Annotated in this window: 58 protein-coding genes and 2 pseudogenes (1 of these 60 running past the window's edge); 35 read left to right on the forward strand and 25 right to left on the reverse strand. The window is 65.8% G+C overall.

All coding sequences use genetic code 11. From position 1 onward, the window contains the following. The 3 genes from ABFP37_RS15610 to ABFP37_RS15620 form a co-directional block, all read right to left on the reverse strand. The coding region (locus ABFP37_RS15610; protein ID WP_347034097.1) for a site-specific integrase at positions 1–234 on the reverse strand (234 nt) is incomplete at its 3' end. 30 nt (positions 235–264) lie between these two features. After that, positions 265–942: an IS3 family transposase gene (locus tag ABFP37_RS15615; protein ID WP_347034098.1), complete on the reverse strand. Its 678-nt coding sequence runs from the start codon at positions 940–942 to the stop codon at positions 265–267. A 47-nt stretch (positions 943–989) separates the two neighbouring features. Beyond that, positions 990–1,454 carry a helix-turn-helix domain-containing protein gene (locus ABFP37_RS15620; protein WP_347034099.1) on the reverse strand — a complete coding sequence of 155 codons (465 nt, stop codon included), beginning with the start codon at positions 1,452–1,454 and terminating at the stop codon, positions 990–992. A 77-nt stretch (positions 1,455–1,531) separates the two neighbouring features. Here ABFP37_RS15620 and ABFP37_RS15625 point away from each other — a divergent pair. Further along, positions 1,532–1,720, forward strand: a pseudogene (locus ABFP37_RS15625) (hypothetical protein); the annotation flags it as partial. Between the two features lie 17 nt (positions 1,721–1,737). Here ABFP37_RS15625 and ABFP37_RS15630 read toward each other — a convergent pair. The 4 genes and pseudogenes from ABFP37_RS15630 to ABFP37_RS15645 form a co-directional block, all read right to left on the reverse strand. Further along, positions 1,738–2,499 (reverse strand): hypothetical protein, encoded by a 762-nt coding sequence (locus ABFP37_RS15630; RefSeq protein WP_347034100.1) that lies wholly within the window; start codon positions 2,497–2,499, stop codon positions 1,738–1,740. A gap of 132 nt (positions 2,500–2,631) precedes the next feature. Then, entirely contained in the window at positions 2,632–3,102 is a 471-nt protein-coding gene (locus ABFP37_RS15635; protein WP_347034101.1) for a hypothetical protein, read from the reverse strand. A 359-nt stretch (positions 3,103–3,461) separates the two neighbouring features. Further along, positions 3,462–3,575 (reverse strand): annotated as a pseudogene (locus ABFP37_RS15640) (shikimate kinase); the annotation flags it as partial. A 64-nt stretch (positions 3,576–3,639) separates the two neighbouring features. After that, complete coding sequence (locus ABFP37_RS15645) at positions 3,640–4,104, reverse strand: zinc-binding dehydrogenase (RefSeq protein ID WP_347034102.1); 465 nt, start codon at positions 4,102–4,104, stop codon at positions 3,640–3,642. On the opposite strand from ABFP37_RS15645, the gene ABFP37_RS15650 reads away from it, so the two are divergent. Further along, the gene (locus tag ABFP37_RS15650) at positions 4,061–4,396 is read left to right on the forward strand and encodes a hypothetical protein (RefSeq protein ID WP_347034178.1); all 336 of its coding nucleotides are present in this window, start codon (positions 4,061–4,063) and stop codon (positions 4,394–4,396) included. The two genes, ABFP37_RS15645 and ABFP37_RS15650, sit on opposite strands and share 44 nt — an antisense overlap. Positions 4,397–4,490: 94 nt before the next feature. Here the strand turns inward: ABFP37_RS15650 and ABFP37_RS15655 are convergent, their stop codons facing one another. From ABFP37_RS15655 to ABFP37_RS15665, 3 genes are all read right to left on the reverse strand, one after another. After that, positions 4,491–5,069 carry an adenylate kinase gene (locus ABFP37_RS15655; RefSeq protein WP_347034103.1) on the reverse strand — a complete coding sequence of 193 codons (579 nt, stop codon included), beginning with the start codon at positions 5,067–5,069 and terminating at the stop codon, positions 4,491–4,493. 313 nt (positions 5,070–5,382) lie between these two features. Next, complete coding sequence (locus ABFP37_RS15660; RefSeq protein WP_347034104.1) at positions 5,383–6,237, reverse strand: SDR family oxidoreductase; 855 nt, start codon at positions 6,235–6,237, stop codon at positions 5,383–5,385. Continuing rightward, positions 6,230–7,210 (reverse strand): helix-turn-helix transcriptional regulator, encoded by a 981-nt coding sequence (locus ABFP37_RS15665; protein WP_347034105.1) that lies wholly within the window; start codon positions 7,208–7,210, stop codon positions 6,230–6,232. Before ABFP37_RS15665 ends, ABFP37_RS15660 begins: the two co-directional genes overlap by 8 nt. A gap of 251 nt (positions 7,211–7,461) precedes the next feature. On the opposite strand from ABFP37_RS15665, the gene ABFP37_RS15670 reads away from it, so the two are divergent. The 7 genes from ABFP37_RS15670 (at position 7,462) to ABFP37_RS15700 (ending at position 15,308) form a co-directional block, all read left to right on the forward strand. Continuing rightward, positions 7,462–8,238, forward strand: coding sequence for an FCD domain-containing protein (locus tag ABFP37_RS15670; protein WP_078029674.1), 777 nt, complete (start codon positions 7,462–7,464; stop codon positions 8,236–8,238). Position 8,239: 1 nt separating this feature from the next. After that, the gene (locus tag ABFP37_RS15675) at positions 8,240–8,959 is read left to right on the forward strand and encodes a cache domain-containing protein (protein WP_347034106.1); all 720 of its coding nucleotides are present in this window, start codon (positions 8,240–8,242) and stop codon (positions 8,957–8,959) included. 353 nt (positions 8,960–9,312) lie between these two features. Next, complete coding sequence (locus ABFP37_RS15680) at positions 9,313–10,668, forward strand: MFS transporter (RefSeq protein ID WP_078029672.1); 1,356 nt, start codon at positions 9,313–9,315, stop codon at positions 10,666–10,668. Positions 10,669–10,740: 72 nt separating this feature from the next. Continuing rightward, positions 10,741–12,132 (forward strand): NAD(P)/FAD-dependent oxidoreductase, encoded by a 1,392-nt coding sequence (locus ABFP37_RS15685; protein ID WP_078029688.1) that lies wholly within the window; start codon positions 10,741–10,743, stop codon positions 12,130–12,132. Positions 12,133–12,185: 53 nt separating this feature from the next. After that, the gene (dapA, locus tag ABFP37_RS15690) at positions 12,186–13,073 is read left to right on the forward strand and encodes a 4-hydroxy-tetrahydrodipicolinate synthase (RefSeq protein WP_347034107.1); all 888 of its coding nucleotides are present in this window, start codon (positions 12,186–12,188) and stop codon (positions 13,071–13,073) included. Positions 13,074–13,095: 22 nt separating this feature from the next. Next, positions 13,096–14,589: an aldehyde dehydrogenase family protein gene (locus ABFP37_RS15695; RefSeq protein WP_347034108.1), complete on the forward strand. Its 1,494-nt coding sequence runs from the start codon at positions 13,096–13,098 to the stop codon at positions 14,587–14,589. A 188-nt stretch (positions 14,590–14,777) separates the two neighbouring features. Further along, a complete protein-coding gene (locus tag ABFP37_RS15700) occupies positions 14,778–15,308 on the forward strand; it encodes a hypothetical protein (RefSeq protein WP_347034109.1) in 531 nt (176 codons plus the stop codon). Between the two features lie 309 nt (positions 15,309–15,617). Here the strand turns inward: ABFP37_RS15700 and ABFP37_RS15705 are convergent, their stop codons facing one another. Then, entirely contained in the window at positions 15,618–16,028 is a 411-nt protein-coding gene (locus tag ABFP37_RS15705) for a GNAT family N-acetyltransferase (RefSeq protein ID WP_347034110.1), read from the reverse strand. A 38-nt stretch (positions 16,029–16,066) separates the two neighbouring features. Beyond that, positions 16,067–16,852, reverse strand: coding sequence for an alpha/beta hydrolase (locus ABFP37_RS15710; protein WP_347034111.1), 786 nt, complete (start codon positions 16,850–16,852; stop codon positions 16,067–16,069). Between the two features lie 257 nt (positions 16,853–17,109). Between ABFP37_RS15710 and ABFP37_RS15715 the strand changes: the two genes are divergently transcribed. Further along, positions 17,110–17,502: a VOC family protein gene (locus ABFP37_RS15715; protein WP_347034112.1), complete on the forward strand. Its 393-nt coding sequence runs from the start codon at positions 17,110–17,112 to the stop codon at positions 17,500–17,502. 205 nt (positions 17,503–17,707) lie between these two features. Here the strand turns inward: ABFP37_RS15715 and ABFP37_RS15720 are convergent, their stop codons facing one another. From ABFP37_RS15720 to ABFP37_RS15730, 3 genes are all read right to left on the reverse strand, one after another. Then, a complete protein-coding gene (locus ABFP37_RS15720; RefSeq protein WP_347034113.1) occupies positions 17,708–18,520 on the reverse strand; it encodes an SDR family NAD(P)-dependent oxidoreductase in 813 nt (270 codons plus the stop codon). 183 nt (positions 18,521–18,703) lie between these two features. Further along, positions 18,704–18,925, reverse strand: a complete 222-nt coding sequence (locus ABFP37_RS15725; protein WP_347034114.1) for a hypothetical protein — start codon at positions 18,923–18,925, stop codon at positions 18,704–18,706. A gap of 306 nt (positions 18,926–19,231) precedes the next feature. After that, positions 19,232–20,164: a helix-turn-helix transcriptional regulator gene (locus ABFP37_RS15730; protein ID WP_347034115.1), complete on the reverse strand. Its 933-nt coding sequence runs from the start codon at positions 20,162–20,164 to the stop codon at positions 19,232–19,234. 139 nt (positions 20,165–20,303) lie between these two features. On the opposite strand from ABFP37_RS15730, the gene ABFP37_RS15735 reads away from it, so the two are divergent. The 11 genes from ABFP37_RS15735 to ABFP37_RS15785 all read left to right on the forward strand — a co-directional run bounded on the left by ABFP37_RS15735 (position 20,304) and on the right by ABFP37_RS15785 (position 27,789). Continuing rightward, on the forward strand, positions 20,304–21,662 hold the full coding sequence (locus tag ABFP37_RS15735; RefSeq protein ID WP_347034116.1) for a DHA2 family efflux MFS transporter permease subunit: 1,359 nt from the start codon (positions 20,304–20,306) through the stop codon (positions 21,660–21,662). Positions 21,663–21,702: 40 nt separating this feature from the next. After that, on the forward strand, positions 21,703–22,113 hold the full coding sequence (locus tag ABFP37_RS15740; RefSeq protein WP_078029665.1) for a cupin domain-containing protein: 411 nt from the start codon (positions 21,703–21,705) through the stop codon (positions 22,111–22,113). A gap of 25 nt (positions 22,114–22,138) precedes the next feature. Next, positions 22,139–22,996, forward strand: a complete 858-nt coding sequence (locus tag ABFP37_RS15745; protein WP_347034117.1) for an aldo/keto reductase — start codon at positions 22,139–22,141, stop codon at positions 22,994–22,996. Next, entirely contained in the window at positions 22,996–23,397 is a 402-nt protein-coding gene (locus ABFP37_RS15750; protein ID WP_347034118.1) for a flavodoxin, read from the forward strand. Before ABFP37_RS15745 ends, ABFP37_RS15750 begins: the two co-directional genes overlap by 1 nt. A 59-nt stretch (positions 23,398–23,456) precedes the next feature. Then, positions 23,457–23,777, forward strand: coding sequence for a carboxymuconolactone decarboxylase family protein (locus ABFP37_RS15755; protein WP_078029662.1), 321 nt, complete (start codon positions 23,457–23,459; stop codon positions 23,775–23,777). 69 nt (positions 23,778–23,846) lie between these two features. Continuing rightward, positions 23,847–24,641: a hypothetical protein gene (locus ABFP37_RS15760; protein ID WP_347034119.1), complete on the forward strand. Its 795-nt coding sequence runs from the start codon at positions 23,847–23,849 to the stop codon at positions 24,639–24,641. A gap of 204 nt (positions 24,642–24,845) precedes the next feature. Continuing rightward, the gene (locus tag ABFP37_RS15765; RefSeq protein ID WP_347034120.1) at positions 24,846–24,977 is read left to right on the forward strand and encodes a hypothetical protein; all 132 of its coding nucleotides are present in this window, start codon (positions 24,846–24,848) and stop codon (positions 24,975–24,977) included. Positions 24,978–25,001: 24 nt separating this feature from the next. After that, a complete protein-coding gene (locus ABFP37_RS15770) occupies positions 25,002–25,784 on the forward strand; it encodes a class I SAM-dependent methyltransferase (RefSeq protein ID WP_221937617.1) in 783 nt (260 codons plus the stop codon). A gap of 25 nt (positions 25,785–25,809) precedes the next feature. After that, positions 25,810–26,751, forward strand: a complete 942-nt coding sequence (locus ABFP37_RS15775; protein ID WP_347034121.1) for a phosphotransferase — start codon at positions 25,810–25,812, stop codon at positions 26,749–26,751. Between the two features lie 33 nt (positions 26,752–26,784). Further along, a complete protein-coding gene (locus tag ABFP37_RS15780; protein WP_347034122.1) occupies positions 26,785–27,177 on the forward strand; it encodes a DUF6221 family protein in 393 nt (130 codons plus the stop codon). A 102-nt stretch (positions 27,178–27,279) separates the two neighbouring features. After that, on the forward strand, positions 27,280–27,789 hold the full coding sequence (locus ABFP37_RS15785; protein ID WP_078029659.1) for a DUF664 domain-containing protein: 510 nt from the start codon (positions 27,280–27,282) through the stop codon (positions 27,787–27,789). Between the two features lie 22 nt (positions 27,790–27,811). Here ABFP37_RS15785 and ABFP37_RS15790 read toward each other — a convergent pair whose 3' ends face one another. From ABFP37_RS15790 to ABFP37_RS15805, 4 genes are all read right to left on the reverse strand, one after another. Continuing rightward, positions 27,812–28,210, reverse strand: a complete 399-nt coding sequence (locus tag ABFP37_RS15790) for a cupin domain-containing protein (protein ID WP_347034123.1) — start codon at positions 28,208–28,210, stop codon at positions 27,812–27,814. Positions 28,211–28,258: 48 nt separating this feature from the next. Further along, the gene (locus tag ABFP37_RS15795) at positions 28,259–29,089 is read right to left on the reverse strand and encodes an oxidoreductase (protein ID WP_347034124.1); all 831 of its coding nucleotides are present in this window, start codon (positions 29,087–29,089) and stop codon (positions 28,259–28,261) included. 308 nt (positions 29,090–29,397) lie between these two features. Further along, positions 29,398–31,404: a VWA domain-containing protein gene (locus ABFP37_RS15800; RefSeq protein ID WP_347034125.1), complete on the reverse strand. Its 2,007-nt coding sequence runs from the start codon at positions 31,402–31,404 to the stop codon at positions 29,398–29,400. Positions 31,405–31,433: 29 nt separating this feature from the next. After that, entirely contained in the window at positions 31,434–32,822 is a 1,389-nt protein-coding gene (locus tag ABFP37_RS15805; RefSeq protein ID WP_078029655.1) for a sigma 54-interacting transcriptional regulator, read from the reverse strand. A gap of 87 nt (positions 32,823–32,909) precedes the next feature. Between ABFP37_RS15805 and ABFP37_RS15810 the strand changes: the two genes are divergently transcribed. Continuing rightward, on the forward strand, positions 32,910–33,581 hold the full coding sequence (locus ABFP37_RS15810) for an MSMEG_4193 family putative phosphomutase (RefSeq protein WP_078029654.1): 672 nt from the start codon (positions 32,910–32,912) through the stop codon (positions 33,579–33,581). Positions 33,582–33,627: 46 nt separating this feature from the next. Further along, positions 33,628–34,329 carry an SCO1664 family protein gene (locus tag ABFP37_RS15815; protein WP_347034126.1) on the forward strand — a complete coding sequence of 234 codons (702 nt, stop codon included), beginning with the start codon at positions 33,628–33,630 and terminating at the stop codon, positions 34,327–34,329. 15 nt (positions 34,330–34,344) lie between these two features. On the opposite strand, the gene ABFP37_RS15820 is transcribed toward ABFP37_RS15815, so the two are convergent. Beyond that, positions 34,345–34,983 (reverse strand): TetR/AcrR family transcriptional regulator, encoded by a 639-nt coding sequence (locus ABFP37_RS15820; RefSeq protein ID WP_347034127.1) that lies wholly within the window; start codon positions 34,981–34,983, stop codon positions 34,345–34,347. Positions 34,984–35,070: 87 nt separating this feature from the next. Between ABFP37_RS15820 and ABFP37_RS15825 the strand changes: the two genes are divergently transcribed. The 4 genes from ABFP37_RS15825 to ABFP37_RS15840 are packed head-to-tail and all read left to right on the forward strand — an operon-like array spanning position 35,071 to position 38,995. Then, positions 35,071–35,820, forward strand: coding sequence for an SDR family oxidoreductase (locus tag ABFP37_RS15825; protein ID WP_347034128.1), 750 nt, complete (start codon positions 35,071–35,073; stop codon positions 35,818–35,820). Continuing rightward, positions 35,817–36,848: an NADP-dependent oxidoreductase gene (locus ABFP37_RS15830; RefSeq protein ID WP_347034129.1), complete on the forward strand. Its 1,032-nt coding sequence runs from the start codon at positions 35,817–35,819 to the stop codon at positions 36,846–36,848. Before ABFP37_RS15825 ends, ABFP37_RS15830 begins: the two co-directional genes overlap by 4 nt. Further along, positions 36,845–37,711, forward strand: coding sequence for an alpha/beta hydrolase (locus tag ABFP37_RS15835; RefSeq protein ID WP_347034130.1), 867 nt, complete (start codon positions 36,845–36,847; stop codon positions 37,709–37,711). The genes ABFP37_RS15830 and ABFP37_RS15835 overlap by 4 nt, the downstream gene beginning before the upstream one ends. A gap of 45 nt (positions 37,712–37,756) precedes the next feature. Beyond that, the gene (locus ABFP37_RS15840; RefSeq protein ID WP_347034131.1) at positions 37,757–38,995 is read left to right on the forward strand and encodes an NYN domain-containing protein; all 1,239 of its coding nucleotides are present in this window, start codon (positions 37,757–37,759) and stop codon (positions 38,993–38,995) included. A 109-nt stretch (positions 38,996–39,104) separates the two neighbouring features. Here ABFP37_RS15840 and ABFP37_RS15845 read toward each other — a convergent pair whose 3' ends face one another. Together ABFP37_RS15845 and ABFP37_RS15850 are read right to left on the reverse strand one after the other, a co-directional pair. Continuing rightward, positions 39,105–40,529, reverse strand: a complete 1,425-nt coding sequence (locus tag ABFP37_RS15845; protein ID WP_185982432.1) for an HNH endonuclease signature motif containing protein — start codon at positions 40,527–40,529, stop codon at positions 39,105–39,107. Positions 40,530–40,583: 54 nt separating this feature from the next. Next, positions 40,584–41,459, reverse strand: a complete 876-nt coding sequence (locus ABFP37_RS15850) for an aminoglycoside phosphotransferase family protein (RefSeq protein ID WP_347034132.1) — start codon at positions 41,457–41,459, stop codon at positions 40,584–40,586. A 178-nt stretch (positions 41,460–41,637) separates the two neighbouring features. On the opposite strand from ABFP37_RS15850, the gene ABFP37_RS15855 reads away from it, so the two are divergent. Further along, on the forward strand, positions 41,638–42,729 hold the full coding sequence (locus tag ABFP37_RS15855) for a type I restriction endonuclease (protein ID WP_347034133.1): 1,092 nt from the start codon (positions 41,638–41,640) through the stop codon (positions 42,727–42,729). A gap of 100 nt (positions 42,730–42,829) precedes the next feature. Here the strand turns inward: ABFP37_RS15855 and ABFP37_RS15860 are convergent, their stop codons facing one another. Beyond that, complete coding sequence (locus tag ABFP37_RS15860) at positions 42,830–43,177, reverse strand: YgjV family protein (RefSeq protein ID WP_078029644.1); 348 nt, start codon at positions 43,175–43,177, stop codon at positions 42,830–42,832. A gap of 263 nt (positions 43,178–43,440) precedes the next feature. Here ABFP37_RS15860 and ABFP37_RS15865 point away from each other — a divergent pair, with 263 nt between their 5' ends. Next, a complete protein-coding gene (locus ABFP37_RS15865) occupies positions 43,441–44,364 on the forward strand; it encodes a LysR family transcriptional regulator (protein ID WP_347034134.1) in 924 nt (307 codons plus the stop codon). Between the two features lie 102 nt (positions 44,365–44,466). Here the strand turns inward: ABFP37_RS15865 and ABFP37_RS15870 are convergent, their stop codons facing one another. Then, positions 44,467–44,772, reverse strand: coding sequence for a hypothetical protein (locus ABFP37_RS15870; RefSeq protein ID WP_078029642.1), 306 nt, complete (start codon positions 44,770–44,772; stop codon positions 44,467–44,469). A gap of 150 nt (positions 44,773–44,922) precedes the next feature. Between ABFP37_RS15870 and ABFP37_RS15875 the strand changes: the two genes are divergently transcribed. The 6 genes from ABFP37_RS15875 (at position 44,923) to ABFP37_RS15900 (ending at position 54,114) form a co-directional block, all read left to right on the forward strand. Beyond that, positions 44,923–45,516 (forward strand): TetR/AcrR family transcriptional regulator, encoded by a 594-nt coding sequence (locus tag ABFP37_RS15875; protein WP_347034135.1) that lies wholly within the window; start codon positions 44,923–44,925, stop codon positions 45,514–45,516. Positions 45,517–45,591: 75 nt separating this feature from the next. Then, a complete protein-coding gene (locus ABFP37_RS15880; RefSeq protein WP_347034136.1) occupies positions 45,592–47,130 on the forward strand; it encodes an aldehyde dehydrogenase family protein in 1,539 nt (512 codons plus the stop codon). Then, complete coding sequence (locus tag ABFP37_RS15885) at positions 47,131–48,786, forward strand: GMC oxidoreductase (RefSeq protein WP_078029639.1); 1,656 nt, start codon at positions 47,131–47,133, stop codon at positions 48,784–48,786. Positions 48,787–48,891: 105 nt separating this feature from the next. After that, entirely contained in the window at positions 48,892–50,529 is a 1,638-nt protein-coding gene (locus ABFP37_RS15890) for an APC family permease (RefSeq protein ID WP_347034137.1), read from the forward strand. 145 nt (positions 50,530–50,674) lie between these two features. Further along, the gene (locus ABFP37_RS15895) at positions 50,675–51,232 is read left to right on the forward strand and encodes a hypothetical protein (RefSeq protein ID WP_078029637.1); all 558 of its coding nucleotides are present in this window, start codon (positions 50,675–50,677) and stop codon (positions 51,230–51,232) included. After that, entirely contained in the window at positions 51,229–54,114 is a 2,886-nt protein-coding gene (locus ABFP37_RS15900; RefSeq protein WP_347034138.1) for an ATP-binding cassette domain-containing protein, read from the forward strand. Before ABFP37_RS15895 ends, ABFP37_RS15900 begins: the two co-directional genes overlap by 4 nt. Here the strand turns inward: ABFP37_RS15900 and metH are convergent. After that, positions 54,104–56,033, reverse strand: partial view of a methionine synthase gene (gene metH, locus ABFP37_RS15905; RefSeq protein ID WP_347034139.1) — the 3' portion only. Its footprint extends 1,721 nt past the window's final position; the window shows 1,930 of its 3,651 coding nt (coding positions 1,722–3,651); its start codon lies beyond the right edge, outside the window; its stop codon occupies positions 54,104–54,106. The two genes, ABFP37_RS15900 and metH, sit on opposite strands and share 11 nt — an antisense overlap.

A 56,033-nucleotide genomic window follows, 5' to 3' on the forward strand; every position in this document is an offset into this window, starting at 1 on the left:
GAACCGAAGCAACACTTCCGTGCTCACCTCCGCCAGTGGATGCCCGGCGGTCAGGAGCCACCGGCAGAACGCCAGCAGGTCGTACCCGTAGGAACGAACCGTCTTCGGCGAGTAGTTCCTGTCCGTCAGATACGCAAGATACTCATCCACGAGCTTGAACTGCGGCGCCACCTGCCCTGCCAGCGCCCAGCCACCGTCACGCTCCTCAAGCGAAAGACCGCAATCGCTGTTCATGAAGAACAGGTGTACCAGCAGTGATCCAGATCACAAGGAAGGCCCCGTGGCATGGCGTGTCGCTGACCTGGGGAAACGATCACAATAGCCGGTTAAGAGGGAGGTGCCCTTACGGGACATTGATTGAGTCAGTCCGGCTTCGCGGAGCGTGTCCTGCCAGAGCGGATGCCGGTATTGAAATCCCTGATCGGAATGGACCAGGGGTCGCTCGTTCGGAGCGAGGCCGCTGATCGCAGCGCGAAGGCCATCGGTGACCATTTTGACGCTCGGAGACGGACCTGCCATGACAGAGACGATCCGGTTGTCATGGAGATCAAGGACCGGTGAGACGTAAACCTTGGAGGTACCCACCGTGAACTCGGTGACGTCGGTGGCCCACTTGGTGTGTTTGACCGCGGTCCCGAACTGGCGGTTCAACACGTTATCAGCTGTCTTACCGACCTCGCCGCGGAAGGAGTTGTATCTGCGCCGGCGACGCACCGGGCTTTGCAGGCCGAGCCCACGCATGAGCTTCAGCACGGTCTTCTTCGACACTATCCATCCCTGTCGCAGCAGCATCGCCAGGACGCGTCGATGCCCGTAAGCGCTTCGCGCCTGTGTGAAGACCTGACGAATGGCTTCTTTGAGTTTCGCGTGCCGATCCGGCCGGGTGAGCCGGTTGCGGTGGTCGTAGAACGTGGACCGGGGAATCTTTGCCAGGTGCAGCAACAGCGGTAACCGATGGTGGGCCTTGAGGTCATCGATCGCTTGAACTTTCAGCGTCGTTCCTGTGCCCTCAAGGCCCGCAATTTTCCCAGGTACGCCACCTCCGCACGTAACCGCTCGTTCTCCCTTCGGAGTTGCTCGACCTCGCTCTCGGGAAGTGCGTTCTCGCGATCGGCTGGTGGCCGGCCCCGTTTCTTCGGGCGTAAGCCGTCTTCACCGTCGCGCCGGTAAATTCTCGTCCAATTCGTGACGGTGCCGGGAGAGGGAAGGTCATACTCCTTGGCCAGGACGCGTCCGGACACGCCCTGAAGATGACGCCGCACGATCAAGAGCTTGGTCTCGATGTCGTACTGCCTACGGTCTCTTGTCATCAGCGCACCGGATCCTCGAACCTGCCATCGTTCATACAACATTTGGACGGGGTTGGGTGGTAAATCAAGAGTCAGCGCGACGGATTTCGCAGTCAGCCCTCGCTCGAACAACTCGATAGCCGACACGGCATCGGAGTGACTCAACGTGCTTCTTAAGTACATCTGACTACTCCCTGAAGAAGGATCCTAAATTGGATGTCCAACTTCCGGGGACCACTCCACTACTTCGTCAGTACTTCCGGAAAGGAGATGACCTAAGCACCATCAAACCGGCGGATGCCCTCTTCGCCGCAACGGAGATCAACAGCCGCCCCAGAGCTGTGCTGAATTGGTCCAGTGCATCCGCCAAGTTCGCGACTTATCACGACGCAGCGGCCAAGTTAGCAGCGCTTGGTTCATCCGTCCCGTAAGGAGATCGCCTATCGCATCAGCTGGTCACTTGTCGGAGCTTGAACACGATCGAGTCGAAGACGGCGCGTGCCTCTCGTGTCAGCTCCGGATTGATCGATTCGTGGAATTGGACCACCCAGAACATAGCGCGCTGGCCGTTCAGGTTGACCACCCGGTAGGTTTCGCGCTCAGCGACGCTCGAGTACCAGCGGGTGCATAGGTTCGAATATTCTGAGTGAACGCAAAACTGACCATTGTCGCAGGCTTTGATATCCACGTCGCCCTCGACAGAGTGGTCGAACTCGACGCCGGAGTAATCGCCCACCACGACCTCGACGGGAGGGGTGCTCACCGTTGACGTCTGGGCCGTCAACGCGTCGACGAACGCCTTAGCCGATGGATTGACCTCGACGAGCGCGCCCTGCCACGCGCATGCGTCCCTCGGCACATGGTCGGAGGGCCACCAACCCACGAAGACCGCCATTTCATCCGGGTGATCCGGGTCGTCCTTGCCCACGCCGGCGCCGCCTTCACTCACCCAGCCGTCCGGGACGGTGATCTCGAAATTCTCTGCGAAGCTGGTGACGAGGTATGTACCAGCTTCGATGTCGCCGCTCTCCGGCAGCGGTGGGACCGTGGGCAACGGTGGGACCGTGCGGGCCTCCGTAGTCGGTGCGGGGGATCGCGCCTCCGTAGTCGGTGCGGGGGATGGCGCTTCGGCGACGGTGCACGCCGAAAGGCCGAGGCAGACGAACAAGACTGATGTCATGGAGATGAAATGGCGTAGCAGCACACGCATGGAGGCCTCCAAAGGCAACCCTTATGCTGCGGACGTTACGCCCAGCCAACACTGACCGCAAGAGACGCCAGAAGCCAACGCTCCCCCATTTTGGATAACGGGAACGGATGGTGAGTCCCGCCGCCGGATCCGCTACGGGAGCGCGAGGTCCATGATCGGTGTGAAAACCATCTCCTCGGTAGGATCGCGAGCAGGCAGCACCACGCCTCGCGTATCCTGGACAACGCGAGGCGCTGGGGGTCTGCACGGGTCCCGTCCGAGCCCGAGCGTCGCAGTCTGGGCGACGAGCGGGCCGGCGAACGCCATTCCCGTAACGCTGAACCGGTCACTCCCGCCGCCATTCCCGTGAACCATCTTCGCGAACGTGCCGTCTGAGAGCCGTAGAACGAGCGCGTCTTCGCGCCCGCTCCGCAGCGGTTGATCGATAAAAGTCACGTTCACCCGCACAAACGAGTCCCAAACCTCATAGCTGGTCACATAACCCCGGACCCCCGAGCCGTCCGGAACTACCACCTCGAACTCATGCCGCTCGGGAAGTAGCACGCGTTCGAGCCGAGGCGGCTCGCCCCCCATGGAGTGCACAGCGCCGATCATTGTTCCCATTGTTTAGCTCCTGTGTCTGTCATCAGCGTGGCCCCATCCCGTTCGCGACACCACCGATGATTCCTGATAGCAATCGGCTGTCAAGACTCCGGCTGCCCCGCTGCGGCACGTCCTGCTGTCCGGTTTAGAATCCGTGCCGCAAGACACTCCCTCAGGGGTCGCCCGTCAGACCAGGATTTCATTAGAGAAGGCCAGCATCCGGAGCCTTACTCATCCGATAAGACTCGCCTGCAAAACTGCCCGATGACGGTACCCGAAGGGCCACACGTCACTCCGGGAGTAGTACTAGTATTCGATCCCGGCCTCAGCAGGTATGTTCAAGGCAGACCCCTGTTGCGACGTCCGTGAGAAACCGCCAAGTCGTCCCCGTCGAAGAAGGGAACGACCAAACGTTCCCCCAGCAGGGCGCCGATGGTCGACTTTCCACAGCCGGACACGCCCATGACAACCAGGGGCGGCAGATTCGTGTTCATGATGTTCTTCCTTGAATAGTTCCTGCCGCCCGCGGCGATGCGTGCGGCAGCGGGTTCAGCAGCTCTATGCAAAGCTCAGCAGGACTTTGCCGGATTCGGCGGAGTTGCGGGCGACGGTTAAGGCTTCGAGGGCGTCCTGGACCGGGAATTCGTGGGTGATGACGGGTTCGATGTGCAGGGTGCCGTCGGCGAGGGCGGCGATGACGTCATCGATTTCGTCGTTGAACCGGAAGGAGCCCTTGAGGTCCAGTTCGCGGGTGATGGCCAGCGAGATCAGGACCGGCTGCGGGCCGGTGGGCAGCAGCCCGACCATCACCACGGTCCCGCCGCGGGCGGCGCCCCCAATGGCGGAGGCCAGCCCGTGGTGGTTCCCGGAGGATTCAATCACGACGTCGGCCTCGACGGCGGCGATCGCTTCCGCGTCGCCGGCGGCCAGGACCTCGTCCGCGCCGACCGCGGCGGCGATCTCGAGCGGTTTGGCGTGCATGTCGACCGCGACGATCCGGGCCGCGCCGGCCCGCTTCAGCACCGCGACGGCCAGCGCCCCGATGGGCCCGGACCCGTCGTCCGAGGACTTGCTCCCCTCGGGTGTGCCCCCTGAGCAGCATCTTGCGGCAATTGGCCGGCTCAAGTCCGAGCTGGCCGCGCTTGAGCAGACAAAGGCAGCGCTTGAGGGAAAGCGGCTGAACCTCCTGGCCGCGGCACGCCGGCTGGGAGTCCTGGATGACTACGAACTCGCGGCCCTGAGCGGACTGCAGCGCGAGACCATCCGGAAGATGACGTGGGGCTTTCAGCCTGATTCAGGGGTCATCCCGGCGTAGCAGTCGTACGGCGGGAACGGACGACGGCGGGACCTCCCGCCGTCGTCCGTTTGCGTTTAGCTCCTGGCCACACACGGTTTCCCGTGGTGCAGGATCACCGCCTGCCGGCGAGGGGAGCCGTGGCGATGGCGTCCAGCACCCTGTTGGTGACTTCATCGATGCCGCCGGCGCCGTCGACCCGGGTCAGCGCACCGCGCTCGGCGTACTTGGCCACAACAGCCTCGGTCTGCTCGTGGTACAGGTCCAGCCGGTGCCGGATGACGGCTTCGTTGTCGTCGCTGCGCCCGGTGTCCTTGGCGCGGCCCAGGAGGCGGGTCACCAGCTCCTCGTCATCGGCGGTCAGCTGCAGTACGACGTCGAGCTGTTGCCCGCCTTGGGCCAGGGCTTCGTCCAGGTAGTCGACCTGGCAGGCCGTGCGCGGGTAGCCGTCCAGCAGGAAGCCGTTCTCGACGTTGTCCTCGCTGAGGCGGCTGCGCACCATCTCGTTCGTGACGCTGTCGGGGACGAAGTCACCGGCGTCCATGTACTTCCTGGCTTCGATGCCAAGAGGCGTTCCGCCCTTCACATGGGCGCGGAAGATGTCGCCCGTGGAGATCGCTACGACGCCGAGGCGCTCCGAAATGCGCTCCGCCTGCGTCCCTTTTCCGGAACCGGGCGGCCCGATAATCAACATTCTTGTCATTCGAGTAACCCTTCGTTGTGCCGCTACTGAAAGCGCGCTGCCGTCTCCAGCCAGGCCCTGGAAGAGCCCGGGCCTGTTTCCGAGTGCCGGCCAGCCCCATGCTAGGGCGTCAAAGGTTGCGACCAGGATGCATGCGGCGGCATTTGACGGCGGGACGCGGGCCGGAATCAGGCCGGCTCGAGGTGTCAGGCCTGGTCAGTCGGCATGATCCACAGCTCGCCGATGGAGGCACGCCGGGGCCGGGTGACCATGTAGGCAACGCCGTCAGCGACGTCCTCCGGTGCGAGGACCTTTGTCTACTGCGTCAGGCGTCCTCGTGCGCGAGGTTGCTCGACAGTTCGCGGTGGGCGTCGGCCTGCTCCTTGAGAGCGGCGGCCCGGGTTTCGAATACTCCGACGGCGTCTGCGCCGGCGGCGAAGCGCAGCGGCGGCTCATCCAGCTCGGCCAGCTGAATCAGCGCGTCGGCGAGCTTGGCCGGGTCGCCGCCCTGCTGCCCGTCCATGCTTTGCCAGGCGGCCACTGTCTGCGCGGTGCGCTCGGCGTAGTCCCCGATGGTGGATTCGGCGTAGCTGGTGGATTCCGGGGTGAGCAGCTCAGTGCGGAAGAACCCGGGTTCCACGATCATGGTGCGGATGCCGAACGGCGCGACCTCGGCGGCCAGGGATTCCGCCCAGCCCTCGACGCCGAACTTCGACGCGGCGTAGGCGCTGAGGAACTCCCCGCCCGCGATGCCGGCGGTCGAGGAGATCGTGACCACCAGGCCGGAGCGCTGGGCCCGGAGCACCGGCAGGGCAGCGCGGGTGACGTTCATGGGCCCGAACATGGTGGTTTCGATCTGCGCCCGGAAGTCCGCAGGGGTGATTTCCTCGAAGAACCCGGCGTAGAAGTTGCCGGCGTTGTTCACGAGCACGTCGATCCGGCCGAACCGCTCGACGGCGGCCTGGATGGCGGCCGCCGCGTTGGCGGGGTCGGTGACGTCGAGCTTCACGGCCAGCAGGTTCTCGTTTTCGCCCACGGCCTGGGTGACCTTTTCCGGGTTGCGGCCGGTGGCGACCACCGCGTGGCCGGCGGCAAGGGCCGCCTTGGCGATGTCCACGCCCATGCCGCGGCCGCCGCCGGTGATGAACCAGACCTTCTTGCTTTTGTTCTGCTTAGTCATGTGATGGTTCTGTCTTTCCCTTGGGTGTTCCGGGCTGCGCCTGGACGCGTGCCTCGGGGACGGTGGATCCGCCGGCAGGATCGCCGGCGGCGGTTGGTTCGGGAGGCGATGCCGCCCAGCTGGCGAGGAACGCCAGCGCGTTTTCGGACGCGGAGCCGGGCTCAGCGGTGAAGGTGAACAGGGTTTGCCCTTCATCGCCGGGCAGATGGAGCGTCTCGAACTGGAGGGACAAATCCCCCGCCACCGGATGGTGGAAGCGCTTGGTCCCAGTGGTGTGGATCCGCACGTCGTGCCCGGCCCACAAAGAGGCGAACGGCCCGCTGCGCGTGGTCAGCTCCCCGACCAGCTCGTTCAGCTCCCGGCCATGGGGGTTCCGCCCCGCCTCAAAGCGCAGCATCGCGACCGCAGTCGCGGCGACCGCCGGCCAATCCGGATAAAAGTCACCGGCGCGAGGATCGAGGAAGATGTAACGCGCCTGGTTCGGCAGTCGGGCTGGCGTGGCCTGCCCCGGAGGCGCGGCCGAGTCGAGTACCTCCGCGTACAGCGCCCGGGCCAGCAGGTTGGCGGCCAGCACGTCGGAACGGCCGTTCTGCACCATGGCGACCACTCCGGTCATGCCGTCCAGGAGTTGAAGCACGCCGGGACGGACCCGCTGCTGCGGTGGCCGGCGCGGTGCCCGGCGCGTCGGTGTGTTGGCCGTCCGCGCCAGGTCCATCAGGTGTGTCCGCTCGGCCTCGTCCAGCTGGAGCGCAGAAGCCACCGCCTCAAGGACCGAGTCTGAAACGCCGCTCAGGCTGCCGCGTTCCAGCCGCGTGTAGTAATCCGCGCTCACCCCGGCGAGCTGCGCCACTTCCTCCCGGCGCAGTCCCGGCACGCGGCGCAGCTCCCCGTAGCTGGAGATCCCCGCCTGCTCCGGGCTGATCTTCGCACGGCGCGAAATCAGGAACTCACGGATTTCTTCTTTTCTGTCCACATCCACCACGCTACGGAGCCGGAGCGGCCGGTGGCAGTGTCTGTCAGACACCCCCAAATCCGCCGGAACGCCGGCCAGGGCAGCACGCCGGGACCGGACGACGGCGGCAACCTCCCGCCGTCGTCCGCTGGCGTTGCGCGCCGCTCCCCTAAAGTCCCGGCCGAAAACCCTAATGTGCAAAGATTGAAGGTAATAGGGAAAATGCCTGACGGCGGATTCCCGCCGAGCCCTATCAGCAGGGAGGCCCCGGAATGCAAAGTGCGGCAATCTCCACTCGCGCCTTGGATCTTCTGTTGCTGCTGCGCGGCAGTGAGCCGGAAGGGCTCGGCCGCGCAGACCAGGTGTCTTACCAGATCGAAACAGCGATCCTGATGGGAATCCTGACCGAGGGCGACAGGCTGCCCACGGAGTCTGCGCTCGCTGCGGAACTTGGCATTTCGCCCATAACCCTTCGCCAGTCCCTTGCCGCCCTCCGGACCAAGGGCCTGATCGAAACCAGCCGGGGCCGCAGCGGCGGAAGCGTCATCCGCCGCCAGATCGAACTTACGGATACGCAGTTGCGGCACAAGCTCCGGGACACCAGCACCGAAGCCCTCAGGGACCTTGGTGACCTGGGGGCTGCCATCGCGTCAATGTCTGCCCGGCTTGCCGCCCGCCGTGCAGATCCGCAAAACGTTGAGCACCTGGAGGACCTGGTCAAGCGCCACCGGGAAGCCACCGATGAACGTGCCCGGCGCAGGATGGACAGCCGCTTTCACGTGGCCATCAGCATCGCCTCGCAGTCCAGCAGGCTCACGTCGGCGGCACTTCAACTTGAGGCCGAGCTGATGACCCTTTGGTGGGGCGATCCCGGCCAGCCCGGCGGCGAGGGCGTCCTGGTGGAACAGCACCTGGCGATCGTCGATGCGATCAGGGAGCGGGACGCCGACGCCGCGGCCCGGGCCGCTGAGGATCACAGCCGCAGTGAGACAGAATATTTGATTGAGCAGCATCTGAGGTTGACGATGCGGCCCGAAGAAGGTGCGTGACGTGGAGCCCATGATGGAAGCCCTTGAGCGGACCGCCGGCACCCTGTCTTCCAGCCTCAACGGCGTCTTCGCCGACCTGGAAAAGATCGCCGCAGCGGTCACTGCGGCCGCAGAGGCCGCGCCGGGAGTCACCCGCCGCAGCGAGTACCTGTTCCTGAAGCAGGAGCTGGCCGACATCATCGAGCTGCATTCCGACCTCATCATCGGTGCAGGGATCGCCTATGCCCCGGGGAGCCTCCCCGAGGCGCCGCATTGGCTGGAATGGTGGCGGGCTCAGCCCAAAGGCGGCCCCCGCTTCGTCACGCACGACCTCAATCCGGACTCGCTGAACTACTACGACTACACGGGCCGGGAGTGGTTCACCCTTCCCTCCTCGACCGGGCGGCCGGTGGCAGTCGGTCCCTACGTCGACTTCGGCGGCATCAATGTCAACATCATCACCCTCTGCGTTCCCGCCCACACCGCACAGGGCATCCATGTCCTCGGCTGCGACCTACCCCTCGCCAAGCTTGAGGGAGTGTTCCTCCGGGCGCTCCGGCTCCGCGAGCCCGCCGTCGTCCTGCTGGGGCCCAATGGCCGGGTGATTGCCTCCAACAACGCGCGCATCGCCACGGGCACGCTGCTCCTGGAAGAAGACCTGAAGCGGGCCGAGACCTCGCTTGACGTCTCCCCGGGCAGCCCCACCCGCCTGCCCTGGAAGCTCATCAGCCTCCAGCCGTAAGGCGTTTGCCCCGCACGCAGCCGGGCAGCGTCGTCGTCATCACACCCCGGAATCCGGGTTGCGCTGCGCCCAAAAGCAACCGATGGCTGCCCTTCAGAATTCTCCTGTTCCCTAAAAGCTATTGCATTAATCATACAATGATGTATCTTTTAAGTGTGACCAGGCGCACACACCAGCTCCTGGCAGACGCCTCTCCAACCGCAAGAAAGCCGCGGAACCCGCCCTCCGCTGCCGAAGAAGACAGAGTTCGGGCAGGGACCCTCCAGCAAATTCAGACTCCCCCGATTTTTGGTCACCCGGCCCTCCGTCCGAGGGCTTATCGCCAGACTGTCCGGGTTTCGAAAGGAACAGCAATGTCCCATGTAGTCGATGACGCGCCACTGTCGTCATTCCATAAGAAGTTGGCTCTGTATTCCTCCGGCGGCCCGTTCGTCGACGGGTACATTCTGAGCATTATCGGCGTGGCGATGATCCAGATCACCACCAAATTCAACCTTTCACCGTCGGAACAGGGGTTGATTGGGGCAGCCGCCCTGGCCGGCATCTTCTTCGGTGCCTTCCTGGGCGGCTGGCTGACCGATAAGTTCGGCCGGCACCTGCTCTTCACGGTTGACCTCATCGCCTTGGTCGCCTGCTCCGTCGCCCAGGCCTTCGTCAACGACGCATTCTGGCTGATCATCCTGCGCCTGCTCATCGGCTTCGCCGTGGGCGCCGACTACCCGATTGCCACGTCCCTGCTGGCAGAATTCACACCCAAAAAATGGCGTGGACCGCTGCTCGGGGCCTTCGTCACCATGTGGTTCGTCGGTGCCGCGGTTGCCTACATCGTGGGCCAGTTCCTGCTCACTTTCGAGGACGGATGGCGCTGGATGCTCGCCAGTTCGGCCGTTCCCGCCCTCATCATTGTGCTGCTGCGCATGGGCACACCTGAGTCGCCGCGCTGGCTGGTGAAGGTCGGCCGCCTCGACGAGGCCAACAAGGTACTCAAGCGCGTCTACGGTCCCAACGTCACCCTCGCCGATCTGCCCGAAGAAGCAGGCAGCAACGTCAGCGTCGGCCAGCTCCTGAAATCCGGCTACGGCAAGCGGATGGCCTTCATCACCATCTTCTGGACCTGTTCCATCGTCCCGCTCTTCGCCGTGTACGCCTTCGGGCCGGCCATCCTTTCGGCCCTCAACCTCGGCGGCGACCTGGCACACATTGGCTCCGCGGCCATCACGGTGATGTTCCTCATCGGCTGCCTCGTGGCCGTGTTCCTCGTCAACCGGATGGGCCGGCGCCCCCTGATCATCCACAGCTTCCTCTGGAGCGGCCTCGCTCTCCTCGCCATGGGGCTGTTCCCCAACGTTGACTCCATCATCATCATGACGCTGTTCGCCGCCTACGCGCTGCTCATCGGCGGCACGCAGATCATGCAGTGGGTGTACCCCAACGAGCTGTTCCCCACCGAGGTGCGCGGATCCGCCGTCGGGCTGGCCTCATCCCTGAGCCGCATCGGTGCCGCCGTCGGCACGTACCTGGTCCCGCTGGCCCTGACGACGCTCGGCATCGGAACCACCATGATCATTGCCGGAGTCGTCACGCTGATCGGCATGGTTGTCTCCATGGCCTGGGCGCCGGAAACCCGGGGAATGACACTCGGTGAGGCCGCCGCCTTGCCCGGCAAAGCCACTACGACGGCCCCCCTGGGCCAGCCCGTAGCGAACTAGTCCGCAACCTTACCCTGCAGATCCGGCCCACCACCCTCGGTGGATCTGCCAACAATGAAAGAAGTCCAGACCATGAAAGACGTAGTCATCGTTGGAGGCGGGCTCGCCGGCCTGTCGGCAGCCTGGCGGCTGCGGCACTGGGACACCGTGCTGCTGGAATCGGACGCGCGTGTCGGCGGGCGGATCCGCTCGGAGCGCCGGGGTGCCTACTGGTTGAACTGGGGAGGGCACGTCTTCGCCGGTGCCGGCTCGTCCACCGATGCCTTGCTCAACGAGGTCGGCGTGACGGCCGTCCAGATCCCCGGATCCCTGCAGGCCCTGTCGATGAACGGCAAGTTCATCCGCGAGGGGCACATCGCCACCTATCCGTTCCGCATTCCGATGTCCCTTTCATCCCGGATCGACACCCTGCGGGCCGGCATGAAGGTGGTCAGCGGCGTCGCCAAGTACACACGCGTCGTGAGGAAGCGCTCGGGCGAATCCGGCGCGATGCGCCAGCAGCGGATCTATGACTTCGAGAATGACAACTCGTTCCTGGACTTCATCGGCAGCCTGTCCGAAGATGCCGCAGCACTTTTCAAGACCACTGTCACACGCTCAGCCGGTGACATGAACGAGATCTCCGCCGGTGCCGGCATCGGCTACTTCAGCCTGGTGCTCGGCATCGGGCAGGGGCTCAGCCAGGGCATCGTCGGTGGCCCGTCCACCCTGACCGAGTCAATCGCCGCCGCCCTGGGCGACCGGGTCCAGCTCGGAGCCATCGTGCAGGAAGTGGTGCACAAGAAGAACTCCGTCGTCGTCCGGTACAGCCAGGGCGGTGTGGAGCGGCAGGTAGAGGCCCGTGCCGTCGTCCTGGCCACCACCGCTGATGTGTCGCACAAAATCGGCGTCGACCTTCCGGAGGACCTACGCGGCGCACTCAGCCGGATCAAGTACGGCCCGCACGTCAGCACGGCCTTCCTGACCAATGAGACGTCGGCACGGCCCTGGGACGACATCTATGCCATCGCGGCGCCGAAGCGCTCGTTCGCGATCGCCCTGAATCAGGCGAGCATCGTCCGCGGTTCGGAGTCCGTGCGGAAGCCCGGCGGCAGCTTCATGACGTTCTCGCCGGCCGGCCTGGGGCGCGCGCTGCTGGAGAAGAGCGACGAGGAAGTCATCCAGACCCACCTTGCCGATCTGGACCAGGTCCTCGGCCATGGCTTTGCCGACAGTGTCGTCGAGGCCACGACGGATCGGTGGAAGGTCGCTTCCCCGTACTGCTTCCCCGGCCGGGCCAAGCTCCAGTCGACGCTCATGCGGGGGACGGACCGCGTGTTCCTGGCCGGAGACTTCCTCGGAAGTCTCTACACCGAAAGCTCCATCACCACCGGCTTCTCGGCCGCCCAGGAAGCGGCCAGCCTGATGGCCACGGACAAGCAGCGAGCCGCAGTCCCCACCCTGCACCTCGCCACAGGCACCTGATCTGGCGCCTGTGCCCGCCCAAGAACCAACATCACCAAGGAGAACAACCCACCATGTCACAGCAACTCACAGGTGTCCTCACCGCACTGTCCACGCCCTTTGACCAGGACGGCGCCATCGACGTCGACACCCTGCGGCGCATCGTGGACCGCTCCATCGACGCCGGGGTCGACGGCGTCGTGGCGGCGGGATCGACGGGCGAGGTGGGCGCGTTGTCGTCCGAGGAGCGGCTGCTGCTCATCGACACGGTCATCGAGCAGGCGAACGGCCGCGTGCCGGTCATCGCCCAGACCGGCGCCACCTCCACAGCCGAGGCAATCCGGCTGTCGCAGGCGGCCGAGAAGGCCGGGGCGGACGTGCTCATGCTGATCCCGCCGTACTACGAGCCGCTGTCCCTGGAGGAAACGGTCACCTACATCAAGGACGTGGCCCGGTCCGTGAACATTGCGGTGATGCTCTACAACATCCCGGCCGTCACCGGCGTCAACCTGGATCCGGCCACGGTCCGCGCGCTGGCCGAGGACGTGGATAACATCCGCTACATCAAGGACTCCAGCGCGAACTGGGAACAGGCGCTCCAGCTGATCCACCACCACAGCGACGTCATTGGCACCTTCATCGGCTGGGATGCCTACATCTACAGCGCCCTTGCCGAAGGCGCGGCCGGTGTGATGGCCGGAACCGCCAACGTCGTCCCCAACGAAATCGTCGCCGTCAGCCGCCGCATCGCCGATGGCGACCTCGCGGGCGCTCTTGAACTGTGGAAGCGGCTGTACCCGGTCATCGACGCGCTGCTCTCTGTTCCGTTCATCCCGTCCGTCAAGGCCGGCCTCGCCCTGCAGGGCCTTCCGGCCGGTTCGCCACGGCGCCCCACCGCCGACCTCAGCGCCGAGGACCTCGCACGGGTTCAGCACGCCCTGGCTGCCCTGAACCAGAAGTAAAGACAGGACTCGAGGAAAAACAATGACCGCGACAGACACAGCATTGTTCACCGTCCGCAGAGCGCCAGAGACGCCCGCGCCTTCCCTCCCTCCTTTCGGCCAGTTCATCGGCGGGGCGTTCACCGCGTCCCGTTCGGATGCGACCGTCGATGTGGTCAATCCGGCCACTGAAGAAGTAATCGCGCGGGTTCCCGCCGGTTCCGTTGAGGACGTCGACGCCGCCGTGGCGGCTGCCGTGGCGGCCAAGGCGGACTGGGCAGCGAAGACGCCCAAGGACCGTTCCTCGGTCCTTCTTCGCATCGCGGAGATCATTGAGGCCAACCGCGAACTTCTCGAAACCCTCGAAGCCGCCAACACCGGCAAACCGGATGCCGTGGCCGAAGACGATATCTCCAGCGCGATTGACATCTTCAGGTTCTCCGCCGGCGCTGCCCGCGCCTTCACCGCACCCGGCGCGGGCGACTACGCAGAAAACCACACCTCGGTGATGCTCCGAGAGCCGGTGGGAGTCGTCGGGGTGATCACCCCGTGGAACTACCCGCTTCTGATGGCCGCCTGGAAAATCGCCCCGATCCTGGCCGCCGGCAACACCCTGGTGCTCAAACCCTCAGAGCAGACCCCGTTGACCACCCTCAAGCTGGCCGAGCTCATCGCCGCGGAGGTCCCGGCCGGTGTCCTGAACATCGTCACGGGCCCCGGCCGGGTGGTGGGAAACCGGATCTCGGAACACCCCGACGTCGACCTGGTCGCGATCACCGGAAGCGTGGGCAGCGGCCAGAAGGTCGCCGCCAGCGCAGCCGCAACCGTCAAGCGCGTGCACCTCGAACTCGGCGGCAAAGCACCCGTCATCGTGTTCGCCGACGCCGATCTGGAAGCCTCCGCGAAGGGCGTCCGCTCGGCCGGGTTCTGGAACGGCGGGCAGGAATGCGGCTCGGCGTGCCGTGTCTTGGTCCATGAATCGGTCGCAGAGAAGTTCACCGAACTTCTCGTCCGGGAGGTCAGTGAGGTCTCCGTCGGCACTCCCGGCGCGGGCAGCGACGTCGAAATGGGTTCCATGATCTCCAAAGCCCACTACGAGAGGGTCCTGGCCGCGCTCGACGACGTCCGCAATGAAGGCCTGACGGTCGCCGTCGGAGGCAACGCCATCGAGGGCCCGGGCTATTTCATCGAACCCACTGTGGTGACCGATGTGCCTGTCGGTGCCGCGATCACGAGCACGGAGATCTTCGGCCCGGTGGTGTCGGTGGAGACCTTCAGCAGCGACGAGGAGGCCATCACCCGGGCCAACGAAACCCCGTACGGCCTCGCCGCCTCGGTGTGGACCACCAACTCTGCCCGCTCGCTTTCCGCTCCCCGCCGGCTGGACTTCGGTACCGTCTGGGTCAACTCGCACCTGGTCATTGCCAACGAACTGCCGTGGGGCGGCTTCAAGGGCTCCGGCTACGGCCGGGACCTCTCCGTCTATGCCCTCGAGGATTTCTCCCGCACCAAACACGTCATGTACAACCGCGGCTAGCTGCCTGAGCAGTCAGCGCGTAAGGGGAACGGACGACGGCGGGACATCCCGCCGTCGTCCGTTTACTTTGCGTGCCGCTCCCCCACAACGAAAGGACGGGCAGGCGCATGTTGGACATATGTCAGAAAGAGTCGCTCATCCTCGGAAGTCACCAGCCCATCCTGCCCCCGCTGCACAATACTCAAGAGATGAACATGCAGAGCGAGGTTCTTTTCGTCGGCGGCCGCTCGGGCGTCGGGAAGAGCTCCGTGGCGTTTGAACTCCATGCCCAGCTCGCCGCCCTGAGAATTAAACACTGCGTGATCGAAGGGGACAGCCTCGACCTGGCGTTCCCGCCTCCTTGGGAGGACCACCTGGCGGAGCGCAATCTGGCCGCGATCTGGGAAAACTACCGGGATCTGGGCTATCGGCGGATGATCTACACGAACACCGTGAGCGTCCGATTCACCCAGGAATTGGCGGCAGCCATGGGAGACGTACCCAGAATTACCGCCGTTCTGCTGACGGCCACCGATGAGACATCCTCAGCCCGGCTGCGCGGGCGTATTCAGGGGAGCGACTTTCAGGAACATCTTGACCGCAGCAAAGCCGCCGCTAGGGAACTTGAACTCCTGACACCCGAATGGGTCCATCGATGCCCCACGGACAACCGCAGCGTCAGGGAGATCACCGCTGATCTCTTGGCGCTCACCGGATGGACCACCGAACCGGCTGACTAGGATCGGTCGGTCACCCGGTGGTCAGATCGATTACGGCCGGCGAAAGAGAGGAATCAAACAAGACATTCCCGGTCAGATCCCCATGATTGATGCCAGGGGCGTCGGACACCGGCCGCCGCACGCTCAGCAGTTCTCCGATATGGGGAACCGCGACCGGCAGGGCAGCGTCCTCTTCACCCCACCCAAAGCGGTCACTCTCCACACCGTTCCGCGGCCGCCCTCCAGCTTAAGCACGGTCCCGGCGGCGCGGAATTAAGCCTGGGTCTAGGTCGAAGGATGCACATGATCGGTTCTTGCTGTCCTTCCCGGCTACCGCAGTTGGATTAGTCCAGCACTGGTGGGACGAAAACCGCATGCGTCGATGTAAAAGCTCCTCAGGTGGTCATCGAAATCAACATGAAGCCACCCGCACCCCGCTGCCCTGGAATGCTCTGTTGCAACGGCGAGCAGTCTTTTCCCGACGCCCTCCCTGCGGGCACGGTGTGCCACCAGGGTGTCTTCGATGAACGCGTGTACCTGACCGTCCCAGATCACGTTGACGAAGCCCACGAGGCCCCGATCGTCCCGCGCGGTCACCCACCCCAGGCTGAGGCGCTGGAGCATGTCAGTCCAATCGTCTTCAACATAGGCATGATCGAAGCCTTCCGCGTGCAGCTGATTGATTTCTTCGTTCCGAACCGCTCCACGCCATTCAAAGGTGACCGTCATGCTGACCGGCATTGCAGATGCCCTCGCTTGGAGCCCGCGACGGCGGCCCGCTACTCGTCGAGGAAGCGCAGCAGGAACGGGACCGTGGCGTGCATCGTCCGGAGGTCGCCGCCGCTGGCGGCCTGCTCGCCGAGGTAATCGCCGTGGCCGCCGGGGACGATCAGCAGGCGTGCGCCCGGGATGGCGCCGGCCATCCGCGCGGCATACGCGGCGGTGACGACGTCGCGGTCGGCGCTCATCACCAGCGTGGCGGCAGCGATGGTGCCCAGCTCGCCGTCGGACCACCCGGCAAAGTTCAGTATGCGCTGCCGGTCCAGTTCGAAGAGCCGCTCCAGGTGGCCGGGTTCCGGGTTGATGAAGCGATCGGCCACCTTGTAGGTGTCCGGCATGTCGTCGAGGGTGGCCTTGGCCATGCCCTCCCAGAACGCGTCCGGCACGGCATCGCGTCCCGCAAAGGTGGAGGCGGCGATGAGGCGCCGGACCCTGGCGGGGTGCGCGAGTGCGAGAGCCATGGCGGTGTGACCGCCGGCGCTGAATCCCAGCACATCCACCGATTCCACGTTGAGCTGGTCCAGAACAGCGAGGACGTCGCCGGCGGAGTTCTCCGCGGTGAGGGGGCGGCTGGTGGGCTGGGTGCGGCCGTGGCCCTCCTCCTCAACGGCAATCACCTGGCGCTGTCCGGCCAGCAGCGGGATGATTTCACTGAAGTTGGTGCCGATGGTGGAGCCGCCGCCCGGGATGAGGAGCAGCGGCGGCCTGCCGCGCACCGCTGGGCCGTGGACCTCGTAATACATGCGAAGGCCGTCGTTGTCCGCGAAACCGTGAGTGAAGGTCACACGGCATCCTAACCCCGGCCGCTATCGACGAAAAAGGGCCCAGTCGCCTTGCAAAACGGACGACGGCGGGCCGTTCCGCCGCCGTCCGCATGCGTCGGGTGCCGCTCCCCCACAGCGCCGGCCGGCCGCCGTCGGACGCGTCGACAGATCAATCACAATTCTTTGATTGATCTGTCTGGATGGACCGTGGTGCACTGGAGCATCGCCGATCCGGGGCCGAAGCAGCCGCCGGCCAAGAGTTCGGAGAGGATCTAGAAATGCCCAACGCCGATACTGACATGGTCAGCGTCCGATACATGGTCCACGACGTCGATGCGGCAATCGACTTCTACACAAAGCACCTCGGATTCACCCTCAGGATGAGCGCCGCACCGGCCTTCGCCGACGTCGCACGCGGCCAACTGCGGCTTCTGCTGAGCGGGCCAACTAGCTCGGCAGGCCGGCCAATGCCCGACGGCGCGGTGCCGGCGCCGGGAGGATGGAACCGTATCCATCTGATCGTGAGCGATGTCGCGGCCGAGGTGGAGCAACTGCGCGCCGCCGGCCTGACGTTCCGGAACGACATCGTCAAGGGTCCGGGCGGTCAGCAGATCCTGCTGGAAGATCCGTCCGGCAACGTGGTGGAGTTGTTCCAGCCCGCAGGCACATAGGTACGGCCCGGCTCCCTCCCCGGCTTACGAGCAGTAGTCACGACGCGCGGACTTCGAGGATGGTCTCCAGGCCATCATCAGAGACCGCAGGTCAGAACCTGCGAATGTGCAATTCCTCGGCAGCCTGGAAACGGAGCCTGGCGCAAGAGCTTCGTGATTCGGCTGAGGGAGACAGGAGCATTCGTGCGGCGTTGGTCTGACAGTCCTAGATGTCCGCCAGTGTCAGCGCCGGCGGCGAACTTCCGTCGGTGTCCAGGACGCCGAACTCCTTCGCCACCGCGGCGGCAACAAGCACCTGGCCGGTCCGCGACATCAGGTTCGGATCGTGGAACAGCGCATTGATCACGCGGCCGATGAATTCAGGGCTTTCGCTGGTCGAGAGATCGAACGCCCCGCTTTTCGCCGCTGCCAGGACGGCCTCAGTTCGAACCAGACCGGGGTACAGCGAGATGACCGGGATATCGAACGGCTTCAGCTCGACGGCCATGTCGGACGTCATCTTGTCGGTCGCTGCTTTGGCGATGCCGTAGATGGTGTTGCCCAGGTGACGCTGCGCCGCCCAGAAGCTGATGTTGATGATCAGGCCGCTCTGCCGTGGCGTCATCATGCCCGCCGCGCGCGCGGAACACACAAACGCCGCCCGAACGCCGGCGTCCATCATGCCGGTCCAGCGATGCGGCGGTTGTTCCCAAAACGGAGCAGCCCACGTGAACACGCCGTCTTCGACCATCCTCTCGTAGCCGCCCCAGGCGCAATTGACGAGGAGATCGAGGCGGCCAGTGTCAGACCGGATCGCTTCAAAGACGCGCACCGTCTCTTCATCTTTGAGATGGTCGCAGCGCAGGCGCCGTATCTGCTGCGGCAAGTCCGCCTGGTCGATCGAACGGCCCGTGCCGTAAACGCGAAACCCGGCCGCCAGAAGGCCGAGTGCGATGCCGCGGCCTACGCCTCGGCTCGCACCGGTCACGAGCGCAACGTTCCCGGCCGGCGCTTCTTTGCGTTCTCGATCGTCGGTCATGCTCAGCGCCCCCGCTTACCTTGAGTTTCGCGACCCATGATACGCCGGGCGGCTTGGGCCGGCAGCGCACGCACCCTCGCTTCGACCCCGCATGACCGCGCCCGCCTTTTACACTGGCTGGATGGAAGCTATGGTCAGCGAGTGCCTGTGCATTACGCCGAGTACGGCAGCGGCACGCCGGTTCTAGCTCTGCACGGGGCCGGGGTGGATCACAGGGAGATCTCCGGCGCTCTTGAACCGATATTCAGCAGCGTGCCTGGCGTTCGGCGACTGTATCCCGACCTGCCGGGGATGGGCCGCACCCCGGCAGCCGGGACGATCACGAGCAACGATGACGTCCTGGACATTCTCCTTGGCTTTATCGACAGCACCATTGGTGATGAACCGTTTTTTGTCATTGGTCACTCTTACGGTGGGTTCTTGGCCCGTGCGATTGCGAATCGCAGAGCTGATCAGGCTGTCGGGCTAGCTCTGATCTGCCCGGTTGGCGCGCATACTCGCGACATTCCTCAGCACGAGGTCCTTGTGTCGTCGGCAGGATGCCACGGCCGGGTACACAGGCCCGTGGGAGTTGGTCGAGCACTACCCTCGCGCTAGGTTTGCCGTACTCGATCGCGCCGGCCACGCTCTGCTGCACGAGCAACCCGACCTCGTTCAAGCCCTATTTGCCGAGTGGCTCACGCGCGTTCGTGAGCGCTTTTAGTCGCTCGGCTAGTCTCTCGAGTCACCTGCGGATGGCCTGGTCGGTGCGGTGTGCGGGCTGGCCGGAGCTGATTCGGTCGGACGCTGGTTGGTGGTACTCCAGCTGGTGAGGAAGTCGAGTTGTTCCTGGGCATGGCTTCCCGGTTCGGCGGTGTAAGCGATAAGGGTCAGACCCTCGCCGGGGAGTTCGAGTGCATCGCCTGTGAGTTCGATGTCGCCGACCAGTGGGTTGTGCAGCGTCTTCCGGGCTGAGCGGTGAAAGCGGACGTTGTGCCGTGCCCAGCGGGTCGAGAATTCCGCGCTTCCCGTTGCGAGGTCGCCTATCAGGCTGTTCAAAGCCCTGTCGCGCGGGTTGCGTCCCGCTTCGGTTCGGAGCGCGGCGGCGAGGTCATCAGCGATGGCGCTCCATTCGAGGAAGAAGTCTTGGGATCGTGGGTCCAGGAACATGAAACGGGCGAGGTTCAGTGGCAGGGTGTCGGGGCCGAGGATGTCCGTATAGAGGATGTCCGTATAGAGGGCGAAACAGAGGCTGTTGGCTGCCACGATGTCCATGCGTGAGTTGCGGACGTATGCCGGCGTGCCTGTCATCCCGGCCAGGATCCGTTGAATGCTGGGGCGCAGTTCTGCCCGGACCCGACGCGTTCCTGATACCCGCGACGGCGCGGCGGCCTTGGCCAGGTCAAGCAGGTGGGCTCGCTCAGCCTCGTCGAGCTGGAGGGCGCCGGCGAGGGACTCGAGGACGCTCTCGGAGACTCCCCGCAGGTTCCCCCTTTCAAGCCGGGCATAGTATTCGGTGCTGACGCCGGTGAGCATGGCCACTTCCTCGCGCTTGAGGCCGGCCACCCTCCTCGTACCGCCGTAAGCGGGCAGCCCGGCCTGGGCCGGTGTGATGCGCGACCGCCGGCTCATGAGGAACTCGCGGGCGTCTTTGCTGTTCTCCATGACCTCTACGCTACGGCGGCAAGGTGATCCCTAACAGGAACTGGCAGTACACCGCACAGCAGGAACTCCCACGCGCAGGAATGGGCTGGTTTTCTTGAAGGAGTCCAGTTTCCCCCTCGCCCGAAAGGACACCATGTCCGTGTCGGCTGTCAGCCCTACGACAACCGTGACCCGTCCGCGCGCTTCGCTGGCGCTAGCCATGCTGGGCTTCTTCGTTGTCGCCCTCGATACCCAGATCGTGAACGTCGCCCTGCCCGAGATCAGAAACGACCTTGGCGGCGGCCTATCCGGACTGCAATGGATAGTCACCGGCTATACCCTGATGTTTTCCGCCCTTCAACTGTTCTCCGGGACGCTCTCCGACCGGACGGGGGACCGGCGCGCCTATGGCCTCGGCATGATCCTGTTCACCGCCGCATCCGCCGCATGCGCATTCAGCCCGAGTCTCCCGGCCCTGATCGCCGGCCGCATCCTGCAGGGCATCGGCGCGGCGATGATCACGCCCAGCTCACTGGCGCTCATCCGTGAGGCCTACCATGACGCGGCCCAGCGCGGCCGGGCCATCGTGGACTGGGGCCTGGGCGGCTCCGTCGCCGCAGCGGCGGGTCCGGTGCTAGGCGGCGTTCTCACCCAGATCGACTGGCGGCTGATTTTCTTCGTCAACCTTCCGGTCGGGGCGGCCGCCCTCCTGGTGCTCTCCCGCGTCGCCCCGTCGCGGCGGCGCCCGATGCCCTTTGACTGGCTCGGGCAGATCACCGCCGTGCTTGCCCTGGCCAGCCTGACCTACGGCATCATCGAAGGCGCGGCGGTTGGATATGGAAGACCCGAAATCCTCACCATGTTCGCTGTCTGTGCCGGGTCGGCGGCCGCATTCCTGATGGCGCAGGCCCGCGGGAGGCACCCAATGGTCCCTCTGGACCTTATCCGTTCGCGAAAGGTCTCCAGCGCCCTGGCCATAGCGACCGCCACGATGGCGGCCTTCTACGGCGTCGTTTTCCTCCAAAGCCTCTACTTCCAGCAGCAACGCGGCGCGACAGCGCTGGAGGCCGGGCTCCTGTTTCTGCCGATGACCGGCCTTGTCGCCCTCCTCAACCCCCTGGCGGCCCGGCTGATGGCCCGCTACGGAAACGTTGCCATGGTTATCGCCGGCCAACTGATCATGGCCGTCGGCCTGGCCGGCCTGTGGCTGCTACCCGACGACGTGCCCACCCTGCTCGTGGCGCTCACCATGATCCCGGTCGGCATCGGCGGATCCTTCACCGTGCCCCCGATTATCGCCCTCGTCATGGACCACGTGCCGGCGGACACCGCAGGGACCGCGAGCGGAGTCATCAACACCGCCCGGCAGGTCGGCGGCTCGCTCGGCGTCGCCATCTATGGCGCCCTACTCACCGGGCACGGCTTCATGGATGGGCTCCGCATTGGCCTTGGCGCCACCGCCGTCATCCTCCTCATCCTCGTCGCAACCTCCGTCCGGCTGCGGGACGCAAAACCGTAACTCTAATGACCAAATGACACCCGATTAGACGAAGGCACAGATGCAGCTCATACCCACCACCCCGACGGCTAAAGGCCCTAGCGACAGGTTCACCGGAGGCGTGTATCTCAACACGCTTCACAACGCCCAGGCTCCCTCCAGGTTCGTGGCCGCGATGGTCCGTTTCGCCCCCGGTGCCCGGACAAACTGGCACTCCCACCCCCTGGGCCAGACCCTGCACTGCACCGACGGCATCGGGATCGTCGTCGCCCGGGACGGCAGCGTCATCCTCATGCGTCCCGGAGACACGGTCCACACCCCGCCCGGCGAGGAACACTGGCACGGCGCAACCCCGGACAACATGATGTGCCACCTCGCCATGGTCGAGCACGACAACGGGAAGAGCGCCACCTGGCTGGAACCCGTCAGCGACCTGGACTACGAAGCCGCCCACATTCAAACCGGCCGATAAGCACTCACCGAACAAAGGAATCCCCATGAACAGCGTGACACTCAACAACGGCGTCCAGATGCCGATCCTGGGCTTTGGCGTCTTCCAGATCCCCGACGACGAAACCCAGGCCGCCGTCGAAGCCGCCCTGGCGGCCGGTTACCGCCATTTGGACACGGCGGCCTCCTACGGCAACGAGGCTGCCGTCGGTGCTGCGATCAAAGCGAGCGGAATCGCCCGCGAAGACCTGTTCGTCACCACCAAGCTCTGGATCCAGCACGCCCCCAGCGGCAGCGTTGAAGAGGACACGAGGCGTTCCTTCGACAACTCCCTCCGCCGCCTCGGACTGGACTACCTCGATCTCTACCTGATCCATCAGCCGCTCGGGGACTACTACAGCGAGTGGCGGGCCATGCAGGAAATCAACAAAGAAGGCCTGGCCCGCGCGATCGGCGTGTCGAACTTCCACCCCGACCGGCTTGTCGACCTCATCGACCACAACGAGATCGTCCCGGCCGTCAACCAGATCGAGACCCACCCCTTCCACCAGCGCGCCACTGATCAGGCGCTGATGCGCGAACGCGGCGTCCAGATAGAGTCCTGGGGGCCGTTCGCCGAGGGCCGCAACAACCTGTTCACCGATCCGGTCCTCAGCGCCATCGCCGAGGCACATGGCAAGTCTGTCGCCCAGGTGGTGCTCCGGTGGCTCATCCAGCGCGAGGTCGTCGTGATCCCCAAGTCCGTGCGTCCGGAACGGATGGCCCAGAACCTCGACGTCTTCGGCTTCACCCTCACAGATGAGCACATGAGCCAGATGGCCTCCCTGGACACCGGTGCCAGCCTCTTCTTTGATCACCGTGACCCCGCCATGGTGAGTTGGTTGGGCGGACGCAGGATCGCCTGATGTCCAACCGCCAAAGGACCATTGGCCGGCGCTCTGGCGGCTACGACGCCACCGTCGCACGCAACGTCCGCGAGCAAAACGCGGACGACCGACCGGCCTTGGCCGGCCGTCTGCCATCCATCGACCAGTACGACACCGTGCTGCTGGCAAGCGGCATCTGGAGCGTCCGTGCACCGATGATCATGACAACGTTCGCCGATAGGTACGACTTCACCGGCAAAACAATCCACCCGGTCACCACCTACGCCATGAGCGGGCTCGGCACCACCGGGCAGGACTACGCCAGATCCTGTCCAGGGGCGACCATCGGTGAAGGACTAGCCGTGCGGGGTGAGGAAGTCCAAGATGCTGCCGCGGACATCGAATCCTGGCTACGCCGCACCGGCTTCGTTGAAAGCTAGTCACACCCGGGCAACCTGCCGCCCGGCCTGCCCCACCCATCCCACGAAAGGACTGCTCGATGAGCGATTCGAATCAGACCCGCGCCCAGCAACTCATTGGCGACTTCGCCCCCAAGCTCGTCGACCTCACAGACAACGTGCTTTTCGGAGACATATGGGAGCGCAGCGAACTCACCCCACGGGACCGCAGCCTCGTTACCGTTGCCAGCTTGATCACCAGCGGCAGCACCGAACAGCTCCGCGGACACTTCGTCCGGGCAAAGGCCAACGGCCTGACGGAAACCGAACTCAAAGAAGTGATCATCCACCTCGCCTTTTACGCCGGGTGGCCAAAAGCAATGTCCGCCATCACCGTCGCGAAAGAGGTCTTCACTTCCTGAGCAAATCCGCTCCTGAAGCAAATCCGCGCGTCGATAGTTGCGGGAAGCCCGATGAGGTTGACTGTCCGTATGGTCTTCAAGGGGTTTGCCGGTCACTATCTGGGCGGCGTGACCGTCCTGCCCGCGAGAGCAATCCTCGTACTCGACGGCCCGCCACTGCTGCCGATGACCGAACCGCCACCTGCGGCCGCCACTAGGGCACGCGTGCTGCAATCCCTGGCTACGGAATTCTTGGCGGACGAGGCCGGGCGAATCCTCATCGCAGTCGATGGTGTGGACGGCAGCGGGAAATCCACGTTTGCCAATGACCTGGCGGAAGTCATCCGAGTGAGGCCAGTCATCGTCATCCATGCTGATGATTTCCTCAATCTCCGGGCGGTCCGCCACCGGCGCGGGCGCGACTCTCCGGAAGGATTCTGGCTCGACACCTACGACTACGAGGCTCTACTTCGCCATGTGCTTTTCCCACTCAGAAGAGGAGGGAGCGGGTCCTACCGCCCGGCGGCCACCGACCACCATCAGGACGTCAGGCTCAATCCTCCGATCATGCAGGCGGCGGAGAACGCCGTAGTCATCGTCGAGGGTATGTTTCTTCACCGTGACGAACTGGCGGGCTGTTGGGACTACTCGTGTTTTCTCGACGTTCCGTTTACGGAGACGGCACGTCGAATGTCAGTACGAGACGGAAGCCACCCGGACCCTGAACATCAGTCGATGCGCAGGTATGTGGGCGGCCAACGCCGCCATTTCGAGGCGGCTCAACCTTGGAATCGTGCAACACAGGTAGTGGACAACACCGATCCTGAGATGCCCCGGATCCTGTTGAAGGAGGATGTCCTGAAACGCTGCAGGCCATTTGAATAGGATCTTGTGATGGCTCTCCTTGTCGCTCCGGACGTAAGTTACCTCCTCCTGGCTGGAGGGATCTGCAGAATTTGCGGGGGCCACAGGCACGGCGGCGGGGAGTGCCCGCCTCTGGAAGAACTCAGAGATGCCTTGTCCTTCCGCCGTTTTGTCGACGCACTCGTCAAGGATGCTTTGCCGGAGAGTTCGCGGAAGCCTGGGTACGTGCCTTGCACATACCTGTGGATCGGGGACGGGGACGTGTTCCTTGGCTCACGGGCGATCATCGAAAAGAACGGCGGCATCTACGAGGACACCCGCAACTGCAAACGCCGCTACTGGGTCGATAGCCCCTAACGGGAAGCACTACATGGAAGAGGCATGATGGGCATCGAATTCACCAGCCCCCGGAACCGCAACACCTACGCCACGCGCATCGCCGACACGAGCTGGAAACAGGCTGTGACGACCCTGATGGATCCCCGCGGACTCCGCGTAGCCGATGTCGGCTGCGGCGGCGGGATCTACTCCACCGCGTGGCTGGACCTTGGCGCCGATTCCGTCATTGGCATCGACTCCTCGGAACAAATGATCGGCGCAGCGCAGGACCGGGCCGGCGAACATCCAAATCTGAGCTTCCGGGTCGCCGAGGCAGCCCGCACGGGGCTGCCCGCAGGCCAGTACGACGTCGTATTCCAGCGGGCGCTTATCCACCACCTTCCGGACACGCAGCCCGCGTTCGAAGAGGCACACCGGATCCTGTCACCCCGAGGAAGTCTCATGGTCCAGGACCGCACCATGAGCGACATCCTTCAGCCGGGCAGCGCGCAGCACCTGCGCGGGTATTTCTTTGAAGTATTCCCCGGGCTGATCGCATTCGAGTCGAGCCGACGGCCGGAGGTCGAAAGCGTGACTGCATCGATGGGGGCCGCCGGCTTCGCCACGGTGAGCACGCGGACTATCTCCGAGCGGCGCCGAGCCTACGCATCGTTCGACGCCCTGCGCTCGGACCTGAAAGCGCGCACGGGACGCTCCATTCTGCACGAACTCACCGACGCCGAGCTCAACACGCTGATCGACTTCATCTCAACCAAGATCGATCGCTCCGGGGTCATCAACGAAGTGGACTATTGGACGATCTGGATGGCCGGCAAAGCGTCCTGAACAACATCCCGCCTAGGGTGGTGTGATGAACCACGAAGGGCTTGACCAGCTTGTCCTCGCCTGGTGCGAACACGAACTGGGCCCCGGAACGCTGGAGCCAATCGCCCCGGCCGACGGCGGTCAAATGTCCACGATCTTCAGATTCGAGACTGCTGCGCATACATACATCGCAATCAAGGTCAGAGACGATTCGCCCGCCCGCATCGACGGCTGCCTGAAGGTTCAGCAGCTGGCGGCCGACAGCGGACTGCCGTGCGCGCGCCCGATCACGGGGGCGCAAACCCTGGCGGCCGGACTCGTTGTCTCCGGTGAAGAGTGGTGGCCCGGCGGAGAAATGATGGCGGGCGACGGACCCGTACAAGCCGGCCGCTCGGGCGAGCTACTGGCCGGACTCATAAGGACGCTGGAACCCTGCTCTCCCGAAGGGCTGGGCCCTCCCCCGCCCTGGATGGACTGGAATTACACGGCCGGTGCTCTCTGGCCACCTAACGATCCCATTGACCGGATGGATCAGTCGCTGGTCCCGGCTTGGGTCGGTGAGATGGCAGAACGGGCGTCCGAACGGCTGCGAGCGTCCGTGTTGCCGGACGTCGTCGGGCACGGCGATTGGGAAGCCCAAAACATCCGGTGGAAGGGGCGCGGCGCGTGGGCGATCCACGACTGGGACAGTCTCGTGGGCCTTCCGGAAGCCGCAATTGTTGGAGCCGCATCCGGCGCCTTTGCGAGCGCCCGCACCCCTACGCTCGCACCGATCCGAAGCTCGGCGGCATTCATCCGCGCCTACGAACAGGCCCGCGGCAGGACCTTCAGCGACGACGAGCGGCAAATGGCCTGGGCGGCAAGCCTATGGCCGGCTCTCCACAACGCCCGAGGGGAATGCCTCTTCCAATCGTCTCCAGTCGCAACAACCGCCCTCAACGCCCAGGGAGCGGAGCGTCTGGCCCTCGCACACGCCGGACGGTGCTGAGAATTGGTGCCCGCAGGGTGGCAGGATTAAGGGATGGACATCATCGCCTTCCTCGAAGCCCGAATCGCCGAAGACGAAGCAGTCGCGCTGGCCGCATCACCAGCGCCCTGGGAATGGTTCGGTGAACCCGGGAGCGACACCGCGGCCCTCTACTCCGCCAACGAACGTACCGTCCTCGACGCCCGCGCCGACCATGCACCCGGCTACCTCGAATGCAAAGCCGAAGACCGGGTCTACATCGCACGGTTCAATCCCGGCCGCATCCTCGCTGAGGGCGCCGCCAAACGACAGATGCTGGCCAACGTCCCGCTCGTCACCGACATCCCCAGCGAAGTCGGCGGCACCAGCGAATTCGTCCTCATGTGCATGGCAGCACCCTACAGAGACCACCGTGACTACCAAGACGGCTGGGCCATCGAACTCTGAGACGGCTAAGGCAGCGCCCGCTCCCCGCGGGCCCCGCCCCTATCCAGAGCTGCGCGGCCATGCAAGCATGGGGCTCACCGAAACGGACAGTCAGGGGACGCCATGAAATCCAACGAACTGCTGCTGGACTGCTTCAGCCGGATCCGTGAGACCGTGGCCGCCACCCTTGAAGGGGTCGACGACGGGTCCCTGGTCCACCGGCCGGCAGGCACCGGGAACTCCATTGCCTGGCTCGTCTGGCACCTCGGCCGGGTGGAGGACGCCCAGGTTGCCTCCGCCGCCGGCCTGGAACAGGTCTGGACCGCGCAGAAATTTGCCGGCCGGTTCGGCCTGGCGCTGCCCGAGCGCGACACCGGCTACGGCCATTCGTCGCACCAGGTTGACGCGGTGCAGGCCCCGCCGGAGCTGCTGCTCGAATACTACGACGCCGTTCACCGGCAGACCGTGGAGTTTGTGAAGACCCTCGGCGACGGGGACTTGGACCGCATCGTCGACAGGCGCTGGGACCCGCCCGTCACCCTCGGCGTCCGGCTGGTCAGCACCATCGCCGACTGCCTGCAGCATGTGGGGCAGGCAGCGTACGCCAAGGGCCTGCACCCCTCGCAGGGATAGGGGGCAGTCCCGCGGGCGTGTTCTATTTGTTGCCGTATTCCTCGTCCGTGACCAGGTCGCCCCACGCGGATTCGGGTCCTTCGGCAGGGGCGTCCCACATGGCCAGATGGGTCATGAAATGGTCGGGTGCGGCGCCGTGCCAGTGCCACTCGCCCGCCGGCGTGTAGACGGTGTCGCCGGCCTTCATCACGAGGATTTCCCCGCCGCGGGCCTGGACCAGTCCCACGCCTTCGGTGACGTGTAGGGTCTGGCCGACGGCGTGGGAGTGCCAGGCCGTCCGAGCGCAGGGGGCGAAGTGGACCGAGTTCACGCGCATTCGCGACGGTTCGGGCTGCGGGGCGGCGATGACGTCGAAGTACACATCCCCGGTGAACATTTCCGCGGGTCCTTTGACGCTGGGCGTCTTGGGCTGGATTTCCAAAACTTCTCCTTGAGGTGTGAGCGGCAAGTTGTGGCCGTCGGCTGTAACTCAGCCGTCGATTCCCGTGCTGAGGCTGAGCTCCCGCCATTGGCCCAGTTCCGTGCGCTCTGCCTGCGCGACGGCTGCAAACGCGTCGTAGGCGTCCTTGCCGAGCACCAGCAGCGACGGCGGGTTGGCACTTTCGACGACGGCCAGGATCGCTTCCGCGGCTTTGGCCGGGTCGCCTGGCTGGGTGCCGTGCATCGTGTCGTTCTCCTTGCGCCGCTTCCCGGCCGTCTCCGCGTAGTCCCCGATCGCCGTCGCAGACTGCGTGAGTGAGCGGCCGGCGAAGTCGGTGCGGAACGCGCCGGGCTCGACGACGGTGACGCTGATGCCGAGCGGCTGCAGTTCCTTGTGCAGGGATCCGGACAGGCCCTCCAGGGCCGCCTTTGTTGCCGAGTAATATCCGGATCCGGCCGGCGAGATGCGCGCTCCGATGGAGGAGATGTTCAGGATGGATCCCGCTCTTTTCGCGCGCATGTCCGGGAGGACTGCTTTGATCATGTCCACGGCGCCGAAAACGTTCGTGTCGAACAACTGCCTGATGTCGGCGTCGTCCGCTTCCTCCACCGCCGCCCGGTATCCGTAGCCGGCATTGTTGACCAGAACGTCGACGCCGCCGAAGCGCGTTCGCGCCTGCTTCACCGCTGCGCCGATCTGAGCCCGGTCTGTGACGTCGAGGGGCAGGGCCAGTGCAGTGTCGGGGAAAGCGGCCGCGATGTCCTGCACCGCGGCAGCGTTTCGTGCTGTGACGACGGCGTTGTGGCCGCGGGCGAGCACTGCCTGGGCCAGGGCCCGGCCGAGTCCGGTCGAGCATCCTGTGATGAGCCATGTAGCCATGGGTGTTCCTTTCGTGGGGCATATCCATACAACAGGACACAATCCTCGCGTGGGAGGGGCCGTTGATACAGGTACTCCCAGTGCCTCCCGCCCGTGGTTGAAGGCTCCTAGGGTGGAATACCGGAGAACCGGAGAGCATCAGGACAGCGCGTTCATCACCGGCAGCGACTTCCTCATGGACGGCGGCGTCACGGCATCCTGATTCTACGGCGAACCCGCCCCGCAGTAATCCCTTGCGCCCAGAGGAGAGCGGACGAGGGCGGGCCCTCCCGCCGTCGTCCGCTTGCGTTGTTGGCCGTCCCGACCGGCTAGGAAGCCCAGTCGGCGTCGTCGTAGGGGCGGCCGCGGAAATGAGCGCGGAGGTACTCCCCCACCACGGCAGCCCCCAGGTCCCCGGTCTCGGGCGCAACCACCCGCCCGCCGATCCGGCGAACCATGCGCTGGACGAACCGTTCCAGGCCGGGGTCGTCGCCGAGCCGGAAGAACGTTGCCTGCGTGCCGGCACGCCCAAGGCGGTCCAGCTCGGTGACCGTGACGCGGATGGTCTCCGGGTCCGGCGGCCAGCAGAACCACGATTCGCCGTCGGCCAGCAGGTGCGCGGTGGGTTCGCCGTCGGTCACCACAAGGAGGACGGGCTGCATTGACGGGTGCTGCCGGAAGAACCGGCTGGCCAGCAGCAGACCATGATGCAGGTTGGTTCCCTGCTCCCGCAGTGCCGGCAGGGCGGTGAGTTCGCCGATGTCCATGGACTGCGCGTAGCGGCCGAAGGTGATCAGCTGGAGCCGGTCCCCGCGGAACCGGGTGGAGACGAGGTGGTGCAGGGCGAGCGCGGTGCGTTTCATGGGCACCCAGCGCCCTTCGGCCGCCATCGAGAACGACACGTCCACGAGCAGGACGACGGCGGCCTGCGTGCGCGCCTCGGTCTCGGTCACCTCGATGTCACCCACGGCGAGGCGCAGTCCGCGGCCCGGATCACCGCCGTCGGCAATGGTGCGGCGGATCGCGTTGGTCATGGTGCGGGTGACGTCCCACGGCTCGGCGTCCCCGAACTCCCACTGGCGGCTGGAGCCGGTCTGATCGCCGGCCGCTCCGGCAACGCGCGTGTCCCGGCGCCCCTGCCGGCCGGACAGTTGCCTGGCGGTGTCCCGCAACAGCGACCTGCCGAGCCGCCGCATGGCCTGCGGTGACAGCCGGAGGTCGCCGTCGGCCCCGCGCCGGAGGTAGCCGCCCTCCTGCATCGCCCGCTCGATCTCCGCGAGGGTGCGGGCCGTCACGGCGGCATTCTGTCCGAGCTGGCGGGCGAGGGCGTCTAGGTCCAGATCGTCGAGCCGCGACCCGTCATAGGACTGGGACAGCTGATCGGCCAGCTCGTCGAGTTCGGCGATGTCCTGGAGCACGCCGGTGCCGTCACCGAGCCCGAGTCCCTCCTGGCCCTCGAAGCGTTCGGAGCCGGACCAGTCCTCGCCGGGGCGGAGGGAGCGCAGGCTGGCGTCGAGTTGATCCAACTGGGCCATGAGCTCGGGCGAGCCGAACGCCTGGGCGGACAGCCGCATCAGCTCATCGCGCTGCTCCGGGGACATGGATTGCAGGAGCCGCTGTGCCGCGGCCGCACGCTGGGCGAGCGCGTCCACCAGCTCCTCGACTGATTGTGGATTCTCCGGAAAGAAGCGGCCGTGCCGGGCCATGAACTCCTGGAAGTCCGCGTCGGTGTCTTCGCCGCGCCGGTGTTTGCCGAGGAGCTCGTTGAGGTCGCGCAGCATCTCGTTCACGGCCGCGCGGTCCTCATCCGTAGCGTTCTCGAGCGCTTCCTTCATGCCGGCGAACCGCTGGTCAAGGATTTCGCGGCCGAGCAGATCCTTGATCCGCTCGTAGGCTTCGCGTGCGGTGCTCGACTGCCAGTCATAGGAGGCGAGTTCGTTGACCGCTGCCGCCGTGGACCGCGGCAGGTTCTGCAGCTGCAACTCCCGGAAGGCGCGGTCGTTGTTGTCCATCATGGCGTCGCGGGCCAGCTGCTTGCGCTCCTCCAGCACCGCAGTATCGAGCAGCTTCTGGACTTCGCTGAGCGTGCCGTCCAGCCGGTGGCGGCCCAGCAGTTCACTCCGCCGCTGTTGAACGCGCCCGGCGAGGTCGTCGAGCCCTTCCCTGTTGCGGCCGCCGCGCCGCAGGAACTCCTGCAGGGCATGCCGCGGCGAGTAGCCTGCCATGACGTCCTCGGCGACAGCCTCAAGCGCCTCTGCCAGGTCAACCGGCGGGGCGAGCGGATCGGGCCCTCCCGTGTACCGGCCGTATCTGGAGGACTGGTGATGAATGCCCATGAAGCCTCCTGTGCCTAGCCTTGAGCTACTCAGCCGTAGATCGTCTCCTCGTCGTCGGACTCCTTGGAGATCCGCCGGGCGAGGTAGAGACCTTCCAATGCAAGTTCGACGGCGGCGGCGCGCTGCCCGTCGTTTTTCGCGCCAAGGCGCTCACTGATGTCGTCGTAGAGGCCGGATCCGTTGAGGGACGGGAGATTGTGGAGGAACTCACGGGCGGTGACCTGATCCCCGGTGGTCACGGTCTTGTGGCCGTCGAGCGCCGTCACGAGTGGACCCATGTCGATCCCCTGGAAGTGCGCCCGCACGGCCTCGGCGGTGGCCGTGCGCAGGAGGTGGTCCAGGACGGCCTGTTCACGCCCTTCCTCACCCGATTCGAACTCGATCTTCCCCGTGAGGACTTCCACGGCGGCCTCCAGGTCGATGATCCGGGCGACAGCCTCGTCCTCGCCGCGCACGCTGGCCCGGCGCAGGGCCGCCGCGGCGACGGTTTCGGCGCCCGCGATGGCGAACCGCGCGGACACCCCGGAGGTCTGGTTGATCGCCGGAGACTGCCGCAGCGCCCGGGTGTAGCGGGCCAGGATCTCGAGGATGACGGGCGGCACGTCGGCCACCAGCCGCCCCTCCTGCCGGATGACGGAGACCTCGTCGTCCAGCTCTATCGGGTAGTGGGTGCGGATCTCGGCGCCGAAGCGGTCCTTCAGGGGCGTGATGATCCGGCCGCGGTTCGTGTAGTCCTCCGGGTTGGCGGACGCGACGACGAGCACGTCGAGGGGCAGCCGCAGCACGTAACCGCGGATCTGGATGTCGCGCTCCTCCATCACGTTGAGCATCGACACCTGGATGCGCTCGGCGAGGTCGGGCAGTTCGTTGATGGCGATGATCCCTCGGTTGGAGCGCGGGACCAGGCCGTAGTGGATGGTTTCCGGGTCTCCGAGTCGGCGGCCCTCGGCCACCTTCATCGGGTCGACGTCGCCGATGAGGTCGGCGACGGAGGTATCCGGCGTCGCGAGCTTTTCGACGTAACGCTCCGAGCGGTGGCGCCACGCCACCCGCAGCCGGTCCCCTTCCGTGAGGACACGGGCGCGGGAGTGCTCGGTGATCGGCTCGTACGGGTGTTCATTCAGTTCCGATTCCTCGATCACCGGCGACCACTCGTCCAGCAGCCCGGCCAGCGTGCGCAGGAGCCGCGTCTTGCCCTGTCCCCGTTCGCCGAGCAGGACCACGTCGTGGCCGGCGATCAGGGCACGCTCCAGCTGGGGAAGTACGGTCCGGCTGAAACCGTACATCCCGGGCCAGGGGTCGCGGCCGGCGGCGAGCGCGGCCAACAGGTTGTCACGGATTTCGTGGCGCAGGTCCTTGTGCACGTGGCCGGCAGCACGCAGTTCGCCAACAGTGAAGATATCGGGGCGATCACTCACCCCTCTACGGTAGTCCCCGAAGGTGCCGGGAATCGAGCAAATTCCTCCGATACCCGCGCGGGCCCCTGCCGCTAGGCTTAGATCCTGATGACTGCAGCAACCACGCCGCCACCATCGGCACCGCCGTCGAGGCCCCAGGGCACGCTCCTCCTTCTGGTGCGCCACGGGGAGACGCCGACCACGGGCACAGTGCTGCCGGGGCGGGTCCCGGGACTGCACCTGTCCGACCGCGGCCGGGCCCAGGCCGAACGGGTCGCGGAACGGCTCGCGGGCCTTCCGGTCGATGGCATCTACTCCTCGCCGCTGGAGCGCACCCGCGAGACGGCGGAGCCCACCGCAGCCCGCACGGGACTTGAAGTGAACCAGGACGCCGGCCTGCTCGAATGTGACTTCGGCGAGTGGACCGGCGCCGCCCTCGCCGAACTGGCGGCCCTGCCGGAGTGGCAGACCGTCCAGCACAGCCCGTCCGCCTTCCGCTTCCCGAATGGCGAGAGCTTCACGCAGATGCAGGCGAGGATCGTCGGATCACTTGAGGTACTGCGCACAGCCCATGCCGGGGGCGTCGTCGTCTGCTTCTCCCACGCCGATCCCATCAAGGCCGCCGTCGCCCACGCCCTGGGCACGCACCTGGACCTCTTCCAGCGGATCGTCATCAGCCCGGGCTCGGTGTCGGCCATCTCGTATGTGGAAGGTCAGGCACCCGCCGTCCTCATGGTCAATTCGACGTCGGAGCCCCTGAGCGGGCTGAGGGCACCGTGAATGGGACGGACAGTGAATTGGGACAGACCGTGAAACGGGACAGCCGGTGTCCGGCCGGGAGCTGACGCTGCTCGGCGAGGGCCGGGTCGAGCTGCTCGGACGCATCCCGCGCAGCAGCAACCAGACGTTCCTCGTCCGGGTCTCCTGCGGGGACGACTCGGCCTATGCGGTCTACAAGCCGGAGGCCGGGGAACGGCCGCTGTCCGATTTCGAGCCCGGGCTGTACCGGCGGGAACGCGCGGCGTACCTGCTCAGCGAGTCCCTGGCGTGGGGGCTTGTGCCGCCGACGGTGATCCGCGGGGAAGCCCCCTTGGGGATCGGTTCGCTGCAGTGGTTCATCGAGGGCGACTTCAGGGAGCATTACTTCACTCTGTACGCTGACTCACCCGAGACCCACCGCGACTTGTCGCAGATCGCCTTGTTCGATTACGTCGCCAACAACACCGACCGCAAAAGCGGGCACGTGCTGCGCGGCCATGACGGACGGGTGTGGGGCATCGACCACGGGCTGTGCTTCTCGGCGGGTTTCAAACTGCGCACGGTGATCTGGGACTTCGCGGGCGATCCCATACCGGAGACCCTGCTCGAGGACATCGCCCCGCTCGCCGAGGCCGCGCCTCCCGAGGTGGCCGAGCTCCTCGACGACGCGGAGGTCGCCGCCCTGCAGCACCGCGTGCAGCGCTTGCTGCGCGAACGGGTGCTGCCCGTTGACCGCACCGGCATGCGGTACCCGTGGCCGCTCGTCTAAGCCCCCGCTCATGCATCATCCGGCGACGTGGCCGGCTGCGGCTTCTTTGCGCTGAGCGCCCAGAAGTGTCCGCACCTGGTCGCGGATGTTCCCGACGACCGAGTCGTCACTAAGACTCGTGAAAACCGTGGCCGTCATGTTGATGAACATGACGGCCGAGATGATCCTCGCCAGCTGGGCCGCATCGTGTTCGTTCCTGTCGCCACCCCTGCGCAGAATTCCGGCGATCGCATCGTCCACCCGACCGGTCAGTTCGAGCCCTACCTTGTGGTGGTATTCGTCAGGATCGCCGAAGACGAGCTCCCGGAGGTAGGTGCGGCCGTTCTCGATCTGTACGCGGTTGCAGGCGACGATCGGCTGGACGATCGCCATGATGGCGTCCAGGATGCCTGGAGCCGCAGCGGCAACTGTGACGCCGCGGTCAACGGCTTCGGCGTACTTGACGTTATGCACCAGGAGGAGGAGTTCCGCCTTCGTCTTCGCATAGAAGAACAGCGTTCCCGTGCCCACATCGGCCTTGTCGGCGATCTGCTGTGTTGTCACCTCGTCGACGCCGTACTTGCTGAACAGCTCGCGGGCCGCGGACGTGATCCGGTCGAGCTTCTCCTGTTTGTTGCGCTCGCGACGGCCGGGGGCTCGGGATTCAGCGTCCATGGTTCGATTATCCACAATCCTGACTGGAATAAATATTGGGTGCACTCAATTATGAGTATAGTCATAACATTTCTACAGGAGGTCCAAATGCCATCACTCGACGGAGCCGTTGTGCTCGTTACGGGCGCCAACGGCGGAATCGGCACGGAGTTTGTACACCAGGCCCTCGCCAGAGGCGCCGCGAAGGTGTACGCGACGGCACGAGCCCCGAAAGCCTGGGATGACCACCGCGTCGTCCCGCTGCAGCTCGATATCAACAGCCCGGAATCCCGCGCTGCGGCCGCGCTGACCGCAAAAGATGTCACGGTTCTGATCAACAACGCCGGGATGTTCATCGACGGCGACTCCGTCCTGAACCTCTCCGAGGCGCAGATTCGCGAGACGATGGAGACGAACTTCTTCGGTCCAGTGCTTCTCGCCAAGGCGTTCGCGCCAGTGCTGACAGCGCATCCGGAATCGGTGATCGTGGACATGCACTCGGTCGCGAGCTGGTATGCCTTCGGCGGCGCGTACAGTGCCGCGAAAGCCGCACTGTGGTCGGCCACGAACTCCCTCCGCCTCGAGCTCGCACCGAAAGGCACGCACGTAGTCGGCGTGCACGTCGGCTATGTGGACACGGCCATGGCCGAACACGCCACAGGACCAAAGATGCAGCCTGCCGACGTCGTGCGCCTCACCTTCGACGCCGTCGAGGCGGGCGATTACGAGGTGATCGCTGACGAGCTGACCGCAGGCGTGAAGGCAGCCCTCAGCGGTCCCGTCCTCTCGCTCTACCCGGAGCTTCGTGGCCCTGCCTCAGCTGATAGCCGAGTCGACGCGAAGGAGGCAGACAAGTGAAGGCGTTCGTCATCGACCACTACAAGGGTCCGCTGCGCCAGGCCGAGGTGCCCGAACCGGCCGTGGGTGCCCGTGACGTGCTGGTGGAGGTCAAGGCCGCGGGTGTCAACCAGCTCGATGAGAAGATCCGGCTGGGCGAGTTCCGGCAGATCTTGCCGTACCGGATGCCGCTGACCCTCGGCCACGACCTGGCCGGCGTTGTCATAGCCACCGGCGCAGAGGTCCGGAAATTCCAGCCCGGGGATGAGGTGTACGCCCGTCCGGCCGGGGACCGGATTGGGACGTTCGCCGAGCGCATCGCGGTGCACGAGGACGACCTGGCTCTCAAGCCCGCGTCGATCAGCATGCGGGAGGCCGGTTCGTTGCCGCTGGTCGCCCTGACGGCGTGGCAGGCCCTTGTGGAACGCGGCAAGGTCCAGCGCGGACAAAAGGTGCTGATCCACGCTGGCGCCGGCGGGGTGGGCTCGATCGCGATCCAGCTGGCGAAGCACCTCGGCGCCTTCGTCGCCACCACGGCCAGCGCATCGAACGCGGACTGGGTTCGTGAACTGGGCGCGGATCTCGTCATCGATTACCGGAGCCAGGACTTCGAGGACGTCCTGCACGGCTATGACCTCGTGTTGGACAGCGTCGGCGGCGAGAACCTGGAGAGGTCCCTCCGAGTCCTCAGGCCCGGAGGCAGGGTGATCGGCATCGCAGGTCCGCCGGACCCGCGGTTTGCCAAGGAACTCGGCGCGAGTGCACCCCTGCGGCTGGCCATGACCGTGCTGGGCAGCCGCATTCGCCGCCAAGCCCGCCGTCGGAACGTGAGCTACGAGTTTCTGTTCATGCGGGCGGACGGCGGCCAGCTGCAGGAGATCTCGTCCCTGGTGGATGCCGGCGCTATCCGCCCGGTGGTCGGTCAGGTCTTCCCGGTCGACCAGACACGCCAGGCGGTATCCGCCGCGGGAGCCGGCGGCGGCCGCGGAAAAGTCGTCGTCGACAACGAACTACCAACCATCCTGGCGAAGGGCGAGGAATCATCATGAGCAATCACCAAGGCGCCGGGGACCGGCTGATCGCCGCGTACAAGGACTCGGTAACTCGTACTGTCACTGTCGGCGGAGACCGGATCGCCTTTCGCGACCTCGGGCCCCGCACCGGGATACCGGTGGTCTTCTTCACCCACCTCTCCGCCAATCTCGACAACTGGGATCCCCGCGTGGTTGATGGCATTGCCGCGCAGCGCCGGGTGATCACCGTCGACTACCGCGGCGTCGGAGGCTCGACGGGGGCCGTCCGCGACTCAGTCGAGGCGATGGCCGACGATGCAGTTGCGTTCATCAGGGCCCTCGGCTTGGATCGTGTCGATATTCTCGGCTTCTCCCTCGGGGGCATGATCGCGCAGAGTCTGGCACTCCGGTACCCGGAACTTGTCCGCAAACTCGTCCTCGCGGGGACGGGGCCTGCCGGCGGCGACGGCATCCAGAACGTGACAGGCATCGCCACCAGGGATCTTGGCCGCGCGCTGCTCACTTTTCAGGACCCGAAGGTATTCCTGTTCTTCACCCGGACCGTGAACGGTAAACGGTCAGCGCGGGAGTTTCTCGCCCGCCTCAAGGAGCGGACAGCCGGCCGCGACCGTACGATTACGTTCCGTGGATATCGCGCCCAGCTGAAAGCGATCCATCGCTGGGGGCTGCAGAAACCCGACGATCTGTCGGTCATTCGCCAGCCGGTTCTGGCCGTGAACGGCGACAACGACCGGATGGTCCCCACGGTCAATACGGAGGACCTTGCCAGGCGCATCCCCGGCAGCGAGCTCATCATCTATCCCGATGCCGGCCACGGCGGCATCTTCCAGCACCACCGCAGCTTCGTCGCACAGGCGCTCGAATTCTTGGGCCGATAGACCCGCCTCTGGTCCGTCCGCCACTCTTGCTGGCACACTGAGCCGATGACGGAACCTCAACAACAGTCCAGGCGGCCCGGTATCCGCGCCGCGATGTTCGTTGACTTCGACAACGTCTACACGGGCCTGATGGCGTTGGACCCGGCCGCGGCCAAGAGATTCGCCGAGGATCCCAAGCATTGGACAGAGGCGCTGGCTGATGGCGGCGCAGGTGAGGAATCCCGGCGCTTCCTCATCCGCAACTGCTATCTCAATCCGGTGATCTACTCCAAGTACAGGCCGTACTGGACCAGGGCGGGCTTCCGCGTGATCGATTGCCCCTCCCTCACGCAACGGGGCAAGAGCAGCACCGACATCAATCTGGTGCTGGACGCGGTGGACGCACTGTCCGGTGCGGCACACGTCGAGGAATTCTTCATCGCGTCGGCGGACGCGGACTTCACCTCCCTGGTCCAGCGGTTCCGGGCGGCTGACCGCATGACCACCGTCATCGCTGCCGGTGCTGTGGCGTTCGCGTACCGGGAGATGGCGGACAGCGTAGTGGAGTCCCACGACTTCGTGGCAATCCTCAACGGAACCTCGGCCGGAATGCCCCGCATGGTGGCGTCTGCCGGACCTGGCGTCCCGCCCCGCACCGCACCAGGTGTCCCGAGGGCCGCGACGACGGCGGCCGACGAGGTCCGATCCTTGGTGCAGGCCGCGCCGGGCCCGGTCACCGGGGCAGTTGCGGCGCACAGGGCCCTGACCGCAGACCCGTCACTCAAGACCGATTGGGGCGGCTTCGGAAAGTTCGGGGCCTGGATCGCCCAGATCGGCCAGGGCGTTCAGTACTCGTCCACGCCGTCGCCCGGCTGGGTGTGGGACGCCAAGAGGTTTTCGCCGGAGCTCTCCTCGCTGGCACCCGCCGCCCGGCCGGCCATCGAGGAGCAGGTCACCCGGGTCACCGACGTGCCGGCGCTGTCTGCCGAACAGTTCCGGCAGGTTTTCCTGTCCCTGGAGGCGAAGTTGCGCGAGCACTCCGGCAACCGCAGCGAACTGGCACGGACCGTCCGGGATGACTGTGTTGCGGCCGGGCAGCCGGTGTCCCGCTCAGCCGTCAACTTCGTGATCCAAGGCGTGGTGTACGCGGGCGGATCCCTCCCGGACGACATGCCGGCGAGGGACCTCGCCGCTGCGTGGACACGGAATGTTGAAGAGCTGTGCCGCCTTGCCCTCATGGAGTTCGACGACGCGGAGAAGCTCGCGCTCCGGCGCTGGGCCGGCGGCGGGCTGCTGGAGAGCTAGCCGACGGCGGGGCGTCCCCGCCATTCGCAGCGGGCAACGGCAGCGGGCAACGGGCAACCGGCAACCGGCAACGGCAACGGGCAACGGGCAGGACCGGCGAGAGTCGATCCTACGCCGCGATGAATAGTGCCCAGTCAGGCAAGGGATCCACCGGAAATGGTGGCCCGGTCCCTCCGGGACCGGATGTACTGGCAAGTACGTCCGGCCAGTCGGGCGGTTCCCAGTCCTGTTGTTCGCTGGGATAGGAGCGTCCCGCGGGAGAGATCCAGCTGGGCGGCTGGTCCCGGGTGGCGTCAACCGGCCTCCATGCTGTGGTGTGTTTGAGTCGGTGGTGCCTCCGGCATGGCTGGCCCAGGTTGGTGATGCCGGTGCCGCCTCCCTCGGACCAGGCCAGCAGATGGTCTGCTTCATTATCCAAGGAATGGTTGTTGCAGCCGGGAAAGGGGCACCGGCCGTCCCGGAGCCGCAACCAATGGCGCATCGCCTTCGGAACCCGGTAGCTGGTGCGTCCGATCTCCAGCGGCGCTCCGCTGCGCGGATCGGTGAGCACGCGCAGGAATGATCCGGCACCATCCCCGACAAGCCGGCGGGCCATGCTCGGCGGAATGGGACCATACCCATCCAGCGTGGCCGGTTCCGTGCCGGCACCCAGCAGCGACAACACCGGAACGGTCACCAGGACCTGCGCCTTGGGTGACGGCGTTCCTTCAGCCACCCCCGCCAGCAGCCAGTCAGCGGCGACGTCCGCACGGAGCTGGGTCAGCGTTCTGGATTCGGCGGGCCCCTGCAGGGCACGCGCGGCTTCCGTGGCACGGGACCAAACAGACGCGGCCACGTCCGCAGTCACATAGGCCGAGAGCCAGGCCATGCCGTCCCGGTCCGGGGCATATTCCAGCCGACGGTCCTGCACGCCCTTGCTGTGGCGTGCTTCGATGCTTACAGGATGATGCCGCTCGCGCCAGCTCCGCGCTTTGGCCCGGAACCTGCCCGGCACCAGCTCTGCCGCCGGGCAGCCACGCGCAGCAAAGGGAGCTTCGGGGTCCAGGAAATGGGCCTCCAAGGCAGCAGCAGCGGCGGGGTCCAGACCGGATGTTTCATCACACATCACCCGTGCGTGCTGCCACGAAATGCTCCCTGACTGCAGCGCTGACAGCGTCAGGGGCAACGCGGTGGTCAGGGTGGCTGACTCCGCCAACAAGGCCGCCGCCGATCTTTCACTCACGGTCAGGGCACAGGCCACCTCTGCTATCACCGCCATTGCCTGGGCGCTGCGCTCCTGCGGGGAAGCGGCCGGAGCGGCCATGGCTGCGGAAGCGTGGGCGTATCCGGCGGCGAAGTGCACTTTCAGCGCGGCCATGCCGGCTTCCACCCGGGCAGCCGCAGCCAGCCCGTCCAGGCAAGCGTCCGCTTCGTCCTGAAGGGGGTCAGCACCGGTCGAGGCGACCTTCCCGGCCCCGCTACCGGCAAGTGCAGCCATGGCAGCGAGAGAGGCCTCCATGGCCTCCAACGTCTCCGCAACTGCTCTGCCTTCCATACCCACAGCATGGCAGCAGGCACTGACAATTTAGCCGGCATCAGAGTTGCAATGTCAGCCTTCCAAAATCTGCCTGATCCCGAACTCTCCCACGGTGAACATCCGCGGATTGTCATCGGAGTTGCTCAGCATGGCGGTGGACAAGACTAGAGCCCATCCCCGGGCCCTTATCCAGGTGTCCCTCTCCACTGCGGGGCCATAGGCGCCCATGAAGCGGTGGCGGGCGCCGCCGTCGAACATCAGCCACCCCACCGCAAGATCAACGGCCGGGTCCCCTGCCCCAACGTCGCCGAAATCGATGACGCCGGCCAACCCGCCGTCGTCCGCCAGCAGGATATTGCCCGGGTGAAGGTCCCCGTGGAGCATCATCGCCGGACCATTCCAGGGTTTAGCGGCACAGGTCTGCGCCCACACCGCCCGCAGCGCTGCTGCCTGCGGGTAGCGTTCGCGGTCCCCGAGCCGTTCCGCCACCGTAGCGGCACGGTCCATCAGCGGCACGCCGCGGAAAGGATTCACCGGGACGCCGGTTTCGGCGGGCGCGTGGAGGGACCGGAGGAAATCAGCCAGGCCTTCAGCGGCCGGCCCGCGGTGTGCCGGGGCGACGTCGGCCGCGGCGGCTCCGGGGACCCACCGCACGATGCTCCACGGCCAAGGAAAGTCCGACGTCGGCCGGCCGGCATGGACGGGCACAGGAACCGCAACCGGGGAGCGGCGGGCTATGTCGGGAAGGTAGTGCTGTTCATGCAGTATCAGCGAAACGGCCTCCGGCCTGCGAGGCAGCCTCACGGCCAGGTCATCGCCGAGCCGGAAGGTCGCGTTGTCCCAGCCATTCGCCACCCGCGCCAAAGGACGATCGCCGAGGTCAGGCCGCTGGTCCCGGACGAGGCGCCGGACGACGGTGTCGCTAACTTCCACTGTGGCTGGTGGCATTCCCGCCATTCAGAGATCCGCCTTACTTGTTCCTGCGATGAGTCCGGTCCTTTCCTTGTCCGAATATAGTTCAGATCGCCGAGCTGAGCCGCGGTGGCGGGCGTGGGGACGGTGGCAGCATCAATTTGGCTTGTCGCTGCGCTACGGTTGGCAGCACCATCAATTCTTAGGGGGGCAAATGGAGTTTGCAGAAAAACTCTCAGCTTTGGCAGCAAAGGTGCGCCAACAGCGAGGTGTGATTCAAACCGAAGAGGCAACAAAGAATGCCTTCGTCATGCCATTCATTTCCACAATCCTGGGCTATGACGTCTTCAATCCGCTGGAAGTCGTTCCAGAGTTCATCGCGGACGTAGGCCTCAAGAAGGGCGAGAAGATCGACTACGCCATCGTCAAGGACGGCGAGGTGCAGATCCTGATTGAATGCAAAAAGTCCACTGAGCCAGTGAAAATCGAGCATGCATCCCAGCTTTTCCGGTACTTTGCCGTGACCAACGCCAGGATCGCAATTCTCACCAACGGCGAGGTGTACCAGTTCTTCACTGACCTCGATGCGCCAAACCGCATGGACGCCAAGCCGTTCCTGGTGCTGGATTTGACCGATATCGACGAGTCTCTGATACCGGAACTGCAAAAACTTTCCAAGGACGTTTTTGATCTCGACTCGATCATCAGCGCCGCCGGTGAATTGAAATACATTGGCGAACTCAAAAGGACACTGGCTGCACAGTTCAAGGAGCCGGAGGACGAGTGGGTCAAGTTCCTGACCGGTCGCGTGTATCCGGGCCCCTACACGCAGAAAGTACGGGAGCAGTTCACGGCGTTGGTAACCAAGGCGTCCAAGCAGTTCCTGAATGACCAGGTTAACGAGCGCCTGAAGAAAGCGCTGGACGCTCCGAGTTTCCCGCAGAATGAGGACGCAACCGTGGCCGCCAGTGTCACCAGTGCACCTGTGGCTGAAGCAGACCTGGCCGAGGCCGACGGTTTGGAAACAACGCTCGAGGAAATCGAGGGGTACCAGATCGTGCGGGCCATCGTCTGCAGCGAGGTGAAACCGGCTCGTGTGGTGCAGAGGGATGCCAAGTCCTATTTTGCGGTGCTGCTGGATGACAACAACCGCAAGCCGATCGCGCGCCTGCACTTCAACCGCAGTCAGAAATACATCGGAATATTCGACGACAACAAAGAAGAGACTCGCGTGCCCATTAGCTCGTTGGAAGAGATCTACGAGCACACGGAAGCACTCCGCGCGAGCGTAAAGAGCTACCTGTGAACGCCGAAACTGACGGGCTGGTCCACGGCCACTGATTTCGCAGGCAGGACAAGCGGACGACGGCGGACCTCCCGCCGTCGTCCGCCTAAGCTGCGTCGGCTTAAGTAAAACTGGCCGCTCGAGGCGCTTCAACGATGGTCAGTTGGCCGGTTGTGTCAGGGACGCCAGGAAATTGCACCGACGGGGCCTCACTAGCGGCCACCGGCGACCCCTGCCTGGAGCGCAGGCGAAGAAGCGCTACCGCCGAAATGAGGAACCAGGCGATATTGGTGACCACAGACGGCCACGCTTCGTGGAATGCACCATTGACAATGAAGGCACAAGCCCCCAACAGATTCGCGGTCTGGAAGCCCTTGCCAGCCTTCAGCCACCCCATGGAAACAGCCAGGTACGCACTGAGTATCGCAACCGCGCCTGCCCAGCCGGAAATTTCAAACAGCAGTTCCATCTTGTCCTTTCAGAGGTATGCCCGGCTGCCATTCGCCGGACGGAGTGGAGATGGCGGGCTATGTGTTTTGTTTGGGAAGCGGCTCCATTGCCGTAGGGATCAGGCATTGCCGGAACACCGTTTTCTCAGCGGTCGGGCCGGGCCCTCATTCGCCGGACGGTCCAGCCTGCATCCCTTGCTTGCACATTTACAGCAATTATGAGGACGAACGAGTCTGTAGATCAATTGCATTCCGCTGTAGATAGGGTTTAGAACTGCTTAACATGGATATAGATCCGCGCCGACTGCGAGTTCTTCTTGCGGTTGCCCGCACGGGCGGAGTGCTCGCCGCGGCTGACGAACTAGGGATTACGCCGTCGGCCGTGTCCCAGCAGCTCAATAAATTGGAGGACGAGACGGGGCACGCGCTGGTGGTGCGCACACCCAAAGGCTCGGTTTTGACACCCGCAGGCCTGGCGGTAGCAGAAGCGGGCGAGGAGATCGAACGCGCACTCAGCGTCGCCCGCGCCCGAATGGAAGGCGGGGCCAAGGTCGCAGGGGTGGTGCGCGTGGGCGGATTCACCAGCTTTATTCGCACGGTGGTGATCCCGCGCCTGCCCGGGTGGCGCACCCGGTACCCGCAGCTACAGATCCGGATCGTTGAGGACGACTTCCCTGCCTTGATGCGGCTGCTCCGGCAGCGCGCGCTCGACGCCGTTGTGGTCGAGCTCGACTCGACGACGGCGGGGCCACGTTCACTGTCCGCCGGAATGATCGAGGAACCCCTACTGGACGAGCCCTGGAAACTGGTGGTTCCCGCCGGTGCCCTGCTGACCACCGAGAACGTCGACCTCGGCCGCCTGCCACTTCCGTGGATCGGCGTCGACTCCTCAGCCGCCAACGCTTCGGTCGTAGGCCGGCTCCGTCAGTCAACGGGCGCCCCGATGGAGACCGTGCATCAGTACCAGGACACACTGACCGCTCTCGCACTCGTCGCGGCGGGCGAGGGTGTCGCCATCGTGCCGACCTTGGCGTTGAGCGGCATCAACCATGACGGGGTGGACGTCCTCGACGTCCCCGGACTGGGCACGCGGCGCATCGTCCTGCGACGGTTCGACCGGCGACGGTCAGCCGGCACGCCCGTGGACACAGTCGCGCGCCTCCTACGGGAATCGGCGGCGGCGTTCGACACGCGGTCAACATCCTGACCGCCAACACCCGCAGGAACGGACGACGCCGGGACCTCCCGCCGTCGTCCGTTTGCGGCTAGCGCTGCTCCCCTACAGCGCCGACCACCGGATTCTCGGCGGTCAGCCTGCGCCCTGGCCCTCGCGGGCCGTCTCCTCCAGAATCCTGGCTGTGGGCGCCGCCGTCATCAACTGCCCCACCACCTCCGGCTTGTCCCACACCTCGCTGCGGAGCCGTTCCAGAAAGGCGTTCGCAGCATCCTTGGTGTCGAAGTCAAGGAGCACGGCCACGCTGTCCCGGTCCTCGGTATCCCGGAACAGGCGGACAAGCCTGGCGCCCGAGGCCGCGCGGCCTGCAGGATCGGAGTCGAATACTTTCTTGAAAGCCTCGTAGTCCCGGACTGGATAGCTGATCTGCAAGGTGAACATCGTCGTTCCTTTCCCTCGGGATATGGCAGGTCAAAGATAGGCCTTCCAGCGTCATCCCGCTAGGGCCGAAGGGCGGTCTTGAACCGGTGCCGCGAGGTCATGCGGCCCCGGAAAATGCACTCGTTACGGGTTAGGCAATAGTCTGGCCAGATGGGGACGAATGCCGTGAACACTGGCGAACAGATGGACAGGCAGTCGCGCATTCTCGAGGCGGCGCTGGATCTGCTGTCCCGCCATGGCATTTCGGGTGTGAGCATGCGGGCCGTGGCCCGCGAAGCCGGCGTCGCGCTCGGCCTGGTGAACTACTACTACGACGACAAGACGACCCTGATACGGGCAGCCCTGCGCCGGGTCGACGAGCATGACCTTCTTCTGGTGGCGCCCGACCCGTCGTCCACTCCGGAGGAACAGCTGCGCCAGGCCCTGCGGCGAGTGGCAGCCGCCGATCTGCTGACCACCCGCTACCTGTCCCTGCGCCTGCACCTTTGGGCCCTCGCCCAAGCGGACGAGGGCTATGCACAGATCAACGCCGAGGCCTTCGACCGCTATCTCGACGGCCTCGCTGCGCTGGTTTCCAACGCCCAACCCGATCTTTCCTGGGAGGCTTGCAGGGCCCGGGCGGCTGACATTGTCGTCATCCAAAACGGCATGTGGCTGACGGCGCTTCTCGGCGTTGATGAGGCCGCCATCCAGAGAAGCATTGCCCGCACGGAGCAAATCGCCTTCGCGCCGTTTCAGGAGTGAGCCCGCCACGTAGCATTGAACGACTGTTCAAGAAAACTATTGAACAGTCGTTCAATGTGCATTACTGTCCCTCATATGACTTACGCCACACCCCTTCGGGACGTCACCCAAACCACAAAAACTGAAACAGCATCCAGCCTGTTCATCAACGGTGCATGGGAGCCGGCCGCCTCCGGCGCTGTCCGCGAAATCCGCAACCCCGCCGACGGCCGACTGGTGGCTACCGTTTCGGAGGCCGGCCGGGAGGATGCCGAACGCGCCATCGCCGCAGCCCGTGCAGCCTTCGACTCCCGAATCTGGTCGAATGTCCCGGCACCCGAGCGCGGCACCTTCCTGCTCAAAGTCGCCGATGGACTGCGCGAACGCCGGGAAAAGTTCGCCCGCGCCGAGTCCCTGGACACCGGCAAGCGCATGGTTGAAAGCCGTATCGACGTGGACGACATTGCCGCCTGCTTCGAGTACTTCGGCAGGCTCGCCGGGCAGCAGGCGGGCCGCATGGTCGACGCCGGGAACCCCGCCGTCGTCAGCAAAATCGTCTACGAACCTGTGGGCGTCTGCGGCCTGATCACGCCGTGGAACTACCCACTGCTCCAGGCGGCGTGGAAGATCGCGCCCGCGCTCGCCGCCGGGTGCACCTTCGTCCTCAAGCCCTCCGAGCTGACCCCGTCCACGGCCATCCTGGCCATGCAGCTGCTGCAGGACCTCGGCCTGCCGGACGGCGTCGCCAACCTCGTGACCGGCGCCGGCGCGGAGGCGGGCGCACCGCTCTCGGAACACCCCGCCGTCGACTTCGTCTCCTTCACGGGCGGGCTGGAGACCGGCAAGCGCATCGCGGCGGCCGCCGCCGGCACCGTCAAGAAGGTGGCACTGGAGCTGGGCGGGAAGAATCCCAACGTGGTGTTCGCGGACGCGGACTTCGACGCCGCCGTGGACAATGCCCTCAACGGCGCGTTCGTCCACTCCGGACAGGTCTGCTCCGCGGGGGCGCGGCTGGTGGTGGAGGAATCGATCGCCGAACGTTTCGTGGACGAGCTGGTCCGCCGCGCCCGGGACATCCGGCTCGGCGGTCCCTTTGACGACGCCGCCGAAACCGGGCCGCTGATTTCCGAAGCCCACCGCGACAAGGTCCACGCCTATGTCCAGCGCGGCATCCAGGAGGGTGCGCGGCTGCGGACCGGCGGCGCGGCGCCGCAGGGGGAAAAGTACGACGGCGGGTTCTACTACCAGCCGACCGTCCTGGACCGGGTGGAAAGAGGAATGTCCGTGGTCGTGGACGAGGCGTTCGGCCCGGTGGTGACGGTGGAAACGTTCCGCACCGAGGACGAAGCGGTGGCTACCGCCAACGACACCATCTACGGCCTGGCCGGCGCGGTCTGGACCCAGGATGCCGGGAAGGCGCAGCGCGTGGCATCCCGGCTGCGGCACGGCACCATCTGGATCAACGACTACCATCCCTACCTCCCGCAGGCCGAGTGGGGCGGCTTCGGCCAGTCCGGCGTGGGCCGCGAGCTGGGCCCCACGGGCCTGGCGGAGTACCAGGAAGCCAAGCACATCTACCAGAACACCAGCCCCGAGGTAACCGGCTGGTTCGCCGACCACGGCAAGGAGAACTAGATGCACATCGACAATATAGACAACCTCACCGACCGCGGATTCGACTACGTCGTCATCGGCGGCGGATCCGCCGGTGCTGCCGTCGCCGCCCGGCTGAGTGAGGACCCGGACGTGACCGTGGCCCTCGTGGAGGCTGGCCCGGATGACCGCAACCTGCCCGAAATCCTGCAGCTGGACCGTTGGATGGAGCTGCTCGAATCCGGCTACGACTGGGACTACCCGGTAGAACCGCAGGAAAACGGCAACTCCTTCATGCGCCACGCCCGGGCCAAGGTGATGGGCGGCTGCTCCAGCCACAACTCCTGCATCGCCTTCTGGGCACCCCGCGAGGACCTGAACGAGTGGGAGTCCAAGTACGGTGCCACCGGCTGGAACGCCGACGCCGCCTGGCCCCTCTACAAGCGGTTGGAAACCAACGAGGACGCCGGGCCTGACGCACCCCACCACGGGGACTCAGGACCCGTGCACCTGATGAACGTGCCCCCGGCTGATCCTGCCGGCGTCGCCCTCCTGGACGCCTGCGAACAGACGGGCATTCCCCGTGCAAAGTTCAACACCGGCACCACCGTGGTCAACGGCGCGAACTTCTTCCAGATCAACCGCCGCGCGGACGGCACCCGGGCCTCCAGCTCCGTCTCCTACATCCACCCCATCATCGAACGCCCCAACTTCACCCTGCTCACCGGCCTCCGCGCCCGCCAGCTGGTGTTCGACGCAGACAAGCGCTGCACCGGCGTGGACGTGGTGGACTCCGCATTCGGCCGGACCCACCGGCTCTCCGCCCGCCGCGAGGTGGTCCTGTCCACCGGCGCCATCGACTCCCCTAAGCTCCTGATGCTCTCCGGCATCGGCCCGGCAGCCCACCTCGCTGCGCACGGCATCGAGGTGCTGGTGGACTCCCCCGGCGTGGGCGAAAACCTGCAGGACCACCCCGAAGGCGTGGTCCAGTTCGAGGCCAGGCAGCCCATGGTGCAGACCTCTACCCAGTGGTGGGAGATCGGCATCTTCACCCCCACGGAGGAGGGCCTGGACCGCCCGGACCTGATGATGCACTACGGTTCCGTCCCGTTCGACATGAACACCCTGCGGCACGGCTACCCCACCACCGAGAACGGCTTCTCCCTCACCCCGAACGTCACGCACGCCCGCTCCCGGGGCACCGTGAGGCTGCGCAGTCGCGACTTCCGCGACAAACCCATGGTGGATCCGCGCTACTTCACGGATCCCGAAGGCCACGACATGCGCGTCATGGTGGCCGGCATCCGCAAGGCCCGCGAAATCGCAGCCCAGCCCGCCATGGCCGAATGGACCGGCCGCGAGCTCTCGCCCGGCGTCGAAGCGCAGACGGACGAGGAGCTGCGGGACTACATCCGCAAGACCCACAACACCGTGTACCACCCGGTGGGCACGGTCCGCCTGGGCCCGGCCGACGACGACATGTCACCGCTGGATCCCGAGCTGCGGGTCAAGGGCGTCACCGGCCTCCGCGTCGCCGACGCGTCCGTCATGCCCGAGCACGTCACCGTCAACCCCAACATCACCGTCATGATGATCGGCGAGCGCTGCGCTGATTTGATCCGGGCCGACCTCATCCGCGCCAGCCACGCCGGCGGCGCTGTCAAGAAAGAGGTGGAGCTCAGCCCGTCCTTCGCCTGAGAGGCAAGTTCCGGAGGCTACTGATTTCACCCGCATCCAATGGCGGCCGCGGGTTGCATCGAGCGTACTTTTCTGACGTCGTACTTTTCTGACATAGGAGTTCACATGGAACCCAGCAAGAGTATTGATTCAAGCGGCATGGACGAATTCGGCTACACCCAGACCCTGGACCGGAGCATCGGCAAGTTTGCCAGCTTCGCCGCAGGCGTGAGCTACATCTCCATCCTCACCGGTGTCTTTCAACTGTTCTACTTCGGTTTTTCCATGGCCGGCCCCGCATACGCCTGGTCCTGGCCCATTGTGTTCGTTGGCCAGCTGATGGTGGCGCTGTGCTTTGCCGAGCTGGCCGGCCGCTACCCCGTGGCGGGATCGGTCTACAACTGGGCCAAGCGGCTCTCATCGGGGACCTCGTCCTGGCTGGCCGGCTGGCTGCTCCTGCTCTCCTCCATCATGGCGCTGGGATCCGTGGCACTGGCCCTGCAGCTCACCCTGCCCCAGCTCTGGTCCGGCTTCCAGTTCGTCGGTGACGGCACGGGCCCCTACGACTTCGCCATGAACGGCGTGGTGCTGGCCACCATCATGATCACCATCTCCACCCTCATCAACGCCTTCGGCGTGAAGCTGATGACCAGGATCAACAGCATCGGCGTCTTCGTGGAACTGATCGCGGCCGTCCTGCTGATCCTGGCGCTGGGCTGGCATGTTGTGCGGGGACCGGAGGTCTTTTTCCAAACCAACGGCTTCGGCGAGGGCCACGACCTCGGCTTCTTCGGCGTCTTCCTCATCGGCGCCATGGCTTCGGGCTACGTCATGTACGGCTTCGATACCGCCAGCTCCCTCGGCGAGGAAACGAAGGACCCCAAGCGCACCGCGCCCAAGGCAATCCTGCGCGCCGTCACCGCCTCATTCCTGCTGGGCGGGCTGATCCTGCTCTTCGGCATCCTGGCCGCACCGGACCTGAGCGACCCGCAGGTGGGGGCTGCCGACGGCGGCCTCCAGCACATCGTGCTCTCCGTCCTTGGCGGGCCTTTCGGCAAGGCGTTCCTGGCATGCATCGTGGTGGCCGTGGTGGTCTGCACCCTTGCCGTCCACGCCGCAGCCATCCGCATGATGTTCGCCATGGCCCGGGACAACAACCTGCCGTTCAGCCGGCAGCTCAGCAAAGTGGATCCGGTCCGCAGGACCCCTAAGGTCGCGGCGATCGTGATCGGTGTCATCGCCGTCATCCCGCTGCTAGTCAACGTCATGCAGCCGGCCATCTTCACCATCCTGTCCAGCATCAGCATCGTCCTGATCTACTTGTCCTACCTGCTGGTCACTGTTCCGTTGCTGCGCAACCGGCTCCTGAAGCAGTGGCCGCTGCGGGATCAGCAGTCCGAAGCCGGATTCAGCCTTGGCACATGGGGTCTGCCGGTGAACATCCTCGCGGTCCTCTGGGGCGCGGCCATGACGGTGAACCTGGTCTGGCCCCGGCCTGAGATCTACAACTCGGTGCCGCCGTTCGAGTGGTACCTGCAGTGGGGCGGCGTGATCTTCGTAGCCGCCGTGATCATTGGCGGCACTCTCCTCTACCGACTGAAGATCCGCCACCAGACCGGGGTGCTGGCCGAGCACGCCGCGGCAGTCGCAGCGCATCCGTCGTCGGGCGCCGCGCAGCAGGAAAAAGCGCAGCACGAAGCAGCGCAGTACGAAGCCCCGGAGGATGCGGTCGCAGCCAAGATGGCCGCATCGGAAGCCTGGTAACGCCCCCGGAAAGGTCGACGACGGCACTCACCTGAGCGCCGTCGTCGGCCCTTTTTGCGTCAGTGGCCCCGCGCAGATGAGTGACTAAACGTCACACAACGCGACGGCATCCGGATCCGGACACACAACGCCCTACCCTTGACACGTGACTTTGACTCAGATCCGCACTGCCGCCGCGAGCTCCCTCGCCGCCGCAGGTCTCCTGTTTACCCTCGCCGCCTGTTCCACGCCCGCCGCCACCCAGCCGACTACCTCTGCCCCGGCGTCCGAGGCAACGGCTTCATCCAGCGCCGCCTCCGAGCCCTGCGCCGGCGTGAAGGTCATCGTCGATTCGGGCTCTCTGAAGCAGGCGGCCGCTGACACGTCCGTTTGCGTGCCCGTGGACGCGCCGACGCCGGCTTCCAAGGTGCTCGACGAGGCAAAGGTGAAAACCGAGGGCACCGCCCAATATCCCAAGGAACTGGTGTGCCGAGTGAACGGCGTGCCCGCCGCAGACCTCGACATCGCCCACAAGGGCGGCACGTACCGGGAAGAATGCAGCAAGATGCCCGCCGCCTTTGCCTACTGGTCACTGTGGGTCAAGCCGGCCTCCGGTAAGTGGGCATACGCGCAGGAAGGCCTCGCCACCCTGAAGGTGAGCCCGGGAGAGAGCCTGGAACTGCTTTACACGGTCGACGGCGCACCGGCCTCACCCGCGGCATGACCTTTCGGCCCGCGCCGTTACGCGCAGCGGCGGCTCTCTCCGCCGTCTTCATCGCGGCGCGGGTCATCTACCGCATCCTTTTCAACGGGGCCGGCATCGGTGAGCCGGTCCTGTTCAACCTGCCGGCGGTGCCGCTGCCTGCCCCGTACGCGCACGTGGTCCTGCTCGGTCCGGTAACGGCGCCCGGCCTGCGGGAGGCGGTCCTGTCCGCCCTGCCGATTGCCGGGATGATCCTCGGTTTCGGCCTGCTCAACGCCTGGGTGGACGTGGCCCGCGGCTTCGTGCACCTGGCCCGCGGCGGCCCACTGCAGGGCTTGGCCAGGACCCTTGTGGTGGCCTGGGCGGCGCTGCCGGCCCTCTCCGACGCCGTGGCCTCCGTACGCCTGGCCTTTCGGTTGCGGGGCGAACGCTTTGGCCCCCGCGCCCTGGTGCCCGTGCTCGAGCGCACCCTCGAGCACGCCGGCCGGGTTGCCGCGGCCCTGGAGCTGCGCGGCTTCGGGAGCCGGGCAGCCCATCAGCCCATCCGCGGTACCGAGGCACCGCTTCTTGTCCGGGACGCACAGTTCCGCATTGGTGACGCGCAGGTGCGGGTCGCCGGATTCACGCCGTCTCGCGGGTCCATAACGGTCATTACCGGGCCGACGGGCTCCGGCAAGTCCACCATCCTGCGAGGTATCGCCGGCCTGCTCTCACACGTTGACGGCGGAGAAATTTCCGGCACCGTGAGCGTCGCCGGAACGGACCGTGCCGCTGCGCCGCCGCGCGATACCGCCCGCGTCATCGGCGTCGTCCTGCAGAATCCCCGCGCCGCATTCGCCTCCACCCGGGTCCGGGACGAAATTGCCCTCGCACTTGAGCTTCGCGGCATGGCAGCCGGTGCCGCAAAGGCCCGGGTCCTGGAGGTCGCGGAGCATATCGGAGTGTCCGCGCTGCTGGATCGGAATGTCAGCACTCTCTCGGCGGGTGAGGCAACGCTCGTGGCCATTGCCGCCGCGGTGGTGGAGCAGCCGGCCCTGCTCCTGGTTGATGAGCCTTTGGCCGACCTTGACACTGCAGCACGCGGACACGTCATCGCCGTGCTCGACGCCCTCGCCCGCGATGCCGGTGTCTGCGTCATCGTGGCGGAGCACCGGGCGCAGCCGCTCGTACCGGTTGCCGACTCGTGGTGGACCATCGACGGCGGCGCCCTGGTGCCGGGTGCTGCGCCGTCCGCTTCCCCGACGGTTGCGCAACCGACGCCGGTTGCAGATCCCGGGGGCGCGCCCGTGCTGACGGCGGCAAATCTCGCGGTGCACCGCAAGGGCACGCCGCTGGTGCGCGACGCATCCCTGACCCTGCACCGCGGCGAAGTGGTGGCCCTGGTGGGGCCGAACGGAGCCGGGAAGTCGTCCCTCCTGGTGGCGCTCGCGCTCGGTGAGGGCACTGTTGGTGCAGGAAGGCGCGGCGCAGGAAGGGGCGGTGCAGGAACGGCCGACGGCGGCACGGTCGACGGCGGCCGAGTCGCCCTTGTCCCGGATGCCTCGGACGACCTCTTCACACGGGATACCGTCGCGGCAGAGCTCCGCGCGGCCGAGCGGCGCCAGGCTCACCGAAAGAACGGCGGGCAGCCTGCGCCTGGCTCCGCGGCGTCACGACTGGCCCGTTTGCGGGGAGACGTACGGATCCCCATTGGACATGAGCATCCCCGGGACCTCTCCGCAGGAGAGCGCAGGATCCTTGCCATCGCGCTGCAGACCATGGACGACCCCCAGGTACTCCTCATCGATGAGCCCACCCGCGGACTCGATCCTGCGGCGCGCACAGCAGTCTCGGCGGCGCTGCGGGCCGCGGCAGACTCCGGCGCGGCGGTCCTGATCGCCACGCACGACCTCGACTTTGCCCACGGCCTCGGCGCCCGAATACTCCCTATGAGTGACGGCGTCGTGCCCTCTGCTGTGCCGGCCACGGCACCTGAACCGCCCCTCCCGCTTGCCCTGCAGGCAGGCGCCGGACCAAGGCAACGGGTTATCGAATCAACGGACTCCACGGGTGCGGAAAGCCCGGCAACGGAACGCCAGCGCCGCATCCGGATGCCTCGGAGTGTCGAGCTTGCGGTTCTCGTAGCCGCAAACCTTCTGGCCCTCGCAACATTCTGCTGGCCGCTGCTGGCTGCGGCCCTCCCGGAGGATGCCGCCGCGGCACTCCCCTACGCGGCGCTGGCCATCGCGCCGATTGCCGCCGTCGCCGTCGTCGTGTCCATGGACGGTTCAGTCCGCTCCGCGCACACGGTGGCGTTGCTCGGCGTCCTGGCCGCCGTAGGTTCCGCGGTGCGGGTGGCGAGCACCGGCGTCGGGGGCGTGGAGGCAGTCTTCATCCTGCTGATCCTCGCCGGGCGGGCCTTCGGGCCCCGGTTCGGCATGCTCCTCGGCGCCGCCACCATCGCCGTCTCCAGCGCCTTGTGGGGTGGCATCGGGCCGTGGACACCGTTCCAGATCTTCGCCTGCGCGTGGGTGGGCGCGGGGGCCGGCCTGCTCCCCCGGCGGGTGCGGGGGAAAGCCGAACTGTGGATGCTGTGCGGCTACGGCATCCTGGCGTCCTATGCGTTCGGCCTGCTGACCAACCTGTGGTTCTGGCCCTTCGCGGTGGGCGCCGGCACTGGCATCTCCTACGTGCCCGGCGCGCCGCTGGGCACCAACCTCAGCAGCTTCCTGCTCTACTCGCTGGTGACGTCGACGGCCGGCTGGGACACCTTGCGTGGCATCACCACGGTGGTCGGAATCGCTGTGGTGGGGCGGGCCATTCTCGCGGCACTCCGGCGGGTGAAGCCGGTCTCCCGCGCGGGCGGGCAAGCCGCGAAGGCTTCGTCCGCCCAGGCCAGGGACCGGCGTCAACTCACACCTTGAAGTACTTGGCCTCCGGGTGGTGGAACACGAACGCGTCGGTGGACTGTTCGGGGTGCAGCATCAGCTCATCGCTCAGGACCACGCCCATCCGCTCGGGATGCAGCAGCTCCACCACCTTGCGGCGGTCCTCCATGTCCGGGCACGCGGGGTATCCGAGCGAGAACCGCGCACCGCGGTAGTCGAGCTTGAACAGGCCGGCCTTGTCCTTCGGCTCCTCGGCTGCGAAACCCAGCTCGGAGCGGATGCGTGCATGCCAGAACTCCGCGAGCGCCTCGGTGAGCTGCATGACCAGGCCGTTGAGCTCGTAGTAGTCGCGGTAGTGGTCGCCAGCGAAGAGCTTGGCAGTCACCTCGTCGACATTGCCGCCGGCGGTGACCAGCTGCACCGGCAGCACGTCTATCTGCCCCGATTCGCGCGAGCGCACGAAGTCGGCGAGGCACAGGTGGCGGTCGCGGCGCTGGCGCGGGAAGTCGAAACGCAGCCGCTCGGTGCCCAGCGGACCGCCTGATCCGCCGTCGGGGGCGAGCAGGCCCGCGGTGCCGAGGACGCCGTCGCGGTCCTCCCCGTGGTGCAGCACCACCACCTGTTCCCCCTCGGAAACCACCGGGAAGTAGCCGTACGCGACGGACGCGTCGAGCATTCCCTCGCCGAGGATGCGGTCCATCCAGTACCGCAGGCGCGGCCGGCCTTCGCGTTCCACCAGTTCCTCATAGGAGGCGCCGTCCTCGCCGCGGCCGGGCTTGAGCCCCCACTGCCCCATGAACGTGGCGCGCTCGTCGAGGAAAGCACCGAAGTCGTGGAGCGAGACGCCGCGCACGATACGGGTGCCCCAGAACGGCGGCGAAGGCACGTGATTGTCGGCGGCCACGTCGGAACGCCCGGGCATGGCCTCCGGCTCGGTCACCTTGATCTTCGGGCCTCCTTTATGGATCCGCTTCTTCAGCGCGGGCAGGCCCACCTCTGCGGGGTCAGCGCCGCGGGCCACCTGCACCAACGGCTCCATGAGCGACAGGCCTTCGAAGGCGTCCTTGGCGTAGCGGACCTCGCCGTCGAACTGTCCCGCGAGGTCCTGCTCGACGTAGGCGCGCGTCAGGGCTGCACCGCCGAGGATGATCGGCCACTTCTTCGCCAGGCCACGTGACTGCAGCTCGGCAAGGTTCTCCTTCATCACGACGGTGGACTTCACGAGCAGGCCGGACATGCCGATCACGTCTGCGTTGTGCTCCTCGGCCGCGGCGATGATGTCGGCGATCGGCTGCTTGATGCCGAGGTTGATCACCTTGTAGCCGTTGTTGGTGAGGATGATGTCCACCAGGTTCTTGCCGATGTCATGCACATCGCCGCGCACAGTGGCGATCACCATGGTGCCCTTGCCCGAGGAATCCGACTTCTCCATGTGCGGCTCGAGCAGAGCCACCGCGGTCTTCATCACCTCGGCGGACTGCAGCACGAACGGCAGCTGCATCTCGCCGGCTCCGAAGCGCTCGCCCACAACCTTCATGCCCTCGAGCAGGTAGTCGTTGATGATGCCGAGCGGGGTCATTCCCTCGGCGCGGGCCAGGTCCAGGTCCTCTTCAAGGCCCTTTCCTTCGCCGTCGATGATGCGCCGCTCCAGCCGCTGGCCGGTGGGCAGCGCCGCAAGTTCCGCGGCGCGCTGGTCCTTCAGCGCTGCGGTGTCGACGCCGGCGAACAGGTCCAGCATGCTGGCCAAGGGGTCGTACGTGAGATTGCCGTCGGCGTCGTATTCGCGGCGGTCCCAGACGAGGTCCAGGGCCACCTTGCGCTGCTCCTCCGGCAGTGAAGCGAGCGGCACGATTTTGGCCGCGTCGATGATGCCGCTGGTGAGGCCCGCCTGCACGGCCTCGTGCAGGAACACCGAGTTCAGGGCCATGCGCGCTGCCGGGTTCAGGCCGAAGGAC

The organism is Burkholderia sp. RS01 (genome assembly GCF_039748055.1).
GTDB lineage: Bacteria > Actinomycetota > Actinomycetes > Actinomycetales > Micrococcaceae > Arthrobacter.

Coding starts and splice junctions, on each gene's coding strand:
- ABFP37_RS15630 (WP_347034100.1), bottom strand. CDS start 2,499: ATGCGTGTGCTGCTACGCCATTTCATCTCCATGACATCAGTCTTGTTC.
- ABFP37_RS15635 (WP_347034101.1), bottom strand. CDS start 3,102: ATGGGAACAATGATCGGCGCTGTGCACTCCATGGGGGGCGAGCCGCCT.
- ABFP37_RS15650 (WP_347034178.1), top strand. CDS start 4,061: ATGTCGACCGCGACGATCCGGGCCGCGCCGGCCCGCTTCAGCACCGCG.
- ABFP37_RS15655 (WP_347034103.1), bottom strand. CDS start 5,069: ATGTTGATTATCGGGCCGCCCGGTTCCGGAAAAGGGACGCAGGCGGAG.
- ABFP37_RS15660 (WP_347034104.1), bottom strand. CDS start 6,237: ATGACTAAGCAGAACAAAAGCAAGAAGGTCTGGTTCATCACCGGCGGC.
- ABFP37_RS15670 (WP_078029674.1), top strand. CDS start 7,462: ATGCAAAGTGCGGCAATCTCCACTCGCGCCTTGGATCTTCTGTTGCTG.
- ABFP37_RS15680 (WP_078029672.1), top strand. CDS start 9,313: ATGTCCCATGTAGTCGATGACGCGCCACTGTCGTCATTCCATAAGAAG.
- ABFP37_RS15685 (WP_078029688.1), top strand. CDS start 10,741: ATGAAAGACGTAGTCATCGTTGGAGGCGGGCTCGCCGGCCTGTCGGCA.
- dapA (WP_347034107.1), top strand. CDS start 12,186: ATGTCACAGCAACTCACAGGTGTCCTCACCGCACTGTCCACGCCCTTT.
- ABFP37_RS15695 (WP_347034108.1), top strand. CDS start 13,096: ATGACCGCGACAGACACAGCATTGTTCACCGTCCGCAGAGCGCCAGAG.
- ABFP37_RS15700 (WP_347034109.1), top strand. CDS start 14,778: ATGAACATGCAGAGCGAGGTTCTTTTCGTCGGCGGCCGCTCGGGCGTC.
- ABFP37_RS15705 (WP_347034110.1), bottom strand. CDS start 16,028: ATGCCGGTCAGCATGACGGTCACCTTTGAATGGCGTGGAGCGGTTCGG.
- ABFP37_RS15715 (WP_347034112.1), top strand. CDS start 17,110: ATGCCCAACGCCGATACTGACATGGTCAGCGTCCGATACATGGTCCAC.
- ABFP37_RS15720 (WP_347034113.1), bottom strand. CDS start 18,520: ATGACCGACGATCGAGAACGCAAAGAAGCGCCGGCCGGGAACGTTGCG.
- ABFP37_RS15730 (WP_347034115.1), bottom strand. CDS start 20,164: ATGGAGAACAGCAAAGACGCCCGCGAGTTCCTCATGAGCCGGCGGTCG.
- ABFP37_RS15740 (WP_078029665.1), top strand. CDS start 21,703: ATGCAGCTCATACCCACCACCCCGACGGCTAAAGGCCCTAGCGACAGG.
- ABFP37_RS15745 (WP_347034117.1), top strand. CDS start 22,139: ATGAACAGCGTGACACTCAACAACGGCGTCCAGATGCCGATCCTGGGC.
- ABFP37_RS15750 (WP_347034118.1), top strand. CDS start 22,996: ATGTCCAACCGCCAAAGGACCATTGGCCGGCGCTCTGGCGGCTACGAC.
- ABFP37_RS15755 (WP_078029662.1), top strand. CDS start 23,457: ATGAGCGATTCGAATCAGACCCGCGCCCAGCAACTCATTGGCGACTTC.
- ABFP37_RS15760 (WP_347034119.1), top strand. CDS start 23,847: ATGGTCTTCAAGGGGTTTGCCGGTCACTATCTGGGCGGCGTGACCGTC.
- ABFP37_RS15770 (WP_221937617.1), top strand. CDS start 25,002: ATGATGGGCATCGAATTCACCAGCCCCCGGAACCGCAACACCTACGCC.
- ABFP37_RS15775 (WP_347034121.1), top strand. CDS start 25,810: ATGAACCACGAAGGGCTTGACCAGCTTGTCCTCGCCTGGTGCGAACAC.
- ABFP37_RS15780 (WP_347034122.1), top strand. CDS start 26,785: ATGGACATCATCGCCTTCCTCGAAGCCCGAATCGCCGAAGACGAAGCA.
- ABFP37_RS15785 (WP_078029659.1), top strand. CDS start 27,280: ATGAAATCCAACGAACTGCTGCTGGACTGCTTCAGCCGGATCCGTGAG.
- ABFP37_RS15795 (WP_347034124.1), bottom strand. CDS start 29,089: ATGGCTACATGGCTCATCACAGGATGCTCGACCGGACTCGGCCGGGCC.
- ABFP37_RS15800 (WP_347034125.1), bottom strand. CDS start 31,404: ATGGGCATTCATCACCAGTCCTCCAGATACGGCCGGTACACGGGAGGG.
- ABFP37_RS15810 (WP_078029654.1), top strand. CDS start 32,910: ATGACTGCAGCAACCACGCCGCCACCATCGGCACCGCCGTCGAGGCCC.
- ABFP37_RS15820 (WP_347034127.1), bottom strand. CDS start 34,983: ATGGACGCTGAATCCCGAGCCCCCGGCCGTCGCGAGCGCAACAAACAG.
- ABFP37_RS15825 (WP_347034128.1), top strand. CDS start 35,071: ATGCCATCACTCGACGGAGCCGTTGTGCTCGTTACGGGCGCCAACGGC.
- ABFP37_RS15835 (WP_347034130.1), top strand. CDS start 36,845: ATGAGCAATCACCAAGGCGCCGGGGACCGGCTGATCGCCGCGTACAAG.
- ABFP37_RS15840 (WP_347034131.1), top strand. CDS start 37,757: ATGACGGAACCTCAACAACAGTCCAGGCGGCCCGGTATCCGCGCCGCG.
- ABFP37_RS15845 (WP_185982432.1), bottom strand. CDS start 40,529: ATGGAAGGCAGAGCAGTTGCGGAGACGTTGGAGGCCATGGAGGCCTCT.
- ABFP37_RS15850 (WP_347034132.1), bottom strand. CDS start 41,459: ATGCCACCAGCCACAGTGGAAGTTAGCGACACCGTCGTCCGGCGCCTC.
- ABFP37_RS15855 (WP_347034133.1), top strand. CDS start 41,638: ATGGAGTTTGCAGAAAAACTCTCAGCTTTGGCAGCAAAGGTGCGCCAA.
- ABFP37_RS15860 (WP_078029644.1), bottom strand. CDS start 43,177: ATGGAACTGCTGTTTGAAATTTCCGGCTGGGCAGGCGCGGTTGCGATA.
- ABFP37_RS15865 (WP_347034134.1), top strand. CDS start 43,441: ATGGATATAGATCCGCGCCGACTGCGAGTTCTTCTTGCGGTTGCCCGC.
- ABFP37_RS15870 (WP_078029642.1), bottom strand. CDS start 44,772: ATGTTCACCTTGCAGATCAGCTATCCAGTCCGGGACTACGAGGCTTTC.
- ABFP37_RS15875 (WP_347034135.1), top strand. CDS start 44,923: ATGGGGACGAATGCCGTGAACACTGGCGAACAGATGGACAGGCAGTCG.
- ABFP37_RS15880 (WP_347034136.1), top strand. CDS start 45,592: ATGACTTACGCCACACCCCTTCGGGACGTCACCCAAACCACAAAAACT.
- ABFP37_RS15885 (WP_078029639.1), top strand. CDS start 47,131: ATGCACATCGACAATATAGACAACCTCACCGACCGCGGATTCGACTAC.
- ABFP37_RS15890 (WP_347034137.1), top strand. CDS start 48,892: ATGGAACCCAGCAAGAGTATTGATTCAAGCGGCATGGACGAATTCGGC.
- ABFP37_RS15900 (WP_347034138.1), top strand. CDS start 51,229: ATGACCTTTCGGCCCGCGCCGTTACGCGCAGCGGCGGCTCTCTCCGCC.